51 protein-coding genes and 5 tRNA genes (2 of these 56 only partly in view) are annotated in these 57671 nt (G+C 45.4%); 37 read left to right on the forward strand and 19 right to left on the reverse strand.

Features of this window, described 5'->3' with window-relative positions:
• Positions 1-338 carry the 3' end of a DMT family transporter gene (locus NP165_RS19150; RefSeq protein WP_257086064.1) on the forward strand. It extends 598 nt beyond the left edge of the window, so the window shows 338 of its 936 coding nt (coding positions 599-936); its start codon lies off the left edge, out of view; its stop codon occupies positions 336-338.
• Here the strand turns inward: NP165_RS19150 and NP165_RS19155 are convergent.
• The 5 genes from NP165_RS19155 to NP165_RS19175 form a co-directional block, all read right to left on the reverse strand.
• Complete coding sequence (locus NP165_RS19155) at positions 315-1265, reverse strand: hydroxymethylglutaryl-CoA lyase (RefSeq protein WP_371133744.1); 951 nt, start codon at positions 1263-1265, stop codon at positions 315-317. The genes NP165_RS19150 and NP165_RS19155 overlap by 24 nt on opposite strands.
• Positions 1258-2073 carry an enoyl-CoA hydratase-related protein gene (locus tag NP165_RS19160; protein WP_257086065.1) on the reverse strand — a complete coding sequence of 272 codons (816 nt, stop codon included), beginning with the start codon at positions 2071-2073 and terminating at the stop codon, positions 1258-1260. The genes NP165_RS19155 and NP165_RS19160 overlap by 8 nt, the downstream gene beginning before the upstream one ends.
• A gap of 40 nt (positions 2074-2113) precedes the next feature.
• Positions 2114-3718 carry a carboxyl transferase domain-containing protein gene (locus NP165_RS19165; protein ID WP_257086067.1) on the reverse strand — a complete coding sequence of 535 codons (1605 nt, stop codon included), beginning with the start codon at positions 3716-3718 and terminating at the stop codon, positions 2114-2116.
• Positions 3719-3727: 9 nt separating this feature from the next.
• A complete protein-coding gene (locus NP165_RS19170; RefSeq protein ID WP_257086068.1) occupies positions 3728-4897 on the reverse strand; it encodes an isovaleryl-CoA dehydrogenase in 1170 nt (389 codons plus the stop codon).
• A 76-nt stretch (positions 4898-4973) separates the two neighbouring features.
• On the reverse strand, positions 4974-5357 hold the full coding sequence (locus NP165_RS19175) for a MerR family transcriptional regulator (protein WP_257086069.1): 384 nt from the start codon (positions 5355-5357) through the stop codon (positions 4974-4976).
• A 255-nt stretch (positions 5358-5612) separates the two neighbouring features.
• Here NP165_RS19175 and NP165_RS19180 point away from each other — a divergent pair, with 255 nt between their 5' ends.
• The 14 genes from NP165_RS19180 (at position 5613) to NP165_RS19245 (ending at position 16957) form a co-directional block, all read left to right on the forward strand.
• A complete protein-coding gene (locus NP165_RS19180) occupies positions 5613-6824 on the forward strand; it encodes an acetyl-CoA C-acyltransferase (RefSeq protein WP_257086070.1) in 1212 nt (403 codons plus the stop codon).
• A gap of 36 nt (positions 6825-6860) precedes the next feature.
• A complete protein-coding gene (locus NP165_RS19185) occupies positions 6861-8354 on the forward strand; it encodes a CoA-acylating methylmalonate-semialdehyde dehydrogenase (protein ID WP_257086071.1) in 1494 nt (497 codons plus the stop codon).
• 22 nt (positions 8355-8376) lie between these two features.
• Positions 8377-9531 carry an acyl-CoA dehydrogenase family protein gene (locus NP165_RS19190; protein WP_257086072.1) on the forward strand — a complete coding sequence of 385 codons (1155 nt, stop codon included), beginning with the start codon at positions 8377-8379 and terminating at the stop codon, positions 9529-9531.
• Positions 9532-9542: 11 nt separating this feature from the next.
• Positions 9543-10337: an enoyl-CoA hydratase gene (locus tag NP165_RS19195; RefSeq protein ID WP_257086073.1), complete on the forward strand. Its 795-nt coding sequence runs from the start codon at positions 9543-9545 to the stop codon at positions 10335-10337.
• A 17-nt stretch (positions 10338-10354) separates the two neighbouring features.
• Positions 10355-11485 (forward strand): enoyl-CoA hydratase/isomerase family protein, encoded by a 1131-nt coding sequence (locus NP165_RS19200; RefSeq protein WP_257086865.1) that lies wholly within the window; start codon positions 10355-10357, stop codon positions 11483-11485.
• 91 nt (positions 11486-11576) lie between these two features.
• Positions 11577-12479, forward strand: coding sequence for a 3-hydroxyisobutyrate dehydrogenase (gene mmsB, locus NP165_RS19205; protein ID WP_257086074.1), 903 nt, complete (start codon positions 11577-11579; stop codon positions 12477-12479).
• 27 nt (positions 12480-12506) lie between these two features.
• A complete protein-coding gene (locus NP165_RS19210) occupies positions 12507-13265 on the forward strand; it encodes an SDR family oxidoreductase (protein ID WP_257086075.1) in 759 nt (252 codons plus the stop codon).
• A gap of 141 nt (positions 13266-13406) precedes the next feature.
• Positions 13407-13751 (forward strand): HopJ type III effector protein, encoded by a 345-nt coding sequence (locus tag NP165_RS19215; protein ID WP_257086076.1) that lies wholly within the window; start codon positions 13407-13409, stop codon positions 13749-13751.
• A 31-nt stretch (positions 13752-13782) separates the two neighbouring features.
• Positions 13783-14139, forward strand: coding sequence for an MmcQ/YjbR family DNA-binding protein (locus tag NP165_RS19220; protein ID WP_257086077.1), 357 nt, complete (start codon positions 13783-13785; stop codon positions 14137-14139).
• A gap of 162 nt (positions 14140-14301) precedes the next feature.
• Positions 14302-14375, forward strand: a tRNA-Cys gene (locus NP165_RS19225).
• A 63-nt stretch (positions 14376-14438) separates the two neighbouring features.
• A tRNA-Leu gene (locus NP165_RS19230) sits at positions 14439-14525 on the forward strand.
• A gap of 28 nt (positions 14526-14553) precedes the next feature.
• A tRNA-Cys gene (locus NP165_RS19235) sits at positions 14554-14627 on the forward strand.
• Positions 14628-14808: 181 nt separating this feature from the next.
• On the forward strand, positions 14809-16170 hold the full coding sequence (locus tag NP165_RS19240; RefSeq protein WP_257086078.1) for an NfeD family protein: 1362 nt from the start codon (positions 14809-14811) through the stop codon (positions 16168-16170).
• Complete coding sequence (locus NP165_RS19245) at positions 16163-16957, forward strand: slipin family protein (protein WP_257086079.1); 795 nt, start codon at positions 16163-16165, stop codon at positions 16955-16957. Before NP165_RS19240 ends, NP165_RS19245 begins: the two co-directional genes overlap by 8 nt.
• A gap of 38 nt (positions 16958-16995) precedes the next feature.
• Here the strand turns inward: NP165_RS19245 and NP165_RS19250 are convergent, their stop codons facing one another.
• The 3 genes from NP165_RS19250 to asnA form a co-directional block, all read right to left on the reverse strand.
• Complete coding sequence (locus tag NP165_RS19250; protein WP_257086080.1) at positions 16996-17865, reverse strand: mechanosensitive ion channel family protein; 870 nt, start codon at positions 17863-17865, stop codon at positions 16996-16998.
• A 241-nt stretch (positions 17866-18106) separates the two neighbouring features.
• Positions 18107-19336 (reverse strand): alanine racemase, encoded by a 1230-nt coding sequence (gene alr / locus NP165_RS19255; protein ID WP_257086081.1) that lies wholly within the window; start codon positions 19334-19336, stop codon positions 18107-18109.
• Between the two features lie 382 nt (positions 19337-19718).
• On the reverse strand, positions 19719-20726 hold the full coding sequence (gene asnA / locus NP165_RS19260) for an aspartate--ammonia ligase (RefSeq protein ID WP_257086082.1): 1008 nt from the start codon (positions 20724-20726) through the stop codon (positions 19719-19721).
• A 345-nt stretch (positions 20727-21071) separates the two neighbouring features.
• Between asnA and NP165_RS19265 the strand changes: the two genes are divergently transcribed.
• Together NP165_RS19265 and NP165_RS19270 are read left to right on the forward strand one after the other, a co-directional pair.
• Positions 21072-21158, forward strand: a tRNA-Leu gene (locus NP165_RS19265).
• Between the two features lie 16 nt (positions 21159-21174).
• A tRNA-Cys gene (locus NP165_RS19270) sits at positions 21175-21248 on the forward strand.
• Positions 21249-21329: 81 nt separating this feature from the next.
• Here the strand turns inward: NP165_RS19270 and NP165_RS19275 are convergent.
• Positions 21330-22271, reverse strand: coding sequence for a CHAD domain-containing protein (locus NP165_RS19275; protein ID WP_257086083.1), 942 nt, complete (start codon positions 22269-22271; stop codon positions 21330-21332).
• 34 nt (positions 22272-22305) lie between these two features.
• Positions 22306-22743, reverse strand: a complete 438-nt coding sequence (locus NP165_RS19280) for a DUF4174 domain-containing protein (RefSeq protein ID WP_257086084.1) — start codon at positions 22741-22743, stop codon at positions 22306-22308.
• 153 nt (positions 22744-22896) lie between these two features.
• On the opposite strand from NP165_RS19280, the gene NP165_RS19285 reads away from it, so the two are divergent.
• Positions 22897-23295: a nitrous oxide-stimulated promoter family protein gene (locus NP165_RS19285; RefSeq protein WP_257086866.1), complete on the forward strand. Its 399-nt coding sequence runs from the start codon at positions 22897-22899 to the stop codon at positions 23293-23295.
• Between the two features lie 47 nt (positions 23296-23342).
• On the opposite strand, the gene NP165_RS19290 is transcribed toward NP165_RS19285, so the two are convergent.
• A complete protein-coding gene (locus tag NP165_RS19290) occupies positions 23343-24497 on the reverse strand; it encodes an MFS transporter (RefSeq protein ID WP_257086867.1) in 1155 nt (384 codons plus the stop codon).
• A gap of 369 nt (positions 24498-24866) precedes the next feature.
• Complete coding sequence (gene trxC / locus NP165_RS19295) at positions 24867-25301, reverse strand: thioredoxin TrxC (RefSeq protein WP_257086085.1); 435 nt, start codon at positions 25299-25301, stop codon at positions 24867-24869.
• A 126-nt stretch (positions 25302-25427) separates the two neighbouring features.
• Between trxC and NP165_RS19300 the strand changes: the two genes are divergently transcribed.
• The 4 genes from NP165_RS19300 to NP165_RS19315 all read left to right on the forward strand — a co-directional run bounded on the left by NP165_RS19300 (position 25428) and on the right by NP165_RS19315 (position 33161).
• Complete coding sequence (locus NP165_RS19300) at positions 25428-26513, forward strand: ketoacyl-ACP synthase III (RefSeq protein WP_257086086.1); 1086 nt, start codon at positions 25428-25430, stop codon at positions 26511-26513.
• 221 nt (positions 26514-26734) lie between these two features.
• Positions 26735-27865, forward strand: a complete 1131-nt coding sequence (locus NP165_RS19305; RefSeq protein ID WP_257086087.1) for an exonuclease SbcCD subunit D — start codon at positions 26735-26737, stop codon at positions 27863-27865.
• Positions 27866-27874: 9 nt separating this feature from the next.
• Positions 27875-30916, forward strand: coding sequence for an SbcC/MukB-like Walker B domain-containing protein (locus NP165_RS19310; protein WP_257086088.1), 3042 nt, complete (start codon positions 27875-27877; stop codon positions 30914-30916).
• 136 nt (positions 30917-31052) lie between these two features.
• The gene (locus NP165_RS19315; protein ID WP_257086089.1) at positions 31053-33161 is read left to right on the forward strand and encodes a hybrid sensor histidine kinase/response regulator; all 2109 of its coding nucleotides are present in this window, start codon (positions 31053-31055) and stop codon (positions 33159-33161) included.
• Between the two features lie 14 nt (positions 33162-33175).
• On the opposite strand, the gene NP165_RS19320 is transcribed toward NP165_RS19315, so the two are convergent.
• The 6 genes from NP165_RS19320 to NP165_RS19345 form a co-directional block, all read right to left on the reverse strand.
• Complete coding sequence (locus tag NP165_RS19320) at positions 33176-34141, reverse strand: TDT family transporter (protein ID WP_257086090.1); 966 nt, start codon at positions 34139-34141, stop codon at positions 33176-33178.
• 601 nt (positions 34142-34742) lie between these two features.
• Entirely contained in the window at positions 34743-35720 is a 978-nt protein-coding gene (locus tag NP165_RS19325) for a CobW family GTP-binding protein (protein WP_257086091.1), read from the reverse strand.
• A gap of 109 nt (positions 35721-35829) precedes the next feature.
• Positions 35830-36774, reverse strand: coding sequence for a ribosome biogenesis GTPase YlqF (ylqF, locus tag NP165_RS19330; RefSeq protein WP_257086092.1), 945 nt, complete (start codon positions 36772-36774; stop codon positions 35830-35832).
• Positions 36775-37148: 374 nt separating this feature from the next.
• Entirely contained in the window at positions 37149-38444 is a 1296-nt protein-coding gene (locus NP165_RS19335) for a TRAP transporter large permease (protein WP_257086093.1), read from the reverse strand.
• Between the two features lies 1 nt (position 38445).
• A complete protein-coding gene (locus NP165_RS19340) occupies positions 38446-38973 on the reverse strand; it encodes a TRAP transporter small permease (RefSeq protein ID WP_257086094.1) in 528 nt (175 codons plus the stop codon).
• Between the two features lie 6 nt (positions 38974-38979).
• On the reverse strand, positions 38980-40014 hold the full coding sequence (locus NP165_RS19345; RefSeq protein WP_257086095.1) for a TRAP transporter substrate-binding protein: 1035 nt from the start codon (positions 40012-40014) through the stop codon (positions 38980-38982).
• A gap of 273 nt (positions 40015-40287) precedes the next feature.
• On the opposite strand from NP165_RS19345, the gene paaZ reads away from it, so the two are divergent.
• The 14 genes from paaZ to NP165_RS19415 all read left to right on the forward strand — a co-directional run bounded on the left by paaZ (position 40288) and on the right by NP165_RS19415 (position 53986).
• Entirely contained in the window at positions 40288-42339 is a 2052-nt protein-coding gene (paaZ, locus tag NP165_RS19350; RefSeq protein WP_257086096.1) for a phenylacetic acid degradation bifunctional protein PaaZ, read from the forward strand.
• Positions 42340-42531: 192 nt separating this feature from the next.
• A complete protein-coding gene (gene paaA / locus NP165_RS19355) occupies positions 42532-43461 on the forward strand; it encodes a 1,2-phenylacetyl-CoA epoxidase subunit PaaA (RefSeq protein WP_257086097.1) in 930 nt (309 codons plus the stop codon).
• Positions 43462-43501: 40 nt separating this feature from the next.
• Positions 43502-43789, forward strand: coding sequence for a 1,2-phenylacetyl-CoA epoxidase subunit PaaB (gene paaB, locus NP165_RS19360; RefSeq protein ID WP_257086099.1), 288 nt, complete (start codon positions 43502-43504; stop codon positions 43787-43789).
• 10 nt (positions 43790-43799) lie between these two features.
• The gene (gene paaC / locus NP165_RS19365; RefSeq protein ID WP_257086100.1) at positions 43800-44558 is read left to right on the forward strand and encodes a 1,2-phenylacetyl-CoA epoxidase subunit PaaC; all 759 of its coding nucleotides are present in this window, start codon (positions 43800-43802) and stop codon (positions 44556-44558) included.
• A 9-nt stretch (positions 44559-44567) separates the two neighbouring features.
• Positions 44568-45074, forward strand: a complete 507-nt coding sequence (paaD, locus tag NP165_RS19370; protein WP_257086101.1) for a 1,2-phenylacetyl-CoA epoxidase subunit PaaD — start codon at positions 44568-44570, stop codon at positions 45072-45074.
• A 14-nt stretch (positions 45075-45088) separates the two neighbouring features.
• The gene (gene paaE / locus NP165_RS19375) at positions 45089-46144 is read left to right on the forward strand and encodes a 1,2-phenylacetyl-CoA epoxidase subunit PaaE (RefSeq protein ID WP_257086102.1); all 1056 of its coding nucleotides are present in this window, start codon (positions 45089-45091) and stop codon (positions 46142-46144) included.
• Positions 46145-46152: 8 nt separating this feature from the next.
• Entirely contained in the window at positions 46153-46941 is a 789-nt protein-coding gene (locus tag NP165_RS19380) for an enoyl-CoA hydratase-related protein (protein ID WP_257086103.1), read from the forward strand.
• Between the two features lie 3 nt (positions 46942-46944).
• Complete coding sequence (gene paaG, locus NP165_RS19385; RefSeq protein ID WP_257086104.1) at positions 46945-47733, forward strand: 2-(1,2-epoxy-1,2-dihydrophenyl)acetyl-CoA isomerase PaaG; 789 nt, start codon at positions 46945-46947, stop codon at positions 47731-47733.
• 2 nt (positions 47734-47735) lie between these two features.
• Complete coding sequence (locus NP165_RS19390; RefSeq protein ID WP_257086105.1) at positions 47736-49244, forward strand: 3-hydroxyacyl-CoA dehydrogenase; 1509 nt, start codon at positions 47736-47738, stop codon at positions 49242-49244.
• Positions 49241-49720, forward strand: coding sequence for a hydroxyphenylacetyl-CoA thioesterase PaaI (paaI, locus tag NP165_RS19395; protein WP_257086106.1), 480 nt, complete (start codon positions 49241-49243; stop codon positions 49718-49720). Before NP165_RS19390 ends, paaI begins: the two co-directional genes overlap by 4 nt.
• Positions 49721-50926 carry a 3-oxoadipyl-CoA thiolase gene (gene pcaF, locus NP165_RS19400; RefSeq protein ID WP_257086107.1) on the forward strand — a complete coding sequence of 402 codons (1206 nt, stop codon included), beginning with the start codon at positions 49721-49723 and terminating at the stop codon, positions 50924-50926.
• Positions 50927-50998: 72 nt separating this feature from the next.
• The gene (gene paaK / locus NP165_RS19405) at positions 50999-52300 is read left to right on the forward strand and encodes a phenylacetate--CoA ligase PaaK (RefSeq protein ID WP_257086108.1); all 1302 of its coding nucleotides are present in this window, start codon (positions 50999-51001) and stop codon (positions 52298-52300) included.
• A gap of 142 nt (positions 52301-52442) precedes the next feature.
• Positions 52443-53366 carry a PaaX family transcriptional regulator gene (locus tag NP165_RS19410; protein WP_257086109.1) on the forward strand — a complete coding sequence of 308 codons (924 nt, stop codon included), beginning with the start codon at positions 52443-52445 and terminating at the stop codon, positions 53364-53366.
• Between the two features lie 26 nt (positions 53367-53392).
• On the forward strand, positions 53393-53986 hold the full coding sequence (locus NP165_RS19415) for a DapH/DapD/GlmU-related protein (RefSeq protein ID WP_257086110.1): 594 nt from the start codon (positions 53393-53395) through the stop codon (positions 53984-53986).
• A 104-nt stretch (positions 53987-54090) separates the two neighbouring features.
• On the opposite strand, the gene NP165_RS19420 is transcribed toward NP165_RS19415, so the two are convergent.
• Positions 54091-55056 (reverse strand): M23 family metallopeptidase, encoded by a 966-nt coding sequence (locus NP165_RS19420; RefSeq protein WP_257086111.1) that lies wholly within the window; start codon positions 55054-55056, stop codon positions 54091-54093.
• 1090 nt (positions 55057-56146) lie between these two features.
• Here NP165_RS19420 and NP165_RS19425 point away from each other — a divergent pair.
• Positions 56147-57671, forward strand: partial view of a hypothetical protein gene (locus tag NP165_RS19425; protein WP_257086112.1) — the 5' portion only. 194 nt of this gene lie beyond the right edge of the window; only the first 1525 of its 1719 coding nucleotides appear in the window; it begins with the start codon at positions 56147-56149; its stop codon lies beyond the right edge, outside the window.

Here is a 57671-nt window from a genome sequence, read left to right on the forward strand (position 1 = left end):
TTTTCGGCACGGGTGCACTTATATTGCTGCCTTCGCTTGTCTTCACTGGCGGTAATTTGTTCGAAACATCAATCAACACTTATGTTGTGCTGTATATGGCATTCATCCCCATGTTTGTTGGCTACGCTTGTTTTGGTTTTGGCCTGAAAGTGGTTGCTGCTAGTAAAGCCAGTTTGCTGACCTTATTTGAACCAGCGGTTGCCGCGGTATTTGCGGTCGTGGTGGTTGGGGAGAAAATTTCGATGCTCGGCTGGTTGGGTGTTGCGCTTATTATGGCTTGCTTGGTTATCCAATCTTATAAACCCGTACCGCGATCACTCTCGGTCTCGTGCCCTTAGAGCCAATGACACTTTAGACGTCGGCTGGCGATGTAACTCGTGACTAATTTGCCAGCCAGCCCTTGCGACTTTTTTGATATCTACGCCCGTTTTAATATTGAGTCCGTTGCAAAGGTATAGGACGTCTTCGGTTGCGACATTGCCAGCGGCTCCGGGAGCGTATGGGCATCCCCCTAAGCCTGCAACACTGCTATCAATCACGTTCACACCCATTATCAGTGCTTGGTATATGTTCGCTAATGCTTGGCCCCATGTATCGTGAAAGTGTACCGCCAGATTTTTCACTGGCAACTCTGCCATTACGGCTTCCAGCATTTTGGCGACTTTTGTTGGCGTTCCTGTGCCTATTGTGTCACCCAAAGAAATTTCATAGCAGCCTAAATCAAACAGTCTTTTCGCCACCTGTACCACTTTGGAGGGGGAAGTGGCGCCTTCATACGGACAATCAATCACGCACGAGAGATAGCCTCTGACTGCGATTCCATTTTGTGACGCTAACTCAATGACGGGTTTAAATCTTTCTATGCTCTCGTCGATTGAGCAATTGATATTATGCTGACAAAACCCTTCCGACGCAGAGGTAAAAATCGCGACTTGATCGGCGTTAGCTTTGATTGCGTTCTCTAGCCCTTGCCGATTAGGCGTTAATGCAGAATAGATAACGTCTTCGGCTCGTTGGATCTGAGTCAGGACGTCTGGTGAATCCGCCATTTGGGGAATCCATTTAGGTGAGACAAACGCGCCAGCTTCGATATGTCTCAGGCCAGATTCTGACAGTGCATCGATGAGCTCGACTTTGGCTTGGGTGCTCACTTGCCTTTCATTTTGCAGTCCGTCTCGTGGACCGACTTCGACAATGTGGACGAACTCCGGCAACACTTGCTTATTCATCGTTACGTGCTTTTTCATCCTTACCTGATCAATCATCCTTCGTTCCAATTTTCCAAACTGGCGTGCGTTTTTCTAGAAATGCACGCAATCCTTCTTGCCCTTGTTCGGAAACACGAACCTGCGCAATTAACTCACTGGTAAAATGGATCAGGTCGTCGTCTAGTGGGTGTTCCGTACATTGGTGGATTAACGCCTTTGCCTTCGTCATCGCCGCCGGGCTATTTGCCAGAATTTGACCAATAAACTGCGACAGTACCTCATCAACCGTGTTTGGTGAGGTGATGTGGTGAATTAAGCCCATTTTTAGCGCATCTTCAGCGCCAATCCTTTCCGCAGTGAGCATGTATCGGCGTGCATTACGAGCCCCGATAGCTCGGCATACATACGGGCTAATGGTCGCAGGAACCAATCCTAGTTTGACTTCGCTTAAACTAAATAGGGATTCAATATCTGCAACGGCGATATCACAACAGCAAATAAGCCCCAGAGCACCCCCAAACGCGCAGCCGTGTGTATACACTATGGTTGGGTGGGGAAAGGAATCTAACAGGTGCATTAATTCGGCAAGTTGGGAGGCATCCTCTAGATTCTCGGCTTGATTCTTGGTCGCCATTGATTGCATCCAGTTGATGTCGGCACCCGCAGAGAAATGATTTCCGTTACCACGTAACACTAGGCATCGGACGTTGGCCGCAACCGATAAGCGGTGTAGTTCCGTTATTAACAACTGAATCAGATGGTCGTCGAAGGCGTTCAGTTGATCGCCCCTATTCAGCGTTAATGTTGCGACACCGTTTTTATCTATAGAGCAGAGGAGGTCGCCGTTGTGAATGTCTCCTTCCATCGTAGGCTCCTTTTACAAATGGGAAATTACATATGGGAAATCACATACGGAAAATGCCGAATTGGCTATCTTTTATCGGTGCGTTAAGTGCCGCGCGCAATGCTTGGGAGAGCACGTGACGTGTATTCGCAGGATCAATAATTCCGTCATCCCAAAGTCTAGCACTCGCGTACAGTGGATGCCCTTGAGCGTTGTACAAATCGACAATGGATTTATGAAACCGGTGTTCCTCATTTTCATCCCAATCTGCACCTTGCCGCTTTATAACCTCACATTTAACTTGTGTCATTACTCCGGCGGCTTGCTCTCCGCCCATCACGGAAATCCGCGCATTTGGCCACATCCAGATCATCGTAGGGTCGTAGGCTCGGCCGCACATTCCATAGTTTCCAGCACCGTAAGAGCCGCCAATAATGATGGTAAATTTAGGCACGTTGGCACACGCGACAGCCATGACTAACTTTGCACCGTGTTTAGCAATACCGCCTTCTTCGTACTTCTTACCCACCATGAAGCCAGTAATGTTCTGTAAGAAAAGCAGTGGGATTTTTCTGGTGGTACATAGCTCAATAAAGTGCGCGCCTTTTTGTGCCGACTCCGAGAATAATATGCCGTTGTTGGCGACAATTCCGATCAAGTTGCTCTCTATTCTCGCGAATCCGCATACCAGAGTAGAGCCGAAAAGTGCTTTAAATTCGTCAAAGTCTGAGCCATCCACAATACGAGCAATGACCTCTCTTACGTCAAATGAAAGCCTGAGATCGGCATTAACGACACCGTAAAGTTCTTCTGCACCATATCTGGGCGGTGAGGATATCTCATCAGGTTGCAGGGCGGCACCAATGTTTGTATTGCTCATTGCTTTGCGTGCCAGTTCTAACGCGTGGGCTTCATCTTCGGCATAATAGTCAGCCACACCGGATTTTCGGCAGTGGACGTCCGCTCCGCCGAGCTCTTCTTCTGTGACTACTTCACCCGTAGCAGCCTTAACCAATGGTGGCCCCGCAAGAAAAATGGTGCCTTGTTGTTTGACGATGATAGAGACGTCAGCCATGGCAGGAATGTAAGCACCACCAGCGGTACACAAACCTAAAACAACGGCGATTTGAGGTATGCCTTTGGCGGACATCTGAGCTTGATTGAAAAAAATGCGACCAAAGTGCTCTTTGTCGGGGAAGACTTCGGCTTGATGAGGTAGGTTTGCACCGCCAGAATCGACCAGATAAATGCAAGGTAGATGGCATCGTTCGGCAATCTCCTGTGCACGCAAATGTTTCTTCACGGTTAGTGGATAGTAGGTGCCCCCTTTTACGGACGGATCATTGGCGATCACCATACACATAATGCCGTTGACTTGCCCAATTCCGGCCACTACACCAGCACACGGAATGGGTTCGTCGTAGACTTGCCAAGCCGCAAATTGGCCGATCTCCAAAAAGTCAGAACCTTTATCCAGTAAGGTTGTAATGCGCTCTCTAACCGGAAGTTTACCTTTCAGTTTTTGTCGTTCGATCGCTTTGATGCCACCACCCAGCTTTATCGACTCAATATTAGAACGCAGGTTTTTGACCAGTTCACTCATAGTCTGATGATTTTTGAGATAGAGTGGGGCATCCGTTTTGATTTTAGATTTAATGATCGCCATAACCGTCCTCTACCTAGATTCATCGAACAGTTCACGCCCGATGAGCATTCGTCGTATTTCAGATGTGCCAGCGCCGATTTCATAAAGTTTGGCATCTCTGAGTAGCCGCCCAGCCGGGTATTCGTTGGTATAGCCGTTGCCACCCAACAATTGGATCGCGTCTAAGGCTATTTGGGTTGCGAGCTCCGCTGCGTAAAGAATGGCGCCCGCAGCATCTTTTCGGTTTGCCTCTCCTCGATCGCAGGCAGAGGCAACGGTGTATACATAAGAACGAGCAGCATTGGTTCTTGTGTACATATCAGCGACTTTGGCTTGAACAAGTTGAAATTCTCCGATAGAGCGACCAAATTGTTTGCGGCTATGAACATAAGGAATCACGAGATCCAGGCACGCTTGCATAATGCCAAGAGGCCCACCAGCCAGAACCACACGTTCATAATCTAAGCCACTCATCAATACCTGAACGCCTTTATCAACGGTGCCTAGTACGTTTTCTATCGGTACAGGGCAATCATTGAAAACCAACTCACAGGTGTTTGAACCTCGCATGCCCAATTTGTCCAGCTTTTGGGCGGTTCGAAAACCCGTAAAGGACTTCTCAACAATAAAAGCGGTGATACCGTGCGCGCCTTCTGACGGTGAGGTTTTGGCATACACAATCACCACGTCTGCATCGGGCCCGTTGGTAATCCACATTTTTGAACCGTTAAGCAGGTAATGGTTATCTTTTAACGTGGCTTTAAGCTGCATGCTAATCACATCCGATCCTGCATTGGCTTCACTCATTGCGAGTGCGCCTATGTATGATCCATCCACCAATTTAGGCAAGTATTTGGCTTTTTGTTCATCCGAACCGTTTCGATAAATTTGATTAGTACACAGATTGGAGTGAGCGCCATAGCTTAGACCTACGGAGGCAGACGCACGGCTGATCTCTTCCATTGCGACGACGTGCGCCAAATAGCCCATTTCAGCGCCTCCGTACTGCTCTCCAATCGTGACCCCCAGTAAACCCATCTCACCAAGAAGTGGCCACAGTGGGTTGGGGAACTGATTGTCGAGATCAATTTGGTCAGCAATAGGGGCAATGTTGTCACGAGCGAACGCGTTGACGTGATCTCGCAGCATATCAATGGACTCACCGAGCCCGAAGTTGAGCGGAATATATTGAGCTAACATAGCGCCTCCCAAGAAGCGGTTAGTCTGAATGGTAATGAATTGGTCACCGAGGCAGACTTAATATATGTGCGCAAGTTTATGTGTGTTTGGATTGACTCAGCCTAAGCGCTTCTTTACAACGCTCACGAGCCGTTGATAACTCGCCTAAAACAATGCTGATGTCTTCTAATTGACGTTTGAGCACCGCTTCTTTTTCATCAATGATGTTCAACATTTTGAACAGTTGGTTGTCACTTTGATCCATGTCGTACAGGGCGAACAACTCTTTAATCTCTGCCAGTGAAAAGCCCAGTCGTTTACCACGTAATATCAATTTGAGTCGGGTCTTGTCTCTGCGCGCATAGATACGCATGTTTCCCTTACGTTGCGGCTCAATAAGCCCCATGTCTTCATAGAAGCGAATACTCCGAGTTGTAATATCAAACTCTTTTGCTAATTCACTGATTTTGAACGTTTCCACTTGATCATTCCCTCCATAGACAGGCCCCTAACAAGAGGACTACAACTTAAGGCAAGGGCTGAATTAGAAATAAACCATGTAATAAATGTGTTTATTTCTAATTAAATTAAGGTTAGTGCTATGCTTACGTAAACGTCAAGAAAACAGCTATGGAAAAGCACAGCAGCTTCTAAAACAGAGTGGTCGATGTCACTGCAAGGCATCCGTGGGAGAAACAGAACTCATGCTGCTGTAATTTCTTATGAGGGTCACGTTATGCAAGCCAAAGATATCTGGATTGTAGCCGCCAAAAGAACGCCTATTGGGCGCTTTCAAGGGCAATTGTCAGAGTTTTCTGCACCTCAACTTGGAGCTGCTGCGATCAAGGCCACCATTGAAGCGTCAGGGTTATCCGCCAAGCACATTGATGAAGTTTACATGGGCTGCGTATTACCTGCGGGTTGTGGTCAAGCGCCCGCTCGTCAAGCCTCCCTCGGAGCGGGTATACATAGTTTTGCTGGCTGTACGACAATCAATAAAGTGTGCGGCTCGGGCATGAAGTCGGTCATGTTAGCCGCGGATCTCATCAATGCAGGGACGTTTAAATGCGCCATTGCGGGTGGCATGGAAAGCATGACAAACGCCCCTTACTTATTGAAAGAGGCTCGTTCAGGCATGCGTATGGGTCATAAGAAAACATACGATCACATGTTTATCGACGGTTTAGAAGACGCCTACGAAGGCAAGTTGATGGGTGTCTATGCTCAACAAATTGCTGACAAACTCGATTTTTCTCGGGAGCAAATGGATGAATGGGCAACCTTGTCTGTGCAGAGAGTGCGAGAAGCGCAAAGCCGAGATTTGTTTAAGGAAGAGATCGAACCACTCACGCTTAAGTCGGGCGAATTACTGGACTACGATGAACACCCCAAAACGATTGTTCTGGATAAGATTCCCAACCTCAAACCTGCCTTTTCTCACGACGGTACTGTGACGGCGGCGAACTCTAGCGCCATTTCTGATGGTGCGGCTGCCCTGTTGCTGGTCGAGCCAGAATATGGACACCACCTAGGATTAAGTCCTATTGCTGTGATCAAAGGCCACACTACTCATGCGAGAGCACCCGATGAATACACATTAGCGCCAGTTTATGCCGTCGAGCAGCTTCTTTCAGATCTGGATTGGATGCTTGATGACATCGATCTTTGGGAGATCAACGAGGCATTCGCTGTGGTGACTCAAATAGCGATTAAGCACCTTGGTTTAGACAGTGAGAAAGTGAACATTAAAGGCGGCGCGTGTGCATTAGGCCATCCCATTGGTGCCAGTGGCGCGAGGATATTGGTGACGCTCATTCACAGTTTGCGGCAGTTACAGGCTTTAGATGTTGAGGACGATTCAAACCGCAAGCGTGTGGTACGTGGTATCGCGTCGCTATGTATCGGTGGTGGTGAAGCAACCGCAATTGGCATTGAGATCCCAGTATAAAAAGAGATCCCATTGTAAATTGAAAAGGAAATCATTATGACTCAGTCAGTCCCTCTTTTCATTGATGGTGAGTTTTGTCAGTCGGAATCAAACGATTGGATTGACGTCACCAATCCTGCAACAAATCAGACAATTGCCCGTTTACCGTGTGCGACTGATGCGGAAATGCAACGCGCAATCACAAGCGCAGAAAAAGCCTTCGCGAGTTGGAAGCAAGTCGCGGTGTCTGACCGTGCCAGAGTGATGCTTAACTACCAACAGTTACTTAAAGAACACCATGACGAGCTGGCAGAATTGCTGTCTCAAGAAACCGGTAAAATCACTTTAGACGCAAAAGGGGATGTGTGGCGAGGCATTGAGGTCGTAGAACAGGCCGCAAATATTGCCAGCAACATGATGGGAGAGACCGTTGAAAATGTGGCAACGGACATCGACACCTATTCTCTCATTCAGCCACTCGGCGTGTGCTGCGGTATTACGCCATTTAACTTTCCAGCGATGATCCCACTTTGGATGTTCCCACTCGCCATTGCTGCGGGGAATACCTTCGTTTTAAAACCCTCGGAGCAAGTTCCTCTCACCTCTGTTCGTTTAGCGGAGCTATTTGAGCAAGCAGGCGCGCCTAAAGGTGTATTGCAAATCGTCCATGGCGGTAAAAAACAGGTGGATTTTTTATTGGCACATCCTTCCATAAAAACCGTTTCCTTTGTGGGTTCAGTGCCAGTCGCTCAGTACATCTATCACACGGGAAGCAGCCATAATAAACGTGTTCAAGCATTCGCTGGCGCAAAAAACCACATGGTCGTGATGCCGGACGCGAACAAAAATCAGGTGATCAGCAACCTTGTTGGGTCGTCGGTCGGTGCAGCAGGGCAGCGTTGTATGGCGATCTCTGTGGCGGTATTTGTTGGCAGTTCCAAAGAGTGGATCGCCGACTTGAAATTAGAGATGGCGAAAATGAAACCGGGCGCGTGGAACGATCAGAATGCCGCTTTCGGCCCATTAATTAGTCAGCAAGCGAAAGCGCGGGTATTGAGTTTAATCGCGGAAGGAAAAGCGCAAGGTGCGGTGTGCGAATTGGACGGGAGCCACTGTGAGGTTGAGGGCTTTCCCGACGGCAACTGGGTCGGGCCAACCTTGTTTAGTGGTGTAACGCCGGAAATGTCCATTTATGAGAAAGAAATCTTTGGCCCGGTACTGGTCTGCGTGGAAGTTGACACGCTCGATGAAGCGATCGTGTTCATCAATAACAATCCCTATGGAAACGGAACGTCCATTTTTACAGCAAGTGGTGCTGTGGCACGCAAATATCAGCACGAAATACTCGTTGGGCAGGTGGGGATCAATGTACCGATTCCCGTGCCCTTGCCATTCTTCTCCTTCACGGGATGGCGAGCCAGTTTTTATGGCGATCTCCACGCTTACGGTAAACAGGCCGTTCGCTTTTACACTGAAACCAAAACCGTGACGGCAAGGTGGTTTGATGACGATATTCCCACCAGTCCGAATCTCACTATTCACTTGAGATAAGGAATGGAGATAAGGAGGAGGTATGGACTTTGAATTAAACGAAGATCAACGAGCCTTTGCTGAAGCGGCTTACCAGTTTGCTAAAGAGAAACTGGAGCCAATGGCTGCTGAGTGGGATGAAAAACACGTCTTCCCTAAAGAGGTGCTAAAGCAGGCGGGAGAGATGGGCTTTTTGAGCTTATACACGCCCGAAGCGCAAGGAGGGCTCGGTCTCTCACGTTTAGATTCGTCCATTGTCTTCGAACAACTCGCGATGGGGTGCACATCAACCACCGCATTTATGACGATTCACAACATGGTGACTTGGATGATTGCCAGTTATGCGAACGAAGAAGTGAAACAGGCGTATTGTCCGAAACTTGTTTGTGGGGAGTGGTTGGGATCATACTGTTTAACGGAGCCTAATGCTGGCTCTGATGCGGCATCGCTAGCGACCACAGCAAATAAGCAGGGTGATCAGTACATCCTCAATGGGTCTAAGACTTTTATCTCAGGTGCGGGTGATACTGATGTGCTGGTGGTCATGGCGCGAACCCAAGACTCAGGCGCAAAAGGGATTTCTGCTTTTGTCGTTCCGGCTGATACAAAAGGCATCACGTACGGCAGAAAAGAACCAAAACTCGGCTGGAACAACCAACCGACCAGAGCAGTGACGTTTGAGAATGTGTCCATTCCTACGACTCATCTACTCGGCGAAGAAGGCCAAGGGTTTATCTTTGCTATGAAGGGATTGGATGGCGGACGAATCAATATTGCGACCTGTTCAATTGGTACCGCGCAACAGGCATTAAACCAAGCCACACAGTACGTACAGGAACGTCGACAATTTGGTAAGCCCTTGTCTCAGTTTCAAGCACTACAATTTAAGCTGGCCGATATGACGACTGAACTGGTCGCGGCTCGGCAACTGGTGCGACTGGCAGCAAGCAAACTCGATAAGCACTCACCGGATGCGACAGCCTATTGCGCAATGGCAAAAAGGTTTGCAACGGATGTAGGTTTTAAGGTCTGTGATCAAGCACTTCAGCTCTACGGAGGCTATGGTTATATCAAGGAATACCCAATGGAGCGCTATTTTAGAGACGTCCGCGTTCATCAGATTTTGGAAGGGACGAACGAGATCATGCGCTTGATTATTGCTAGGCGACTACTTACCGAAGGGGCTGAACTGATTTAAGGGATAAGGCTATGTCTGCGAGTGAAACACAAAACAATGGCATTGATTATTACATCAGTAATCACGTCGCCGTGCTAACGATGAACAATCCGCCAGCGAATACATGGACGGCAGAAAGTTTACGCTACTTGAAACAACTTGTAGAACAGTTGAATGACAACGACGATATTTACGCTTTGGTCATTACAGGTGACGGAGAGAAGTTTTTTTCGGCGGGCGCAGAGCTGAAACTGTTCGCTTCTGGTGACAAACAAGTGGCCGTGGATATGTCACGCGTGTTTGGTGAAGCCTTTGAAGCATTGTCTGGATTCCGAGGCGTTTCGATCGCTGCGATAAACGGCTATGCGATGGGCGGCGGATTAGAAGTCGCGTTAGCGTGTGACATCAGAATTGCAGAACAGCAAGCGATACTCGCACTGCCAGAAGCGAAAGTCGGCTTGTTGCCATGTGCAGGTGGTACGCAAAACCTTACCGCATTGGTTGGAGAAGGGTGGGCAAAACGCGTCATATTGTGCGGCGAGCAGCTATCAGCAGACAAAGCGTACGAAATTCGCCTAGTCGAAGAAGTTGTCCCAAAAGGAGAAGCACTTGAACGTGCTATTACTTTGGCTGAATCGGTCGCCAATCAGTCACCTCAGTCGGTGAGCGCATGCAAATTGTTGATTCAAAATACCAGAACTCATCCCATTGCGTTTGGCCTTGTACAAGAGCGTGAACGGTTTATTCGGTTGTTTGATACCGAAGATCAAAAAGAAGGCGTCAATGCATTTCTCGAAAAACGGAAACCTCAATGGAAGAACAAATAAGTTCAATAGGAGGCAGTATGACCGGCACTGTTCATTTTTCAGAGCTGCCCTGTAGCGACAGCGAACATAAAATTGGCGTAGCCACACTGGACAACGCTGCGGCACTCAACGCACTCACTCTCGATATGATCCAGCTACTTAAGGACAAATTTGAACAGTGGCAGGATGACGAGAACATCGTATGTATTTTATTGGAAGGTCAAGGCGAGAAAGCATTTTGTGCAGGTGGTGACGTGCGAACAATGCATGACGTAATGCGAGACCGAACACCTGATGAAACGAAGGAATACTGTACGCGTTTCTTTAGCGTTGAATACGAATGTGATTACCTTCTTCATACCTATTACAAACCCATTATTGCTTGGGGTGAAGGTATCGTCATGGGTGGCGGTATGGGGATTTATATGGGTTCTAGCCATAAAGTGGTGACACCGTCATCTAAAATCGCCATGCCAGAAATCAGTATTGGCCTTTACCCTGACGTGGGCGGTACTTGGTTTTTGAATCGACTGGATGAAGGCGTCGGACTCTTTCTTGGCCTAACGGGTGCTGTCGTTAATGCAACGGATGCGATTGGGACGCACCTTGCCGACCATTTAGTGCTTGCCGAGCACAAGTCTACCTTAATTGAACAGCTTCAGGTTGCTGAATGGGAAAGTGTAGAAGACGCTTATGAAGTCGTAACAGAGATTTTGGAAAGCCTGTCAGAAGAGGTGATTGACGGGATCCCTGAACCGCAAATGCTGCCCTATATGACTCCAATTCAAGAGGCGAGTAAAGGAGACAGCTTGCTCCAAATCGTTGATAGCATTTTCGCTATCGAAGGTGGGAGCCAATGGATTGAAACAGCGAAAACGAATCTACGTACGGGTAGCCCAATTTCAGCCTACATATGCTATCGACAAGTGACTGACTATCACCATATCTCATTAGCGGATTGCTTCAGACTTGAGCTCTCTCTTTCTGTTCGATGCGCCTTGCTTGGTGAGTTTCAGGAAGGGGTACGAGCGCGATTGGTTGACAAAGATGGTAGCCCAAAATGGAAGTTTGCCAATATTGCACAAGTTGACATCGCGGTGATCGATAACCTTTTCGAATCACTTTGGAGTGAAGATGAGCACCCATTATCGCAATTGGGCCATTATTAGTAGCTGCTATTAGTATCTGCGAGTAAGTAGTAATAGTTACGAGTTATGAGCGACTAATCACGGGGAAAATCAGAACAAGGAAGGCATCACTATGAGCACCATCGCATTTATTGGTTTGGGCAATATGGGCGCACCAATGGCTGAAAACTTGCTGAGTGCAGGTTTTAAGGTACAAGTGTTTGATTTAGTGAAAGAGGCGGTTTCAAAGTTAGCTGAGAAGGGAGCGAAACCCGCCGAATCCATTGAACAGGTTGTGAAAGGCGCGCAAACTGTCATCACCATGTTGCCTGCGGGAGAGCATGTGAGAGCCGTCTATTTAGGTGATCATAGCGGTGGCGTCGGGCTACTTAATTTAATTGAAGACAATACCTTCCTGATTGATTCCTCCACGATAGACCCTGAATCAGCCCGAATCGTGGCCTCTTATGCAGAAACGAAAGGATATGAGTTTGTTGATGCGCCTGTTTCTGGCGGCGTGGCAGGGGCGAAAGCCGGTACGCTGACGTTCATTGTCGGTGGGACCGACAGCGCATTTACCAAAGCCGAGCAAGTTCTTAAACATATGGGGAAAAATATTTTTCACGCAGGGAAAGCGGGGGATGGTCAGATGGGGAAAATCTGTAACAACCTCATGCTGGGCATATTGATGTCAGGCACCTGTGAAGCGTTAAATTTGGGTATCGACAATGGGCTAGATCCGAATGTGCTTTCTAACATCATGCTGCAAAGTTCTGGCCGAAATTGGGCACTAGAGCTCTATAACCCGTGTCCGGGTGCCATGGAAAATTCACCTGCGAGCCATCAATATACACCGGGTTTTATGAGTAAATTGATGCTGAAAGATTTAGGGCTTGGATTGGATGCGGCGGCTAAAAGTCAGTCTTCCGTTCCTATGGGATCATTAGCGCGAAACCTTTATGCGTTTCACAATGCAAATGGAAATGAAGAACGAGACTTTTCCAGCCTATTTGAGTTTTATCAGTCCAAAAAATAGTGAGTTTTTAGACAAAGGCGAACGTAAATGGATTTGAAACAGAGTGTGATTGCAATTACTGGCGCAGGACAAGGGCTAGGGCAAATGATGGCGGTAACATTAGCGCATGAAGGAGCGGAACTTGCCTTACTTGACGTTAATGAACAGGCATTAGAGTCTACGCAAAAGCAGTGTCATATGATGGGTGTTAAAGCGCTTTGCTATCCTGTGGATGTGACGAACGAAGCGCAGGTCGAACAGGTGTTTTCTGACATTGCGAATGATTTTGGTCAACTTGACGGCCTAATCAATAACGCCGGAATTTTACGAGACGGGTTGTTGGTGAAAGTCAAAGACGGTGAAATGACAAAAATGTCGTTAGAGCAATTTAATGCGGTGATCAACGTTAACCTGATAGGGACATTTCTGTGTGGTAGAGAAGCGGCCGTGCAGATGATCAACACCCAACGTAAAGGGCTCATTGTGAATATCTCCAGTGTCTCAAGAGCAGGGAATATCGGCCAAAGTAACTATTCTGCATCGAAAGCGGCGGTAGCGACTTTGGCGGCGACTTGGGGAAAAGAACTGGCGAGATTTGGCATTCGCGCAGTGGCCATTGCACCGGGCGTAATAAAAACCGCTATGACTGAACAAATGAAGCCAGAAGCGAGAGAACGCCTAGAAAAAATGGTCCCTGTAGGCAGATTAGGAACACCAGAAGAGATAGCGAATACCGTGAAATTTCTTTTTGAGAATGAATACGTGAACGCACGTGTTTTCGAAATTGATGGTGGCATCCATATGTAGTGCCGCCTTTATAGCGGTGAAAGCAATTTAACATCCCTTAGGCATCAGACAAATCGATGTTTGGCTCTTTTTATCTGTGGTTCAATATCATAGACTAGCTCACTCTTTTCAAATCATTATTTTTATATGGGACTACAGTAAATGGAATTGAGCACGTTTATATCGCAACTTAAAACTCACCCACAAGATATTGAGTTCAGCCAAACAATCGCAACGATCGATGCGAATTATGATTTCACGCCGACCGCTTTCACCAACGGCAATACATCAAATGAAGCGAACCAAAACAATGGATCTTGTAAGATTTTTGCCTTTGCAAAACTTAATGATCTTTCCGCTGAAGAAACATTGGCTTGTTTTGGTGCGTTTTACCGTGAAGATGTACTGAATAACCCGCAAGGTGATGATCACGCCAACATTCGCAACTTTATTCAATTTGGTTGGGATGGCGTTCAGTTCGAAAGCGAGGCACTGAAAGCCAAATAGGTTTTAGGCTTCGAAAAGCTAGGAGCAAATAATGACAAATAAAGAGCTAGAAGAATATCTGGATACTTATATAGGTGCAGAGTCTGGTTTTCCTTTTGGGCCTGAAGCCCTAGTGTTTAAGGTTAAAGGCAAGATGTTCGCCATTCTGGCTGAAAGAGAAGGGCGTGAATATGTCACGTTAAAAGTGCAGCCGGAAGATGGCGAAGTCCTGACCTCTCAATTTGTCGATATTACTCCTGGCTATCATACAAACAAGCGACACTGGATTACAGTTTACTACCCGGGCGATGTGGATGATGGTCTGATTCGCGATCTTTCAGAGCAGTCGTACAAGTTGGTCGTCAGTAAATTACCTAAGTACGAACGTGTGTCGTTGGGATTAGCGTAACAGCCGCGTACAAAATTTAGCACATTAGATCAAACATGCGGCTATTTGATGTAATTCTCAGCAAACGAATAAATATTTTGGATTTTTGTTTGACTCTCAACGCTCAATCCGTAAAGTATGCAGCGAGCGCAACGGTGGGTAACCTAAAGCGTTGAAAGAAAAGGCGCGTTGGCAGAGTGGCTATGCAGCGGATTGCAAATCCGTGGACCTCGGTTCGACTCCGGGACGCGCCTCCATTCTTTCGTTAAAATTTTAGATGGTGTTTATCGTACTAAACGGCATCACAAAGAAATTTGTGTGCCCTGGTGGTGGAATTGGTAGACACAAGGGATTTAAAATCCCTCGGCGTTCGCGCTGTGCCGGTTCAAGTCCGGCCCGGGGCACCATCTCAATTTCTAAAGATTAAATCAGTATGGCGCGTTGGCAGAGTGGCTATGCAGCGGATTGCAAATCCGTGGACCTCGGTTCGACTCCGGGACGCGCCTCCATGATTTACACAGAACCAGCTTTTATGCTGGTTTTTTTGTATCTGAGCTTTACCATTCACGCTTACGCCTTTCTCTAAGTTATCTGTATTTCCCTTTTGTTTAGCCAAGTTAAACCGCATTTCAAATCGTCGGCGATTTATTTCAACTACACTTATTAGTAGATCCTAAACCGGAACTAAGTATGTATCGTCGGGTGATAGTAGGGCTCACTTTCGCGCTACTAAGTTTATTCGCACTGGCGACGGCTGAGCCGACAGAAGTAAACAAGGCGTCTTCTCCAACCGTTCCAGTCATCTTCATCAGTGGTGCTATTGGCCCTGCTGTAGGGGATTATGTGATTAAAGAAATCCAACGTGTCAATGTCATCGGCCACTCTCCTGCAATCATTATTACCATTGATACCCCCGGTGGATTAAGTTCTAGCCTAAGAGACATCAACCAACATATCTTAGCCTCAAAAGTTCCGGTGTTATGTTTGGTCCATCCGCCTGGTGCGCGTGCTGCCAGTGCTGGGACGTATATTCTCTATGCTTGCCATATCGCAGCCATGTCAACGGCAACGACACTAGGGGCTGCGACTCCGGTACAAATTGGTGGTGTTACCCCGGGAGGGGACCAGCAAAAAGAGAAGCCTAGTGAACCCACCGCGATGGAAAAGAAAATCCTGAACGACTCGATCGCTTATATTCGCTCTTTGGCTCAGTTACGTGGGCGCAATGTCGAGTGGGCAGAGAAAGCGGTGCGTGACGCTGAAACGCTTTCAGCCAATGAAGCATTAGAACTCAACGTGATTAATCTGATGGCGGAGTCACCACAAGAATTGCTCACCAAGTTGGACGGCACCGTTACGAAAATTGATAACCAAGATGTGGTATTGGAGCTTGCCAGTGCGACATTAGAACCGCGCGAGCCAGATTTACGCAATAAATTTATCGCTACCATTACCGATCCCAACGTGGCCTATATCCTGATGATGATCGGCGTGTATGGTTTGCTTCTCGAATTCTATAGCCCAAGCTTTGGTGTTGCAGGTGTTACAGGTGCAATCTGTCTGTTAATCGCCCTGTATGCCTTCCAGTTATTGCCTGTGAATTACGTCGGTTTAGGGCTGATACTGCTCGGGATCGCGCTATTTATTGCTGAGTCTCTGATCCCTAGTTTCGGCATTCTCGGTGCTGGGGGAATTGTCGCGTTTGTGCTTGGCTCTGTATTCTTAATTGACAGTGATTTGCCAGAGTTAAGAGTGTCGATGTCCCTGATTTATTCCATTGCCTTTGCTTCAGCAGCACTGATTGTATTCATACTTAAAATGCTAATGAAACTGCGCCATAAACAGGTTGTTAGTGGTGAAGAAGCGTTAATTGGCCACGAAGCTATCGTTTTGAACGATTTTAATCGCCATGGATTTGTTCACGTAGAGGGTGAACGCTGGGAGGCGAGATGTGATCATCCAGTTAACAAAGGTGAAAAAGTCAGTATTGAATCGGTCGATGGGCTGACATTAAAGGTAAAAAAAGTGCCAAGGAGTGAAGACAATGCCTGAAATTCCAGTAAATACGGAGCTGCTTACACCGTTGCTAATCGCGGTGTTAGTGGTTGTCATAGCCATGCGCTTATTCCGCATTTTGCGTGAGTATGAGCGAGGCGTCATTTTCTTTCTTGGCCGATTCCAAAAGGTTAAAGGCCCGGGTTTGATCATCGTTATCCCGGTTATTCAACAGATGGTTCGTGTGGATTTGCGGACTGTCGTTATGGATGTACCGAGCCAAGATGTCATCAGCCGAGATAATGTGTCTGTACGCGTTAACGCTGTGATTTATTTTCGAGTCATCGACTCACAAAAAGCCATCATTAACGTGGAGAACTATCTCCAAGCGACCTCTCAACTTGCTCAGACCACACTACGTTCGGTATTGGGTCAACATGAGCTCGATGAGATGCTAGCGAACCGAGAAATGCTCAATGCCGATATTCAAGAGATCTTAGATTCCCGGACTGATGGGTGGGGGATCAAAGTCTCCAATGTTGAGATTAAACATGTGGACTTAAACGAATCTATGATACGTGCTATTGCTCGCCAAGCGGAAGCAGAGAGGGCGCGTCGGGCGAAGGTTATCCATGCATCCGGTGAGATGGAAGCGTCACAAAAGCTCGTAGAAGCCGCCAGTCGATTAGCGGAAGAGCCCAACGCTATCTTGCTACGTTACTTGCAAACACTGACAGAAATTGCCGCAGAAAAAAGCTCTACCATTCTATTCCCGATGCCGACTTCCATGATGGAAGGTTTGTTTAAATCGATGGAAAAAAATAGTGAAGAGAAAGAAAAGTAACAGGATGAACGGATGATGCTTTTTTGGTCTTGATCCGGTCATTTGGTGTTTTTTCCTCTCATTATCTGAATAGCGCCATCAATATGGACATCACGCTGAGGAAAGGCGATTTCAATGTTATGCGCTTTAAACGATGCGTCTATTTCAAAACGAATTGCGCTACTAACACGACGTATACCACCATCAGCGGACGAATTAATCCAAAAGAACGATTCAAAAACGAGCGAGTTATCACCAAAGTCTTGAAAGGAGACTTCTGGTGGAGGGTGTTTCAAAACTTGCTCTTGCCCGGCAGTGATGCCTAGCATTAAAGTGCTGACTAACTGTACATCGCTACCGTATGCAACGCCGACCTTGACTGAACCGCGTATGAGTTTATCTCTCAAGGTCCAGTTGATGACGGTATTTTCCAGCAGCTTACTGTTTGGGATTAGCATGTGTACACCGTCGACTCTTCGAATGCGGGTCGAACGGGTATTAATCTGTTCCACCGTCCCTTTGGCATTGTCTACTTCCAGAAAATCTCCGATTCTGATTGGCTTTTCTCCGATGAGAATCCAACCACTAATAAAGTTATTAATTATGTTCTGCGCACCGAAGCCAAAGCCAATCGCTATGGCACCAGATAAAAAGGCAAACGCGGTAATTGGAATATTGACCATTGATAGGGTGGTAAGAAAGATCACCGTCAACGTAATGACATACAAAATCCGTTCTACAAGCAGGACGATGTTTGGATCTTTACCCGCTTTCACCATTCTAGAAGCGATGGTTTTAATAGTGATCCTCGCTACCCAAAGGCTGATAATTAACCACGTCGGAATCATCAAAATTGCCCAAACAGTAATAGGCCGGTCATTGAATGTGAACAAGGTCAATTCTAAGATGGAAATGATTTGATCTAGCATTTGAGTGACTCCACTGCGCCAAGGGCGACCTTGTACGTTAATGAAAGTGGACGATATTTAGATACTTAAAGTATGGAAAATTAAGTCAAAAACGCAAACAGATGGGTCATTGATGGTGTGGTTAGTTAGGCGGGTTTCTGCTATCTCAAAAGAGGCTTCAGTGTTCAGAACACGAAAAAGCGAGCAAATCGCCCGCTTTGTGGGTGTTATTCAGTTTGGCGCATTACCAAACGGGGACGCGTTATTTAACGTATACACGCGGGTTAGAATTTCCCCAAATCGTATAAAGCTCTGGGAAAATGACATCTGAATTTTGTTCAATTTCTGCGGTAGAAATGGTGTTGTCTTTTTGTGAACCAAACAAAATGACTTCAGAACCCGGCGTCACGCCTTCAATGTTTGACACGTCAACCATGGTGGTATTCATTGATGTCACGCCGACAACTTTAGCGCGTTGGCCATTAATGATAACCTCTGCTTTGTTACCCATTTTTCTTGGGTAGCCATCTGAGTAACCCACAGGAAGGTTAGCCATAAGGCTGTCTTTGGTGGTTGTGTAGGTGCTGTCGTAACCAACCGTGCTGTTCTTTGGTAAATCGTGCAGCGAAGCGACACGAGTTTTGAACGAAACGATTGAAGGGTATTCAGGGTTGGTTGGCAGATCACCATATAAAACCCCACCTGGACGCACCATATCTAACTGCGCTTCAGGCACGTTTAAAGCAGTGTAAGAGTTAGCAACGTGAAGTAGGATATCTTCACGCTTAAGCTCAGCATTATCGATAAGCCATGCAGAGTTAGTGTTAAATGATCCTAACTTTTTACGCACATCATCCGCATTATAGTTAGGGAAGTGAGTCATGATACCGACAATGTTTACACCTGCCTGCTTAGCAATTTCAACCGCCTCCTGTTTGCCTTCGTCAGTCGTCATATCGACGCCGTTGCGTCCCATACCACCGTCATTTAGCGCGATATGAACCTTGATCTCTTTTTGCGATTTTTTCGCAAGCTCAGACAGTGCTTTAGCTTGTTCAGCACTGCCGATCAGTTCTTCCATATCTAGGTCAAGAGCACTTTCAATTTCTGAAATCTCAGCAGAGCGAACACGCATTAGTTGCCCTTTGAAGCCGCTCTCACGTACAGCGCGCGCTTCTGCGTTACTCGCAACCGCCACACATGGGATCTGCTGCGCCAGAATGGTTGGCATTAAACCTTGGATACCATTACCGTACGCATCGGCTTTCATCACAGCACAGATTTTGGTTTTGCTATCCATGTGGGTTTTGAATTGCTCAATGTTTTGACGGAATTGGCTTAAGTCGACTTCTAGCCACGCATTGGTCGCTGGAACATGGTTTTGCGATGCCACGTAGTCATTCAGTTGAAGTGGGGCACTGACGACTTGCATGCTAGGAGCAAGCATAGCGGCAGCAATGGTCATTGAAAGTAGAGTTTTCTTTAAGAGCATAACGTCTCCATATGCATTTATATTTTTATTAATAGGGCAAGCTGAGTGTACTTGGTTGTAATAATGTGTAACAAGGTTCATTTGTGGTTTTCTGGCAGTTGATCATCAAATGCGTTTTAAAATGATCGACTGCACTTTTAGTGGCCTTAATGTTGCTTAAATCGATGGAACTGAATCAAGAAGCCAACAAGAGAAGGGGGAATCTTCTGGGAAAGTAAGCCTTAGAAATGACAATGCTCAGGTTGGTGAGACTTACGCTATGTTTGTTGTGCTAAGTGGCGGACTTTTCAACCCAGTAGGGCACGTTCCGTATCGCTTAAAACGCAAAGCCCCAGCAGAAATGCCGGGGCTTTTGTATACTGTCTAAATTTTTAGGCAGAGATTATAACAGGATGATTTTGTTGGCTTCACACTCGGCAATCATCTCATCTGGCCAGATAGAAGACTGCACTTCGCCGACGTGTGCTTTTTGCAGGAAGAACATACAAATGCGCGACTGACCGATCCCCCCGCCGATGGTATAAGGCAGTGACTTATCCAGAACCATGCGGTGGAATGGTAGTGAGGCGCGATCTTCACAGCTGGCAATGGCCAACTGCTCTGCTAGGCTTTCTTCACAGACTCGAATACCCATAGAAGAAAGCTCCAGCGAGCTGTTCAGGACCGGGTTCCAAAACAACAGATCGCCGTTCAGGTTCCAGTCATCGTAATCCGGTGCGCGCCCGTCATGTTTTTCACCATTTGACAGGGTATGGCCGATATTGCGGATAAATACCGCGCCATGCTCTTTACAGATAGCATCTTCCCGATCTTTGGGTGTCAGGTCCGGATATTTTTCCAGTAACTCTTGTGAGGTGATAATGGTTACCTTCGGTGGAAGGCGTTTTTGCAATACCGGATATTCCTGATAGATGTGGTTTTCTGTCTTAAGAAATGCGTTGTAGATTTTTTCTACGGTTGTATTCAGATAGTCTTCATGACGCATTGACTTATCGAGAACTTTCTCCCAATCCCACTGATCGACGTAGATGGAGTGGGTGTTGTCCAGCTCTTCGTCCCGGCGGATGGCATTCATGTCAGTGTACAGGCCTTCGTCTTTTTGGAAACCATAGCGTCCCAGCGCCATCCGTTTCCATTTTGCCAGTGAGTGTACAACTTCTACATTGGCGCCATTGTCGTCAAGCAAATCGAAATTCACCGGACGCTCGGTACCGCTCAGGTTATCGTTCAAGCCAGTTTCCGGTTTGACGAACAGCGGAGCTGAAACCCGGGTCAGATAGAGTTCGTAAGCTAAAGCATTTTCGAAATAGTCTTTAAGCTTTTTAATTGCGACTTCCGTATCGCGCAGGCCCAGTAGTGGCTGGTAATTTTCTGGTACACTCAGTTTCATAAGTACTCTTTGATTCTTTATCCATTGAAGCTTTCAGGAGATACCTTACGATAGCGAGGCAGCAGCGTCCAACATTTTGCAATATTCATTTGGGCCGTATGTCCACCCATGAACCCAACTTGTATTTTTTGTCGCTGATAAGTCAGTGTACAACCCTTGCCCGAATTGCCTGCTGGATGTACGGTGTGGCGTAATTTTTAACCAATCAAATCAAAAAGATAAGTTTTTAGTTGACGGTTAATATGAATAGGTTAAAGTGCGCCTCGTTCTCACGGCGAAAGTCGTAAGAGCTCGATACTCCCCCTATAAGGTATCGAGGTGGTGTTACCATCGCATGATTGCGTTGCCCTGGTGGTGGAATTGGTAGACACAAGGGATTTAAAATCCCTCGGCGTTCGCGCTGTGCCGGTTCAAGTCCGGCCCGGGGCACCATCAAACAATTTGGTAAGGCGCGTTGGCAGAGTGGCTATGCAGCGGATTGCAAATCCGTGGACCTCGGTTCGACTCCGGGACGCGCCTCCATTCTTTGTTTACCAGCCTAGTGCTGGTTTTTTTGTTTTCATTCCACCTAAATTTCTTCACTACACTATCTTCTCGATCATATTAAGAATAGGGAAGGTAAGCTTTGCCGTCAGTAGCAAAACGTCTGAACAATTTGATTTGTTTCAAGGCAGATTTTCGCGTTGCTGAGTGGCACTCTTGAGTCGAATTAACTAGGTATTTGAGCGCTTTTTTACGCTGTTTATTTTTGATCTGTTTACTGTCTGTTTCGTATTGGAGCAGCTGCGTAAAGTGTTCGAGTTGAGTAGAGGCATCATTGAAATCGCCTAACTTATCTTGCAGTGACTTAAGCATGGTAACGTTTTCTTGATGATTCGGGTCGCTGTAAAGAGGGGCAAAATATTCCATCAAATAGCGTAATTTCTTACATTGGATTCGTACTTTGTGAACGGAAGAGTCTGGGGAGTGTTTGTTTAACGGTTTGCTTTGTTTCATCACTTTTTGTAAGTGAGTGAGAATTTGATTGTCGGCAAAAGGTTTTGTTTCGACAGGCTCGGCATTGAAATCTGACGATACCGATCGTTTCAGGCTGTTATGTAATATGATGCAAATGGCCAGATAGTTCTTACTCGCTAACCAATCTTGTACGTGTTTATGCTCTTCCGATCTTTGCTTTTTGATGTCTTGAAACAAATCTTCTATCGCTTGCTGATGCTGTGATGCTTCAGACATGTAGTTCTGTTGAGTCAGCAAAAACACATCTAGATCTCGGAGCAGGTTAGTTGGCTTCATGAGAGTGACAAGATGTTTTGACATCAAAGAAAACTCGAAAGGTGAAAGTAACATTTTGAGTAATTTTGTCAGTGAGCGGCAACGACGTAGAGATACGCGGTATTGGTGGAGGTATTCTGGTTCGACTCCTGCAATGACGCCTTCTTCTAATCTTCTTGAATACTCGAATTGCTCTAATAGGTACTGACAAAACAAATAAGGTAAGTCTGATTCCGGAGTGATTATTTGCTTCGATTGGAATTTGAGTGTCATGGGCTTTTCTTTGATTTTGTCTGAATGTATGTCTCTAGATTGAACATGGACTGGTATTACTTGATTTCTCTTGCTGACGAGCAGGTGATAAATCGACTGTTTTCAAAACGTATCGCCAGTCCGTTTTTTTGCCCCAACGAAGCTTTTCTATACCATCTTTGCCAATCAGTACGGCTGTATGTTCACTGGGTGCAATACGATATATCTTGAACATTCTTCGCAAGTTAAACTCTTCTTTAACCCAACTGGGAGCGGTAAAACCATCCGCTGTAATGACCAGTGTGACAATGTCACGTTCAGAGAGCTCGCAGTCATTAATCAGAGCTTCAAGTAAGAACTGCTTTACGTGTTCGTCGTTGCTAGGTGCAAAATAGATAACACTTCTATGCGCCCAGTGGCTTGAGTACGAAGGGTAGGCGTAACAGGCGATCGGATTCATCAACATGAGTATTAGGAACAACAGAGAACGCATTCTTAGCCTCCTAATGTCAGTATCCGATGTCCGTAATAAAGTAAGTGTAGGTGATAAGCAGAGTCGAGGCGCAAAAGATATTAAGGCTTAACTTGGCGGTGGGGTTAGGGATACAATTCGAAAACGGTTGTTTCAGTAGAGGTTCATCCAATGATGCATCATATCCATAGCAATATACTCACTGGTAAGTTGTTGACGGAGCACAAGACGGTTTGCGCGATGATGTACATCTATTGCCGTGACCATCATGGTTCTAGAGAGGAGTTGTGTGAAGAGTGTAAAGAACTGCTCGCTTATGCAGAAGTTAGATTAGATCGATGCCCTTATGGTCAGATTAAGCCTACGTGTAATAAATGCCCAATCCACTGCTATAAACCAGAGCCTAAAGCTGCGATGAAAGCGGTCATGCGATATGCAGGCCCGAGAATGTTGTTGCCTCACCCGATCTTGTCTATAAGGCATTTAATTCTTGAACGTAAAGCGGTGCCGGATAAGCCACCAAGAAATGAATCTAACCGTTCAAAAAGGCAAAACAGTCGCCCAAAACAATAGCGCTGTTTAAGGTGAAAAGGGAGAACTCAATGTTCTCCCTTTTGTTGTTATTCACCAGCAACGGCTTGACGTTTGGTTTTGATACTTGCAAGCAACATATAGACACATGTCGCGAGCAGCGTTGCAAATAAATACCCCATAAACCCTTGTTGGCTGTCCATAAACAAATCAGCAATAACAGGGCCTGCCACAGAGCCAATACTGTAACTAAACAGCATCACCTGTGTCGCTGAGACAATATAGTTAGCTTCGAGTTTATCGCATGCAAGGTTTATTGCTATCGGGTAGAGAGCAAACACGGCCATGCCCAGTAAAAACAGCCCAGCAGCTAAAAAGTTGATGCTATTCTCTTCTGCAATAACGGCGATAGCCGCAACGCCAAGCAAGCAGAAAATGGCCATTAAGAAGATACGTCCAAAGTACTTAGACATCCACGGCACAATAGGTTGTACTGCCATTCCACCAAGAATGATCAGTGCCATTAGGCTTCCTAGGTTATCGTGCGAAACACCACGCTGGGTAAGTTCTAAAGGCATCAAACCGTAAATAGCCCCTAAAGTTAAGCCAGACACCACACAACCGATGATTGCGGCATGATTGAGCTTGCTCATTTGTTTAAATGATAGAGGGGTGCTTTCTTCACTCTCAGGTTGATCACTATTGCCAAACATTAATACAACGATGGCAATGAGGAGCACAGTCAGAATGGAAATAAAAGGCACGCCACCAGTGACGCCTAGTACACCTATCCCAAGTTGCCCAATGGATGTGCCGCCGTACAGTGCACCCATATACAGCCCTAAACGCTTTGCCCTAGCAGATTTATCACCATGTAATAGCCAAGATTCAACAATCACAAACACGCCTGCAACGGCAACGCCCGCAATAAAGCGAGAGACCAACCATACCGGTGCAATGCTAAAAGCGGGCAGCGCCATAATCGTAAAAATGAAAGCAGTAAGGCAAAGCACAAAAGCATTTTTGTGCCCAACTTTTTTTACTAAGGGTTCTACGCCGATCGCGCCAATGAGCAGTCCTGCATAAAATGCACTGGCGAGCCAACTTGCAAGTGATGATTCCAGCCCATAATGTGGAAGCATTAGCGGTATTAGACTCATTAAATAGCCAGATGCCACCGCATACAAAGCGAGCGCAATAACAGGTACCGAAATGCGTGGTGCAGGATCAAGCGTGTTTTCCAACGTCGTAGCCTCAAGATGTTGAATGTAAATAACACCAATCAAAGTCAGGCTGCGTTAAATCAGTCGGAAAAAATCACCGCAAACACAACAACGTTGACGAAATGTATCAACGTGAATGAGAACTGCGAGTCGGCTTTACTCCATGCCTAGTTTTTAGCGATTTATCCTGCTTATCCGACAAACGAATAACGAACCTAGATTGGTATAAAAATGAACGGGTTTTGGATGGAATATGGCTTCAAATTAGGAGAAGGTAAAATGAAAACTTTTGTTCTTATCGATAAAAACTATTTATCGTCATGGATTGCTTGAAAACGAAGGAAAAAGCCCTAAAAAAATAGTGGTTAGGGCTTATATAAATTTAGGTTTCTATTTTGTTAAAGCTTGATTTAACCATTGATCAAACTGGCTTTTTGGCAAAGCACCGTTAATCATGTCCACTCTTTTTCCATGTTTAAATACCATAATGGTTGGAATGCTTCTAATCTGATATTTAGCGGCTAAATTTTGTTGAGACTCTGTATCAACTTTTACAAATCGTACGTTTTGTGAACGCTCGCTTGCAACGTCAGAAAATACAGGAGCAAAACCCACACATGGATTACACCAAGAAGCCCAAAAATCGATCACAACAGGTTGATCACTTTGTAAGATAGCGTCAAGGTTAAGCTCGGTACCTTCGACTGGCGCACCGTCTAAAAGCGGGGACTGACACTTTCCACACTTAGGGCTTTCTGTCACACGTTCTGTCGGAACACGGTTAACACCGGAGCAAGATGGGCAACGAGTATTGAATGTAGACATGATTTTTCTCTGCGTTTTTGTACTTAAATGGATTCTTTTTATTTTCGATTAGATGACACCATAGGTAAAGGGTAGTTATACTTTGTTGCATAAACTGATTGAAAAACTAGAAGTAATAGGTTTGTAATGACCACTTTTTATGCAGAAATTACAGGCTGGGGTAAGTGTCTACCACCAGCTATTTTGTCTAATGATGACTTAAGCACATTTATTGAGACATCCGACGAATGGATTCGAACTCGTACCGGTATTGAAAATCGTCGTATCAGCCATGTGGAAACTTCAGACATGGCAACGGTCGCCGCGCAGCATGCGCTCGCTTGTGCAGGAATTAGCGCAGAAGAGGTCGATGTTTTAATTGTAGCGACTTGTTCTCCAGATTCACTCATCCCAAATATTGCCTCTAAAGTGTCTCAAAACCTTGGTATCAAAGCAGCGGCAGCGTTTGATCTTAATGCAGCGTGTACAGGGTTTGTGTATGGATTGGAAACCGCAACGCGTTTGATTCAGTCCGGGAACTATCGAAATGCGATTGTTATTGGTGCGGAACGTTTGTCGTTCTATATTGACTGGACAGCGCGTGATACCGCCGTTTTGTTTGGAGACGGAGCTGGTGCAGCAGTACTAAGCAGAACTGAGCAACAAGTTGGCTTACAACACGCTCAACTTGGCTGTGATGCAGCAGGCCGCGACATTCTGGCTGTACCAAAGTTTGGTACATCAATGGATCGTTTCGCAGCAGACAATGGTCACTGGGATTTCGACTTTGTGGGTAAGGAAATCTTCAAACGTGCGGTAAGAGGTATGGGTGCGGCTGCGAAAAATGTCCTGACACGCAGTGAATTAACAACAGATAACGTGGATGTGGTGATTCCGCACCAAGCGAATATCCGTATCATTCAAACTTTGTGTGAACTTTCGGGTATTGAGCAAGATAAAGCGTTTGTAAACATTCAAAATTACGGCAATACATCCGCAGCGACCGTACCAATCGCACTTTGTGAGGCATTGGAGCAAGGTTTTGTTAAGCCGGGTGATAACTTACTGGTCGCAGCATTTGGCGCAGGTCTGACTTGGGGCGCAGGACACATTAAGTGGGGCGATCGTGTTACTCCAGTTGCGAAAAGTGATGCATCGCTTCCTGAATGTGAGCAAAGCGCGTTGGAACTACTTGAGACAGCGATCGCGTGTTGTAAAAACAAAGCCAAGTAAGTTGTCGAACTTTGTTTGTCGATAGGGCGAAGTTTATCGATAGAGCTAAGCGTTGTCCTCCATATCAGAGAGTCATGTGAGATACATGGCTCTTTTTGTTTCTATCGAAGCTGAGTTATTAGGCGAGCAATTTCCGCCGCCTTTATTGAATTTATCAGTGCGGATATCGTCGGGGACGTTTATCATAGACAGCCTTAAGATAAGAATCACATAGGGCTTGCATGAAGTTTCTTCACACCTCTGATTGGCACCTTGGCCGCCAATTTCACAACGTCTCTCTTCTAGATGATCAAAAAGCGGTACTTGAACAAATTATTTCTTACATTGAAGTCAATCCAATTGACGCACTCGTGATCGCGGGAGATGTGTATGATCGTTCTGTGCCTCCGACTGCGGCTATTGAAGTGATGAATGCGTTCGTCAATCAGGTCTGTGGCGAACTGAAACTTCCTATAATTCTTATCCCTGGCAATCACGATGGAGCGCAAAGATTGGGCTTTGGTTCTGGAAGAATGCGTGAGTCTGGCCTTCACATCTTATCCAGTTTTGAAGACATGATTAACCCGGTGGTGATTGACTCGGACATTGGCCCTGTGGCTTTTTATGGCATGCCTTATAACGATCCAGAAGTGGTACGACACCATTTTAAACAGAGTGTAATTAGCCATGATGAAGCGCACGAGTTCTTAGCTCAGAAAATTGGCGAACATTTTGTCGATGGGCAGAAGAATGTGTTGGTGAGCCACTGCTTTGTAGATGGTGCGATTGAATCCGATTCTGAACGCCCGCTGTCGATAGGTGGCTCAGACAGAGTGAGCCATGAACATTTTACTGAGTTTGATTATGTGGCATTAGGGCACTTGCATCAGCCACAAAAGAAAGGCGAGGAGTATATTCGCTATTCAGGCTCGCTGATGAAATATAGCTTTTCTGAGCAGCATCAACGAAAAGGTATGACATTAGTCGAGCTAGACGAAAGTGGATTTAAATCAGCCACGCATATCGACTTAAGTGCGCCCCACGAAATGCGCATCATAGAAGGCGAAATGCAAAGTATCATTGAAAACGCACAACGCGATCCAAAGCCCGATGATTATTTGTTGGTTCGATTGCAAGATAAACATGCGATTTTGAACCCAATGGAGAAGCTCAGAACAGTGTATCCAAATGTATTGCATCTGGAAAAGCCGGGCATGTTGGTTGGTGTAGAGCAAGAAATGGCTCAGGCAAAATTGGCGCGCAGTGAGATGGATATGTTTAAGGACTTTTTCGCTGAAGCACAAAATGACGAAATTAGCAGCGAACAAGAACAAGCGCTCAGTCAAATCATTAAACAGCTTAGCCAGCAATAAGGATCGAACATGAAGCCAATAAAACTCACCATGCAGGCGTTTGGTCCGTTTGCCAATAGAGAAGTGATTGATTTTACTCAGCTGGGAATTCATCCACTATTTCTGATTAACGGTCCGACCGGTTCGGGAAAAACCTCAATTCTGGATGCAATTTGCTTTGCCCTTTATGGCGAAACAACCAGTAACGAGCGACAGGGAATGCAAATGCGTTGTGACCTTGCCGCAATCGACAGGCCAACTGAAGTCGAGTTTGAGTTCGCGCTACAAGACAAAATATACCGAGTTGTGCGAGCACCAGAGCAACAAGCACCAAAAGCACGTGGTGAAGGGACGACAACGCGTAAACATACCGCAGCGCTCTATCAACTAGGCGATGAAGACGCACTGATTACCAATAAGACGGCACAGGTAAAAACCGAAGTCACTGAACTTATCGGCTTAAATGAAACGCAGTTTAGGCAGGTGATGGTATTACCCCAAGGCAAGTTCAGAGAGTTGCTTCTCGCGAGTTCTAAAGACCGTGAAGAGATTTTTGGGCAATTGTTCCAAACCGACATCTATAAAAAAATTGAGTACGCTCTAAAAGACAAAGCCAGCGCAATCAGTAAAGCGAAAGGTGAGTTTGATAACCAAATTCGTGGTGCGTTGCAGGTCGCGGAAGTGACAACAGAGCAGGAACTGAGCGAGCAGAAAGCGATCTATAAACAATCACTTGAGCAAGCGATTGAAGCAGAGAAGAAAGCGCAAAATGATCTTGCCTCAACGAAGGAGGAACACCAAAAGGCACTCCTCATTACGCAGCAATTCAGTAAGCTGGAAGCGGCAGAACACGCACTCAAAGTGCACTTAGATCAACAAGAACAACATCAGTGTAATGTTAATCGATTAGAAGTGGCGAACAGTGCCGCTAAGTTAAACTTGCCATATGCCAACTGGCAAAGTGCGCGAAAGCAGGTTGATACGTTAAACAACCAAATCCTGGGACTAAATCGAGAGTGCTCTCAAGCAGAATCAGAGCTCACGCAGCATAACCAGCTACTTAGTAAAATTGAGGCGGACGCAAAGCAGATCCCTCAACTTACCGATAAGCAGTATCAACTCGAAACCGTTAAAGCGAAATTAATTGAAAAGGGCGAGCTTGAAACTGGCCTCAGCGGACTTCAACAACAAAACACACAGCAACAAGATACGCTTGCCAAATACATCGCGTATAAAGAAAAGCTGGTGGCAGAAGCACAAGCTGGGCAACAAGAACTTGAACGCTTAAAGATAGCCGTTAATGAAAAGCCTGTACTGGAGGCAGAGCTGGCACGTCTGCAGCGCTTAAATGTCGACGTCACTAAGTTGGATCGTTTACGCCGAGACAACACTCAACTCGTTAAACACATGGATGTTAAGCAGAAGGAAGTCGACGTAGCGAAACTGAAACTAGACGAAAAGCAAAAATACGCCGATACACTGGCGTTACGCTGGCACAATGCTCAAGCCGCTATTTTGGCTGCCAAATTAGAAGAAGGCGAGCCATGTCCGGTTTGTGGTAGCTGCGAGCATCCAACACCAGCGACTTTTGAAGCAGACGTCATTACTAAAGAAGAAGTCGATCAAGCAAGAGAGCAAGAAAGACTAGCGCTTCATCATGTTAATCAGCGCGAGTCTGAATTAAATCAGCTTAAGACTCAGCTAAGCCAGTCGCAATTGCAGATCGATGAGATCGTCTTAGAGTTAGGTAAAAACGCAACGGTAGAAATTGCCGAGATTAATCAACAGCTCTCTGTTGTTGAGAGCAAACTTCGTGAATTGTCAGCGATTGATATAGCCAAGTCGGAACAAGCGGTTGTCGAACTCAATCAACGAAGTGAAAATGGCGAAGCAAAAATTGCAGAAGTGCGTCAACATATCGCTGCGACACAAGCCCAATTAACCGACACAAGTGCAAGAGTTGAAAAGCTCGCGCAGTCCATCGACGCGAAGTATCACAATGTCGAGGAGGCACAATTAGCCCTGCTCCAAATCAAGCAGAACATTGAAACGCTGAATACGCAGCTAGAAAATGCGAAGCAGAAACAGCAAACACTGAGCCTTAAATATTCGGCACTGCAAAGTAAGCTTAAAACGCTTCAGGAAACCTGTGTTGAAGCGGAGAAGGCGCGAATTGAAGCTGAGAATGCATGGGTGCTTGCGCTTGCGCAGGCTGACTTTAACGACGAACAGCAGTATCTAAGTAGCTGCGCTAGTGACGAGCAAGTTTTTGCTTGGCAACAGCAGATAAACGAATACAACCAAATTCGCATCAAACAAGAGCAGACAATATCAGACCTTAAAGAGGCGTTAAATAATGTAGAACGCCCAAATATAGAAACATTCGAGCTGTCTGTTCAGGAATCGCAAGCTGCTTACGATAACGTCAGAAACGAACTTGATACGATACGTTCTGCCTACGAGCGATTGGCGAAAGTGGCGCAGGACATTGCTAAGTTGCATCAGGGAAATATCAAGCTGGAAGACGAATACAAAGTGTTTGGGACGCTTTATGACGTTGCGAGTGGCAAGACGGGAAGCCGTGTCAGTTTGCATCGCTTCGTGTTGGGTGTATTGCTTGATGATGTGCTTATTCAAGCGTCACAACGTCTGAGTATTATGAGCAAGGGGCGTTATATCTTGATGCGTAAAACAGAAGGTTTCAAAGGTGCAGCGGGACGAGGATTGGATCTTATCGTCGAAGATAGCTATACCGGTAAAACACGTGATGTTGCAACGCTTTCTGGCGGTGAATCTTTTATGGCTGCGTTGTCTTTAGCGCTGGGACTATCGGACGTCGTTCAGTCATACAGTGGCGGTGTACGATTGGAAACGTTGTTCATTGATGAAGGGTTCGGGAGTTTAGATCCAGAGTCGCTTGATTTGGCGATTCAGACTCTTATAGATTTGCAGCAGATGGGACGCACGATTGGCTTAATTTCTCACGTATCTGAACTGAAAGAACAAATGTCGTTGCGTATCGACGTTGAGCCGACCAAGTCTGGAAGTTCAGTTAATGTCATAGCGGCATAGCTGAGTGTTAGAAATCACAGAAATGACGCTTTTGTAGATTTGGGCAATACCTTTCGTTAAATAAATGAACTCGAATAATAACGACCTCGTATCTATTCGTCTAAAATAGTACGACTGTAACAATGATAATAATAAAATGAGTAAGTTGGCAGCGGGTACAAAAATGCAAACAATGAGTGGTGCGACAAAAAGTGCGATTCGAAAAGTGTATGAATATGCAGAGCCAAACCTAACCATCGTTGGATGGTTTGGCTTGCTTGGCTTTCCAATTTATTATTACGTTTGGTCGTATTTATTCCCGCAACCCTACGAAAGCGCCTTGCTAAGAGGCACTTGCTCAGTCTTGTTTGCTGTGTTGGTTTTCCGCAATGACCTTCCTTCGTATATCCATCGGTATATGCCGGTGTTGTACTTATTTATACTGAGCCTCTGCTTGCCGTTCTTCTTCAGCTATATGATGTTTAAAAATAGCTGGAGTGATATTTGGGCAATGTCGTTTCTGGTTTCGATATTTCTGCATATATTGCTTGTTCATCAAACGCGAGTGGTCCTTTTACAGGCGGCGGTGTCGATTGCGGTTGCTTTTTCGCTCGCTTATGGTACGGACTGGAATAAGGCTACGGACGAAATTGTTTGGGAGTATGTCCCCGTATTTATGTTTACGTATGTCTTTGGCAATTTGTTTTATTTTCGCAATCAGATTGAGCACGAGAGTAGGGTCTCTATCGCGAAGTCTTTTGGGGCCAGTATTGCTCATGAAATGCGCAACCCTTTGGCCGCACTTAAAGTATCAGTGGAAGTATTGAGCTCTATTCTAAATAAGCATCAGGCTCAGCGAAGCGAGGGTATCAGCTTGTCTCAGAAAGAACTGATCATGGCGCGTGAAATTCTGGATGATGCGAATGGCGTTATAGAAAGTGGCAATGAAGCGATTGATCTTTTACTAACATCCATTGATCAAAATCGAGTCTCTACATCTACTTTCAAAAAGCACTCAATGAAATCTATTGTAGAAAGCGCATTGGTCAGCTTTGCATATAAGAGCCCTCAAGATAAGCAATCCATTGAGTTTAAGAGCGAATGCGACTTCGATGCTTTCGGTAGTGATACCTTGATCAAATACGCTCTGTACAATTTACTAAAAAATTCATTTTGTTCTAAGCATGGTGATGGTTTTAAGATAGACATTTGTCTTAAAAAGGATGGGCATTACAATCACCTAATTTTCAGGGACAATGGTGTCGGTATCCCAGCAGATGTAATTCAAGATATTTTCGGTGACTTTTATACCTATGGGAGAAAGAGAAGTTCGGGACTCGGCCTTCCGTTTTGTAAGAAAGTGATGAAGTCTCTAGGTGGGAAAATTGCGTGCCGCTCTGAATTGGGGTTGTGGACAGAGTTTACATTGAGCTTTCCTACCTACGAATCTGATGTGGTTGATCGTATAAAAATGGATTTAATGAAGTCGAAGTCGGTACTTTTTATTGGCAGCAATGGAACGGTATCACGCGCATTGAACGAGCATGCATTTTATAAAGGTTTTCGTTTGATCAATGTTTCTGTAGATACTGCAGCAACTAAAGAAGCGTACGAGTTTGAGTTCGATCTTATTTTTGTAGATCTAGATGATTCGATGAACGCTACGGATAAGTTTGCTGATTTAGAAAACAAGCTGCACTTTACAGAAGCGCATTTAGTCTACCTTTATGATCAGAACCGTAGCTACCCGTTGCCCGTTAATAATGAGCTTCGAATTTGTCCAATCGAGATAAATAAACTGTCAAGAGAGTGCGGTTCTGCTCTCGATGCGTTGTTTTTTGAGTCTCCAAACACACACATGAACATACTGCCACACCAGTTACAGCAGCCGAAAGATTATCAAGGCAAAACGATTGTTATCGCTGACGACAACCATTCAGTACGCGCCTATACCTCGCTTTTGCTAGAGCAGCAAGGGTTTGTCGTGGTTCAGGCGAAGAATGGACAGGATGTTTTAGACACATTAAACAATCAATATGTCGATCTTATTTTGATGGATATTGAAATGCCAAGTTTGAATGGATTAGAAGCGGCAGAGCGAATACGCCAATCTAAAACGGAATATGCCAACGTGCCGATTGTCGCACATACCGGAGACAACTCTGTGACATTCCAAGATAAGCTTCAAGAGTTTGGAATTAACGATTACATTGCGAAACCCTCTAGCGCAGACGCGTTGATTAATAAGATCACTAGCTGGGTATAACCCGGAACGATAGATCACTGCTGCTGGTATTGCGTATGAAACAACTCTGGCCAATACATTCTTAAGTACTTCGTTGATACCCAAATCACTAGCACGGTTGCAACACTTAGTTCAAACATGCCAAATGTATGCAGCCAGTACCAATGCGGGTGATTTTCATCGAAATAATCGGTTAGTCGAAACATGGCGATTGCACTGATCACCGATGGAAAGGTCACTGCAGCAATGGATGGTTGAAATTTGAGGCGTAACAGACGAATGTAGCAGAGGTAGATGAGTAGCGTCATTGTCACGGCAATACCAGCTAATGCACCAGTCAGTATCGGGTCGGGTTCATCGATATTCACCAAATAGGCCGCTAATGTAAGGTTAATTGGTGCAGCCATAATAGAAATCGTAGGCCTTGCTCTTTTTGGTAGCATTCCCTCGAACACGAGACGATAAAGCACTAAAGGTAGCATAAAGAAGTAAATCGTTATGCACGTGTTAACCACTGTTTGGGCCCATATTGCATGTCCCAGTTGGCTTCCTGCCAGCGAGCTACTGATTAATCCTACCGGATATAAAAACCAACTTGGAACCATATTGGTTATTTTAAAATTCCTTAGCTGATAGCTGAAAAAAAGTACCATCATCGTAAGATGTAATAACAATGCAGCAAACCAAAGTGGGTAGGCAATGACAGGGGCAATCACCGCTAAATAATCGCATAGAATTAATAGCGCCATACTCATTGGGGCCATTAAACTGCCACTCAGAGGGTGGCGAATATCGGTCATGAATGTGCTGAAGCTCGTCAGGTATTTTACGAGAACAGGAAAGAGAAGAATCGCACCAAGCCCTGCTATGTAAGGTCTTAGTGTGGCACCAATGTCAGGTACATACAGAGCCCAAGCCTGCGCCAAGCCAATAACACCCAACGCAAGTGCTGCCTGAGAAGGTGGCACACTTTGAAAATGTATTAAACGTCTCCAGTTCAACGATCTGTCCCTGTAATAGGCTAAATGCCCTAATGATGATTTAAACGATTGTTTCAGCCAGTAATAAACTGGCGAAGATGATAACAACTTGAACGAGTGCGATGCAATTAGCATTTGGTTTCTTCGGGTAGGTCTTGCTGTCTTAACTTCTCATTTTTTCCTATTGAGTATAAACACGCTCACCTTAACGGCTCAGTTGGATTTGTACTGAAAATTATACGCTTGGGCGTAAAGAACTGTAGAAACAAGAATGGAATATTGAGTTTCAGATTTGATGCGATGGCAACATGCATCAGCGTATTAGAAATACAGGTTAGAAATACAAATGATAAGAAGGGTGATCGAAATCCCAAATAGTTCTGAGGCCAATACTTGCATAATTAAGAATTTGAACCATAGTTAAAGGGTAAGGCGATCTGAACCAACCCGCATGGAGGAATTGCTGCCTTACCTACAATTTGGATGGATTCAAGAATAAAAAAATATTTTCAAATCCTCGTTGGTTGTCAGGGAGTATGTACAGATTCCCGATTCGCAAACTCACGATTGAGTAACGAGGGATAGGGCGCACTTCAGTGGTGCGCCTTTTGTCGTTTGGGGCTTAGTCTAAGTTGGAAATCTTCCTTAATACCGATTCCAGTTCATCCCAAGGCAGTAACTGACTGTCGATTACTTCTAGGCGACTTTCAAATCCTTCCAAAGACATTTCATTAACAGATGTAACACCATGACTGACGTTAAATGAGTAACAACCTGTCGTTGTGTTCATGACGCCTTTCACACGTTCCGCGGTAATATCAGAAAGCACTGAAAATAAGTCATCAAAGTCGAATACCACTTCTGCACCAAATATCCACCCGCAGCTAAAGTAGCCCTGACCCTTGTTTTCTTTTCGAATGAAAGGCTGATTGGGTGGCAACTGAAATTGTGGCTCCATTTCAGCGTGCTCGTGGTGATGTGTGCTGACCGCCGAAGAGGGGGATTCATCTCTACGGTGCGTATCCAACAACTCGATTGGGAAACGACCTTGCTTAACAAGTTGGCTGAAAATCTTTGGCGGTGTTTGATCGGTCACCCAGTCACTAAACGCATCGATGTCACTCACATGACACTGATCGACTTTGTTGCCGATAACGATGTCGGAGATAGAGAGCTGATCATTGAAGTTCTGATTCTCAATGTATTTTGGATTAGATAGATTACGCGGGTCGACTAAGCCAATGGTTGCTCTCAGATCGATATAGTCTCTAAATTGCTCAGAGTTTAGGGTCGCAAGTACTTTGTGAGCATGGCCAAGCCCTGTTGGTTCAACGATGAGCCTGTCAGGTTTGGTACGTAAAAGCGCTGTCACAGCAACAGACATAGGCACACCCGCCGCGCAGCACATGCATCCACCGGGTACTTCTTTAATTAAAGCACCTTGTTCTGTCATCATTGCCCCATCAATACCAATTTCACCAAACTCGTTCACCAGAACTGCCCAGTTTTCATTGTCTGGTTTTTCTTTCAGAAGATTGAGGATCGCTGTGGTTTTCCCTGTGCCTAAAAAGCCAGTGATGATATTGGTTGGAACTCTCATCGATAAAGTCTCATAGTTTTCCGTAACGTGAATAGAACTAATATACTCTTGAAACGAAGAGAAAGAAAAGGGCGACTTTGCGTCGCCCTTAGTGATAACTGCTTAACAACTAGCGTTTATTCTTTAAGTAACGCTTGCGACGTTCTTCTTTCTTCTTTGCTTTCTCTTCTGCTTTTCGTGCCGTTTCTATTTCAACTTCGATAAGCTCTTGAGTGATCATTTCTGGAAGCTCTAGAGTTAGCTGACCCAGAGTGCCATTTCGAAGTTCATGAAGCAGAATCTCAGAGCATTTGTGTAGGTCTACGCGTCCGCCCGCACGAAGCGCACCACGACGACGGCCGATCTCTTCCATCAATTCGATGTCGGTTTCCGGCAACTCTTCGATTTGGTAGCGCTCTTTCAAACGTTCTGGATATGCTTTAGCTAGGTATTCCACGGTGTAAAATGCGACTTCATCGTATTCCATCGCCGTATCTTTTACCGCACCAGTCGCAGCAAGGCGGAAACCACTGTGCGGGTTTTCTACTTTTGGCCATAAAATTCCCGGAGTGTCCGATAGTACGATGCCGTTTTGCAGGTTAATACGCTGTTGGCGGCGGGTAACGGCTGGTTGGTTACCTGTTTGAGCGATGACTCGGCCTGCTAGCGTATTGATAATGGTAGACTTACCCACGTTTGGAATGCCCATAATCATAGTGCGAATATTCTTGCCAATTTCTTCGCGATGAGGGGCAAGCTTACGACACAAATCCAGGATTTTATGGACTTCCTGCGGATTAGATGTGGTGATCGCCATGGCTTTGACGTTTTTCTCTTGCTCGAAATGATCGATCCAAAGTTGGGTTAGCTCGGGATCCGCAAGATCGCGCTTGTTCAGAACCTTAACAACGGGCTTTTCACCACGTAGTTGAGAAATCATTGGGTTTTCACTACTGAACGGAATGCGAGCATCCAGCACTTCAATAATGACATCAACTTGTGGGATCGCCTCTTCAATTTCTTTTCGGGCTTTATGCATGTGCCCAGGAAACCATTGAATTGTGTTGTTAACCATTTGAAAAATATGCCTTTTGTTTTTATGGTTAAGCTGGTGGGGTATCAGGTGCGGTACCAAAAAGAAAAATCAGATTGTGGATACCAGAGGTATTTCACATGTCACCTGTAGCCACGACAGCATTGATGTGATCATTTTAACACTTTAACAGTTTGGACGAAAACACTGATAGCTTTGCACTTGTCTGCAACTGTGCTCCGCTTAAGTTTACATCGACAAAAGAAAACAACTTTCGGTGTATTGGCCGAAAGCAGTTTTCTGTAGTTAACGTCGTTCAAATAGACAAATTCGTCGTTTTTCAGTACGACAACTTAAAGGTGAAGCATTTGAATTCCGCCTTGGTAAGGGCGGAATTCTTAGTTGTTGAAAGTCTTTTATATGATACTTGGTAACCATAGAGACAGTGGTGGAATGAGAAGTAAAAGCAGTAGTCTTACAATATCTGCGCACCAATATGGGGTAACCCCTTTAAATATCGTGCTGGTTTTTATGTCTTTGACCACGCTGCTGAGGACGAAAATGTTTAATCCTACTGGCGGCGTAATGAGACTAATCTCAGTGACAACCACGACCACAATACCAAACCAGACTAGATCAAACCCTAAGCTTGCCACTAATGGGTAGAAAACAGGGACTGTTAGCAGCAGCATCGACAAACTTTCGAACACCGTGCCAAGTAGAATGTAAATTCCCATGATGGCTAGAATCACATAGATTGGTTCAGCACCGAAAGACTCCATCCAAGTAACTAATTCATGCGGTAAACCCGTGCGATTTACGAAGTTAGAATAAATAAGTGCGCCGATAATGACCCCGAATAGCATGGTAGACGTTCTTGCGGTATCAATAAGGATCTCTCTTAGTACTGAGATGGTGAGAGAGCGGCGATAAAGTGCAATAGCAAACGCACCACCAGCACCAATACCTGCCGCTTCAGTTGGTGTAAATGCGCCAAGGTATATGCCACCCATAACTAGAGCAAATAGTCCAAGAATGCCGGACACAGATTTCAACGCGGCACTTTTGTCTTCCTTCGACATCTTCTCACCTTTTGGCCCCGCATTTGGGTTACGCCATACAACGTATTTTGTGGCTAAAAGATACATGAAGATACCAAGCATACCTGGTATAAAGCCTGCTGCGAAAAGGTCTCGAATGCTCTGTTCGGTGAGTACGCCATAGATGATTAGGATGACACTTGGTGGGATCAAAATCCCTAGCGTGCCACCTGCCGCGATAGAAGCCGCAGCTAAGCCATCCGAATATCCATACTTTCGCATAGAAGGCATAGCAACCTTAGCCATAGTTGCCGATGTGGCCAAGCTCGAACCTGAAATTGCAGAGAAACCACCACATGCGGCTACCGTCGCCATTGCTAACCCGCCACGATAGTGACCCAAAAACGCATAACAAGCTCTATACAGTTCTTGAGACATACCCGCACGTGTGATTAAGTTCCCCATCAGAATGAACATGGGAATGACAGACAAACCGTAATCTTGTGCTGTGTCGATCAATCGCTTAGCACTGACGGTTAACGCACCGTTAAAGTTCCAGTCTCCCAAAGCAGCATAACCTACGAATCCCACCACACCCATTGCAAATGCGATCGGCATTCTTAACAGTATTAATATCATCAGTACTGCGAAACCAATTAAGGCAATAGTCATATCAATCCCTCTGATTCAAATACTCTTTGTTAAAGATTCGCGTAATCACTAAAACAAGCGAAGTGATTGCGGTTAGCCAGCATGAAATGGCCAGAAAATAGACAAAATAATAGGTTGGTATTTCGAGATATTCAGTCATCTCTCCGTACATCAGTGCTCGGTCTCCCAGTTCCCAAACTTTGAATCCCATTACTGAGAGGCAGAGAGAGACCACAGCATCAAACCCCATATCGCGTATGTTCTTTACCTTTCTGGGAATGATGCTGTCGGTCAGGTCAACGCTGATGTGCTCTTTACGCCACGTCACCAAAGGCATTGTAGAGAAAATAAGCGCACCTAAAAGTAACTCCGTGAGTTCTACACTTCCGGTTACTGGCTTTTCAAACAGGTAGCGTCCTATTACATCAATACAGGTAAGCAGCATCATTGAAAGTAATATTAAGCACGCACACAGCTTCAGAAACTTATCCAAAAGTTGGGCAGTAGACTCCCAACTTTTGGTAAACCACATTAGTGAGTTGATCATCATTTATTCCTAAAGCTCGATTGGCTCGTAGTCATTGACGATTTTTCTAAACTCGGTCAAAGCGGCTTGAGCATCAACTTTACGTGACTTAACCGATTTCACCCATTTATCGTCAAGACCTTGAGTAAGCTGTTCATAGTATTGAACATCTTCAGCAGACAAGTTCTCCACTTTGCTGCCTGACGCGATAATGTCAGCCTCACCAATTTCGTCGGCTTTTGTCCAGTAACGCCCCGCAAGAGCAGATAGCTTCTCACCAGAAACGCTTCTGATGGCCTGACGATCTTCTTCAGAGAGTTTTTCCATAAATTGAGGACTGATGAAGATGCCGAACGAACCCAAGTACAAACCCGTTGGGAGTTTGTAGCTGTATGGTGTGACGTCTTTAAAACGAGCGGCTTTCATCATATCCATCTGCATAAACAGACCGTCCGCAACGCCTTGAGAAAGCATCTCATACGCTTTCGTAGCAGGAGCGCTTACGCCCGACACTTCCAAAAGGTTGCCTACTTCAGTAGAAATACCGCCGCCTACACGCATTTTTTTGCCTTTCAGATCTTTCAGAGATTCGATTGGCTCACGCATATGAACTTGTCCTGGCCCATGAACAAATACACCAGCCAGTTCAACGCCGTTGTACTCAAAAGAATTCTTAAAGTACTTCTCGTTGACACGCCAATGCGCGACCGAAGCCGCTTCGCCACCTGCTTTATTCCCTGGCAGTTCAGCAATTTGAGTTAAACGAAAACGTCCAGGGAGGTAACCATGAAATGTCCAAGCCGCGTCAACCGCGCCATCTTCAACTAATTCAACGAGACTTTTTGGGTGAGCCAAGTCGTATTCCAACTTAATTGTGACACGCCCATCAGTGGCTTCTTCGATCCATTTGCCCCAAGTCGGTAATACATCGGCGTTCATTGTCTGCATTGGGCTAAGCCATGTTGCGATTTTTAGTTCATGTGTTTGTGCTTGAGCACTGTGGCTCACCAACATGGTGGAAGCGAGCAATCCTGCCAGGCCTTTAGCTACGGTTGATTTAAACATACTGATTCCTTTGTAAGTCCCATAAAAATGAATTAATTTCATTGCCAAGTGACACATATTTGTGTTGATTGGTAATTTAAACGTATCATTTAAATTGATGGTTGTGTATCATGATTGTTAATGAATTGTGATTTTGTGAATCAGATTTTGTTTTGAAGATGATCAACACAACCATTTCATAGGTGATGTGTTAAAGGCGAATTAAGCGCGTTATCGATGGAAAAACTCTAGTGAGTAGATTGCTACAGCATTAAGGATTAACGAGGTATATAAATGGAACAATTAACCAGTTACGTAGCCGGAGAATGGTATTTTGGTAATGGGAAACCACGCGTGGTTTCAAGTGCAATTTCTGGTGCGGAGTTATATCAGGTCAATGCAGATGGTATGGATGCCTCTAAAGTCTTGGAATACGGAAGAGAGCGAGGAACAAAAGCGCTTTCTCAAATGACGTTCTTAGAGCGCGCCAATATGATCAAAGATTTAGCTAAGTACTTGCTATCTCGTAAGGAAGAGTTCTACTCGCTTTCCCAACATACTGGCGCGACGAGAATGGATTCATGGATCGATATTGAAGGGGGCGTCAGTACCTTGTTCAATTACTCTAGTGTTGCCAACCGCGAGTTACCAAACGATACCATTTGGCCAGAAGATGAATTACTGCCTCTTTCAAAAGAGGGTGGATTTGCTGCACGTCATTTTCTGACCAGTAAAACTGGCGTTGCTCTACACATAAATGCGTATAACTTCCCTTGCTGGGGGATGCTAGAAAAGCTAGCGCCGACTTGGCTTGGAGGGGTGGCAGCTATTGTCAAACCAGCGACTGAAACCGCGTATCTGACCCAAGCAATGGTAAAAGCGATGTTAGAGAGCGGCTTGCTGCCTGATGGTGCAATTCAGGTTATTTGTGGCTCGGTTGGCGACATGTTTGACCATCTCGATTACCAGGATGTGGTGACGTTCACTGGTTCAGCACAAACGGGTCAAATGCTTCGCTCTCACCCTTCAATTACACAGAAATCTATTCCATTCACGATGGAAGCTGACTCGCTTAACTGCGCTATTTTAGGTTCTGATGTCACGCCTGATATGCCGGAGTTCGCACTGTTTGTACGTGAAGTTACTCGCGAGATGACGGTGAAAGCAGGGCAAAAATGTACCGCGATTCGCCGTGCCATCGTACCAGAGCATTTGATTGACCAAGTTGCAGCGGCACTAACGTCAAAACTTGAGAAAGTTGTCGTTGGTGACCCTGCAATAGAAGGCGTCAAGATGGGCGCTCTAGTGAGTAAAAGCCAGCTTAATGACGTCAAAGAAAAAGTCACGACGTTATCAAATTACTGTGACGTACTGACGGGCGGGAATACTTCAGACCTGAATGCTCAGGGGGCAAGTGAGGGTGCATTCTATCCACCAACGCTGCTTCGCTGCAACAACCCTCATGAAGCTGAGGAGGTGCATTCTGTAGAAGCGTTTGGCCCAGTATGTACGCTTATGCCATACAGCGACCTTAGCGATGCTGCAGTGTTAGCTAAAAAAGGCCAAGGCAGTTTAGTAGCCAGTATCGTTACGGCATCGGGAGACTTAGCTGCTCAGCTCGCACTTGAAATCGGTTCATCTCATGGCCGTTTACACATCTTAAATGAAGAGTCATCTAAAGAATCCACCGGTCATGGTTCTCCGCTACCAATGCTTGTTCATGGCGGCCCTGGTCGTGCTGGTGGCGGCGAAGAAATGGGCGGCCTACGTGGTGTGAAACACTACATGCAGCGCACCGCGATACAAGGCTCACCAACTATGCTGGCTAAAATAGGTCGAGAGTGGGTTCGCGGAGCTGAAACGGTCTCTGACCCGATTCATCCATTCAAAAAGTACTTTGAAGATTTGCAAATTGGCGAAACCCTGACAACGGCACGAAGAACGATAACGGAAGCGGATATCGTCAACTTTGGTTGCTTAAGTGGCGATCACTTTTATGCGCATATGGATAAGATCGCGGCCAAAGAGTCGATGTTTGGTGAAAGGGTGGCGCATGGCTACTTTGTCATTTCCGCTGCTGCGGGTCTGTTTGTGGAAGCTGCTCCTGGGCCTGTGCTCGCCAACTATGGTATGGAAGGGCTGAGGTTCATTGAACCGGTTAAAATTGGCGATACCATTCAAGTTCATCTCACTTGTAAGAAGAAAATTAAGAAGCGCCAGCGTTCTGCCGAAGAACAGGCACAAGGCGTCGTGGCCTGGGATGTGGAAGTGTGTAATCAGGATGGAAAACCAGTCGCGCTATATACGATCCTCACGTTAGTTGCGAGACAGCAAGGTGACTTTTAACGAGTCAGACATTCTCTAAAAATTTCATCAAATCTTATTCAACAGGGCCATTCGGCCCTGTTTTTTTATCACAAATTTAACAATTGAATGCGTTATATTTTACTTTTTTGTAATTATTATGTTGCCAATGTAATTTTACATGATACATTAAAAACACAAACAATATTTAATGTGTATCAAATGGAGAAGAGGATGTCTTCGGAGCAAACGTCATTCGAGCGAAAAATCGAACAAGAGATCGCAGTCGAACCTAAAGACTGGATGCCTGATGGATACCGTAAAACACTGGTACGTCAGATAGGTCAGCATGCTCATTCAGAGGTGGTAGGAATGCTGCCAGAAGCTAACTGGTTAACACGTGCGCCATCATTGCGTCGTAAAGCGGTATTGCTTGCAAAAATTCAAGACGAAGCTGGCCACGGTCTGTATCTGTACAGCGCGGCGGAAACCTTAGGTGGTGAACGTCACGACCTGTACGAAAAAATGCTGACTGGTGAGATGAAGTACTCATCCATCTTTAACTACCCAACCCTGAGCTGGGCTGATGTCGGTGTGGTTGGTTGGCTTGTTGATGGTGCAGCGATCGTTAACCAGGTGGCGTTGTGCCGTACTTCTTATGGGCCTTATGCACGCGCTATGGTTCGAATCTGCAAAGAAGAGAGTTTCCACCAGCGCCAGGGTTATGAGGCTTGTCGAGCGCTTGCCGATGGTAGTGAAGATCAGAAAGCCATGCTTCAAGACTCTATCAACCGTTGGTGGTGGCCTGCGTTAATGATGTTTGGTCCGAACGACAGTGAATCTCCAAACTCAGCGAAAAGCATGGCTTGGAAAATAAAGCGCGTCAGCAACGATGATTTACGTCAGAAGTTCGTTGATAACACGGTTCATCAAGTCCTTGCGCTGGGTATGACGATCCCAGACCCAGACCTGAAGTGGAACGAAGAAACCGGTCACTATGAGTTTGGTGAGATCAACTGGGACGAGTTTAACCAAGTGATTCATGGACACGGCATTTGCAACCATGAGCGTTTGAAAGACAAACGTGATGCCTGGGAAGCGGGTGCATGGGTTCGTGAAGCCGCTGTTGCTTACTCAAAAAAACAGATGGAATGCGCAGCCTAGTCGCGCCAACAAGAATTGAAACAGATTAAGGAGAATCAATATGAGTTCATTTAACTGGCCGCTGTACGAGGTATTCGTTCGAAGCAAACAAGGTTTGGATCACAAGCACGTAGGCAGTGTCCGCGCAGCTGATGGTCAAATGGCGATTGAAGCCGCTCGCGATCTCTATACACGCCGTAGTGAGGGTTGTTCTATCTGGGTTGTTGAATCTAACCAAATCACAGCATCTCAATCGAGCGAGCAAGGCCCGTTTTTTGACCCGGCTGAAGATAAAGTTTATCGCCACGCCAGTCATTACACCATTCCTGCTGACATCAAGCATATGTAGGGGATGAGTCATGAGTGAGCAACAAACAAAAGTAAACTACTTACTTCAACTGGCAGACACCAACCTTATTCTCAGCCATCGTTTATCTGAGTGGTGTGGTATCGCCCCGGAACTAGAGATTGACATCGCACTGGCAAATATTGGTTTAGATCTGCTTGGTGAGGCTCGTAACCTTTACCAATATGCCGCTGAGCTTGAAGGCAACCAGAAAACTGAAGATGACTACGCTTATCTACGCGAAGAGCGCGAATATAAAAACCTACTGTTGGCAGAACGTCCAAATGAAGGGTTCGATATCTCGATTGTGCGTCAGTTCCTTTTTGACAGCTACCATGCGCTGCTTCTTCAAGAACTAGCAAACAGTGCTGATGAACAGCTGGCGGCTATTGCTAAGAAATCCCTGAAAGAGGTGGCTTACCACCTGAGATACAGCTCAGGTTGGATTGAACGTTTAGGTGGTGGTACCGAGTTGAGCCATAAAAAAGTTCAAACTGCACTGAACGAGTTATGGCGTTACACCGACGAGATGTTTGAGCCAAGTGAAGAAGAGATCGTGCTTGCAAAGCAGAACGTTATTGTTGATGTCTCTGAACTAAAAGCGCAGTGGCAACGCAATGTCAATGCAACGCTAGAGAAAGCAACGCTATCGATGCCTGAATCTAAGTATTTTCTGCAAGGCGGTAAATCCGGTAAACACAGTGAACATCTAGGTTTCATTTTGGCGGAACTTCAGTACATGCAACGGACTTATCCAAACCAACAATGGTAGGGCGTGCTGATGATTAATCAAACACTCGATTCGCTTTCTGATCCAGAAACGCACCGCATTTGGCAGTTGGTCAGCTCGATTCCAGACCCTGAAATTCCGGTTATTTCGATTGGTGAGTTGGGCATGGTTCGCCATATTGCCAAAATTGGGGGGGCATGGGTGGTGAAGTTCACCCCGACATACTCCGGTTGCCCGGCGACAGAAATGTTGATGAACGATATCCGAGAAGCCATGAATACGGAAGGGTACGAGGATGTCAAAGTTGAAGTACAACTTGATCCAGCATGGACAACAGACTGGATTCAAGAGTCGAGCAAACAAAAGTTACGTGAATACGGAATCGCGCCACCAGACAGAAAAGCGTGTATGCACACCGCCATCAACGCACAGCCTGAATGCCCTCATTGTGGCAGTGTTGATACAAAAATGGTAAGTGAATTTGGTTCTACAGCTTGTAAAGCACACTTTCGATGTAATACGTGTTTGGAACCATTTGATTACTTCAAGTGCATATAAAGTAAGGGATTATTATGACAGATTTTTACCCATTGAAAGTCGCTCGTGCAGACAAGGAAACACCAGATTCTGTGGTACTGCATTTTGACGTACCGCAAAACCTTGCCGATCAGTTTCATTTTCACCCTGGTCAGCACCTCACTATCAAATCGAACATTAACGGTGAAGAGTTGAGACGTTGTTACTCAATATCCTCTGCACCGAGCGAAAACAGCCTTCAAGTTGGTATCAAGGCCATTTCAGAAGGTCGTTTTTCAAACTTTGCCGTCAACGAAATTAAGGTAGGCGATGAACTTGAGGTAATGACTCCACAAGGTCACTTTGGTTTTACATCAAGCCCAGAGCGTAAAGTTAACTACTTAGGTATCGCAGTCGGATCGGGTATTACTCCAATTCTCTCCATGCTTAAAACGGCACTAGAGCAGGAAGATAACAGCACATTCACCTTGTTGTACGGCAATCGTAATGTAAATAGCATGATGTTTCGCAATCAGTTACTGAGCTTGAAAAACCGCTATCCACATCGTTTACACGTTAGTTACTTCTTCTCGCGTGAAACCAACGAAGTCGAGTTATGGAATGGTCGCTTGGACGGCGACAAATTACGCGAACTCGGTAGCAACTTGTTTAACTGGAGTGACTTTGACGCGTGTTATGTCTGTGGCCCGGAAGAAATTTTGGAATCTTGCTACACCGCGTTGGTGGAAGGCGGATTGAGCGAAGAAAACTACCATGTAGAGCGATTTAACACCGCAACAAAGTCTAAAGCAAAACCAGCTAACCAGTCAGAAAATACTCAAGTGACGCTTAAGCGTGATGGTCGCATCATGAAGATTGATATGACCTCACAAGATGACAGCTTGCTGGATGCGGCACTTCGTCAGGGTGTAGACCTTCCTTATGCATGTAAAGGTGGTGTGTGTGCGACGTGTATCTGTAAAGTCAAATCTGGTCAGGTAGAAATGGGCACCAACTACAGCCTAGAAGCCGATCAAGTTGAAGATGGTTACGTTCTGAGTTGCCAAGCCGTTCCGACAACCAGCGAAATTGAAATCGACTTTGATGTGTAGAGGGTAGCATGGCATTAGAAACCGATTATCAGGATCTGATGTACGACATCTCTCATCAGGGAGTGTTAACCATCACGTTGAATCGTCCACAGAAGCGCAATGCGTTAAGCAATGACGTACTGAAGCACTTAGCGGAGTTACTGGAAGAGGCGTCAGAGGACACTTCCATTAAGTCGGTGGTGCTTTACGGCGGCGAAACGATGTTTGCGGCAGGGGCAGATTTAAACGAGATGTCGAGTCAGCATTCAATAGAGACTTGGCTAAATCCGAGACCGAAACTTTGGCAACGTATTGACCTGTTTGAAAAGCCTCTGATTGCGGCGGTAAATGGTTACGCGTTGGGGGCGGGGTTAGAAATGGTCTTGCTTTGCGATGTCGTCGTCGCGGGAGAAGGTACGCTGTTTGGTCTGCCAGAAATCACCTTGGGCTTAATGCCAGGTGCTGGTGGCACACAACGACTGGCTCGTACTATCGGAAAATCTCTTGCGAACCAAATGGTGCTGACCGGAAAGCCAATCTCAGCAGAAAGAGCGCTTAACGCTGGTTTAATCAGTGAAATCACGATGTCACAAAACACGCTCAATAAAGCACAAGAGATAGCAACAAGTATTGCCCAGCATGCTCCTTTAGCCGTTCGTGCCGCTAAAACGTCATTAAAATCAGTATCAAATGGCACATTGAGTCAAGGACTGATGATGGAAAGACAGCTATTCAGTCTGCTTGCGGAAACTCAAGACCGAGCGGAAGGAATCCAAGCTTTTCTGGATAAAAGAAAAGCGACATTTAAAGGGAAGTAATCAATGGAAGAGTCAATTTTATTTCAGGTTGAAGCCGGTGTAGCAGTCATTACGCTTAACCGTCCTAAGCAACTGAATAGCTTCAACCCAGATATGCACAAAGCGCTTAAGCAAGCGTTAAAGCTAGCGGAAACTGATGATTCAGTGCGCGCAGTACTGCTAACCGGCACTGGGCGAGGGTTTTGTGCAGGGCAAGACCTTAACGATCGCAACGTAAATAGCGGCGCAGAAATGCCGGATCTTGGCGAGAGTATCGAGAAATACTACAACCCTTTGATCAAACAAATTTCATCAATGCCAAAACCAGTCATTGCTGCAGTCAATGGTGTGGCTGCGGGCGCAGGTGCCAATATCGCATTCGCGTGTGACATCGTATTTGCTGCGAAATCAGCAAGTTTTATTCAGGCATTTTGCAAGATCGGTCTAGTGCCAGATTCGGGAGGCACCTGGACACTGCCACGCTTAGTGGGTTCTGCGCGAGCGAAAGCCCTAATGTTGCTAGGCGACAAAGTAAGCGCAAGTCAGGCGCAAGAGTGGGGCATGATCTGGCAATGCGTTGAAGACGAAGAACTCATCGAAACAGCGATGTCAGTGGCTAACCATCTCGCAACGCAGCCAACGAAAGGATTAGGTTTTATCAAACACGCGCTGAATCATTCTAGTGAAAACAGCTTAGAAGTTCAGCTGGACTTAGAAAAAGACCTTCAGCGACTTGCTGGTAGAACAGACGATTACCGTGAAGGCATCGCTGCATTTTTCGATAAGCGTGCACCTGAGTTTAAAGGGAAGTAATCATGGAGTTTGTGATTAAAACCGTAGCGGTTATCGGTGCAGGCACTATGGGAGCCGGTATTGCTCAGGTTGCCGCTCAATCTGGATACCAAGTGGTTCTGTTCGATTTGGAACAGGGTAAAGCAGAGCAAGCCAAGTCGGTTATCGCGGCGCGTTTAGAAAAGCGTGTTGTGAACGGAAAAATGTCACTAAGTGCTAAAGAGACGTTGTTAGATGCAATGCACTGCTCGGACGCTTTGCAAGATGTCGCGACCGCAGATCTGGTTATTGAAGCGATTGTTGAAGATCTTGCAATCAAACAAAGCTTATTCAGAGATCTCGAATCAATTTGTCGAGAAGATTGTCTGCTTTCTACGAACACGTCGTCGATTTCGGTGACATCGATTGCCAGTACGCTGGCGAAACCGGAACGCTTCGTTGGGTTGCACTTCTTTAATCCAGCACCGTTGATGAAGTTAGTTGAAGTGGTACGCGGAATCGCGACGTCTCCCGCTGTTACTGAGGCAGCGAAAGCTTGGGCAGAATCATGTGGTAAACACGCGGTGATCACTCGCTCGCTTCCGGGCTTTATTGTAAACCGAGTAGCAAGACCGTTTTATGCAGAAGGTCTGCGTGCTTTGGAGTGCGGTGTGGCCGAGGTCCAGGATATTGACCATATCATCACTCAAGCAGGTCAGTTCAATATGGGGCCTTTCGAGCTTATGGATCTGATTGGTCACGATGTTAATTATGCGGTGACTAAAAGTGTTTATGATGCGTATTACCAAGACAAACGCTTTACTCCATCCTTGACGCAGAAAGAGCTTGTCGAGGCAGGTTTCTTAGGGCGTAAATCGGGTCGCGGCTTCTATTGTTATGACGCTTCGGCAGAGAAGCCAAGTGTTAACTTCGCCCAGAAATGTGTTCTGTCAGACCACTTGTCGGTATCCCTCCAAGGCGATTGGAGTGCAGCCCCAAGCTTTGTTGAACTGACTCAATTGCCCAACACAAACAGCCAGGAAGGTGCGCCACAGCTGTGTGTAAACGACATCATCGTTACACCAACTCAAGGCGTAACAGCGTCAGAGTTATCTGAACAGCTACAGCGCCCTGTAGTGGTCTTTGATTACTGCCAAGATTACGGAGTGAGCGATATTATCGCGATTGCCCCTGCATTGCAGAATTCAGCACAACAAACTGCAGCTGTGATTGCTTACTTTCAATCAAAAGGCAAACAGGTATTAGTGCTGGATGATTACCCTGGTCTGATTCTTTGGCGCACTTGGGTAATGCTGATCAATGAAGCACTGGATTTGGTCAATCAGCAAGGTGCGTCTCTAGCTGACGTCGATGTTGCAATGAAGAGTGGCGTTAACTATCCACTTGGCCCAATCGAGCAAGGTGAACACCTTGGCTGGCAACGCGTACTAGACACACTTACTCATTTACAAGCCTTCTACTGTGAAGAAAGGTATCGCCCATCGCCATTGCTTCGCAAATTCGCAATTAAAGCTAAAGGAGTTAAAGCATGATAGTCGCCAATACAACGCAACTTTCAGAACACTTGAATGAAGCAGCCCACGAAAAAGTGGTGGCAGAGAAGGCTGTTGCAGCGATGTTAGAAAATGACACCTGCACTAAATCAATGGGAATGGAGGTTGTAGACGTTGCCAAAGGAATGGCAAAAATCACGATGCGAGTGACTCAATCCATGCTCAATGGTCACAGCACTTGTCATGGAGGTATGTTATTCACTCTGGCTGATACCGCATTTGCTTGTGCTTGTAACAGTGAAAACTTAGCGGCTGTGGCATCTGGATGCAGCATTGAATACATTCGCCCGGCTTTTGAAAATGACCTGTTAACGGCGGTTGCGAATGTGAAATCTCAAGGAAAAGTAACCGGTACTTACGACATCGAAATCGTCAATCAGGACCAAAAGTTGATAGCGCTGTTTCGTGGGAAATCTCACCGAATTGGCACAAAGCTAGTAAAGGAGGACAGTTAAGTGACTAATGCATATATTTGTGATGGCGTCAGAACCCCAATCGGTCGATTCGGTGGCGCACTTTCAAGCGTTCGAGCGGATGATCTGGGCGCTATCCCTCTCAAAGCATTAATGGAACGCCATCCAGATTTAGACTGGTCGGCGATTGATGATGTGATTTTAGGCTGTGCTAACCAAGCGGGTGAAGATAACCGCGACGTGGCTCGGATGTCACTATTGCTGGCAGGGATGCCGATCGAAGTCTCTGGCACAACAATCAACCGCCTGTGTGGTTCCGGCATGGACGCAATCAGTCATGCAGCACGTACTATCAAAGCTGGCGAAGCGAAGTTGATGGTCGCTGGTGGCGTCGAATCTATGTCTCGCGCTCCATATGTGGTGAGCAAGCCAACTTCTGCATTTGATAGAAACGGTCAGATGTTTGATACCACCATCGGTTGGCGTTTCATTAACCCGGCACTGCAAAATCAGTATGGTACAGATTCAATGCCAGAGACCGCAGAAAACGTTGCGGAGCGCTTCCAGATCAGCCGCGAAGATCAAGATACGTTTGCATTGCGTAGCCAACAGAGAACGCAGCAAGCAAAAGAGAAAGGGGTGCTTGCACAAGAGATTGTTCCGGTATCTATTCCTCAGCGTAAAGGTGAACCTGTTGTTATTGCTGAAGATGAGCACCCTCGTCCGCAAACAACTCTGGAGCAGCTCGCTGCACTCAAAACACCATTCGCGCAAGACGGTTCGGTAACGGCAGGAAACTCTTCTGGCGTGAATGATGGCGCTGCTGCTGTACTGATCGCTAGTGACGATGCCGTTAAGCAGTATGGGCTAACGCCTAAAGCGAAAATACTGGCAACAGCAACAGTTGGCGTAGAGCCTGCTATTATGGGTGTCGGACCAGCGCCAGCAGCGAAAAAAGTACTAGAAATGACAGGGCTATCAATTAATGATATGGATGTTATCGAACTTAACGAAGCATTCGCATCACAAGCGCTAGCCGTGTTACGTGAGCTAGGTGTCGCAGATGATGCCGAGCACGTAAACCCGAATGGCGGTGCTATTGCGTTGGGTCATCCGTTAGGCATGAGCGGAGCTCGAATCGTAATGGCCGCGACTAATGAGCTAAAACGTAGAAATGGAAAATATGCTTTGTGCTGTATGTGTGTCGGCGTAGGGCAAGGGATCGCGATGATCATCGAAAACGTCTGAAATTAAAACAAATACAACAGACGGGATTAACAGCCGAATAAGAAACAAAAGGATTTACTAGGAGAAGGACACATGAATAAGTATTCAAATACGCTGGACGCGATTGAGACCGCTTCTGTAGAGGAGTTAAGAGAACTCCAATTCAGACGTATGAAGTGGACGCTTGAACATGCTTATAAGAACTCACCAATGTACACTAAGAAGTTTGATGAAGCGGGGGTGCATCCATCAGACTTCAAATGTCTAGAAGACATCAATAAATTTCCATACACCACCAAACAAGATCTACGAGATAATTATCCATTTAACTCTTTTGCGGTACCGATGGAAGATGTGGCTCGTATCCATGCCTCATCCGGTACAACAGGGCAACCAACAGTTGTCGGTTATACGCAAAATGACATCGATACATGGGCCAACATTGTTGCTCGTTCGATTCGTGCTGCGGGTGGTAGTGCGAAAGATCTTATCCACATATCTTACGGCTACGGATTGTTTACTGGTGGCTTAGGTGCGCACTATGGTGCAGAGCGCCTCGGTGCTGCGGTTATTCCGATGTCTGGCGGACAAACAGAGAAACAAGTTCAACTGATTGAAGACTTTAAACCAACCATTATCATGGTGACACCATCTTACTGCCTTAACTTGCTGGATAAGTTAGAAGAGCACTATGGTGGTGATGCATCGGGTTGTTCCCTTAAAGTGGGCATTTTCGGTGCTGAGCCTTGGTCAAACGAGATGCGCAAAGAGATAGAAAGACGCTTAGGCATTGTTGCTCTCGACATCTATGGACTGTCTGAAGTCATGGGGCCGGGTGTTGCTATGGAGTGTGCGGAAACCAAAGATGGTCCAACTATCTGGGAAGATCACTTCTATCCTGAAATCATTGACCCTGTTACAGGTAACGTGATGCCTGACGGAGAGCATGGAGAACTTGTCTTCACATCGTTGACGAAAGAAGCGTTACCGATCATTCGATACCGAACTCGTGACCTGACTCGTTTGTTGCCGGGTACCGCACGTACGATGCGCCGTATGGACAAAATTACCGGCCGAAGTGATGACATGTTGATCATCCGTGGAGTCAACGTATTCCCATCGCAAATTGAAGAGCAGATTCTGCAAATTGAAGAGCTGAGCCCACATTACCAACTCGAAGTGATTCGTAAAGGTAACCTCGATCATTTGGTTGTATTGCTCGAAGCAAAAGACAACGTTTATCTGGACCAAAGTGAGATGATTACCAAACGTCTGCAACATCAAATCAAGTCGATGATTGGGATCTCTACCACAATTGATTTGCTCCCAGTAAATGGCATCCCTCGATCTGATGGGAAAGCGGTGCGTGTGAGAGATTTACGTCCTAAAGAATAACTGTTCGGTATGCCACTCTCGGTAAAGGTTGTATTCGAGAGTGGCATAACTGCCCTAATTATGAATAATACAAAGACTATTTAGGGTAACGGATTGGCTTTTAATGATTAGACATAAGTTAGAAGCCAGACATGGAGCTATTTTGAACCAAGATTTACATTCATTTTTTGAAAAAATTTCCGGTCATCAGTCAATCAGTGGTACCTCGTTGATTGTGTCCTATTTTGGTGACTATTTGTGGACGTGTGGTGGTGGAATTTGGTTGGGCAACCTGATTCAAGCGATGGAAACACTGGGCTTGAATCAACGCGTTGTTCGTTCGTCTGTATTTCGTCTGCACAAAGATGAGTGGTTGACGGTCAATAAAGTGGGCCGTAAGAGTTACTATTATCTGGATCCTGCCAGATACAATGACATGCTCAACGCCAACAAGAAAATTTACCATTCAGAGAAAGTGGCGTGGAGCAAACGTTGGAACATTATTCATACGTCACTTGGTCCGACAAATAGCAGTAAAAACAAGGTCAGATACCTGCAACATAAAGGGTTTGGTTTGTTCGACAAGGACTTTTTCGTTCAACCCGATCTCCAGCAATTGACGCCAGAAATTAAGCAAGAGATTACGAGAACCATCTCTAGCGCCAAGATATTTCAACAGGCCGAGTTGTATTCTGAAAGCGAAGACGCATTAAGAAATATGGTTCGACAATCTTGGGATATTGAGCGTATAGCAGACGATTATCAGCTGTTTATCGACTTATTCCATCCTGCTTGGAAAATATTAGAAGGCATGGAAGATGACGCGATTACTGAGGAAGATGCGTTTAAGATGAGACTGCTGGTTATTCACTTTTATCGCCGAATCATTGTTAAAGACCCTGACTTACCAGTAGAGCTTCTACCAGAAGACTGGCCACGAAAAGACGCTGAGCAATTAACCATTAATATCTATCGAAAAGTTCACGCTAAGGCATTGAAATATGTAATGGATAGCAGCGAAACACCAAATGGAAAGCTGTCTGTACCGTCACCCAACTATTACATTCGTTTTGGTGGCCTAAGCTAGAGTGAGCTTTGTGACAAGGAAGTACAATGCCCATCTATCAATTTGCTGATGTTATTCCCGTTATTCACCCTTCGGCGTTCGTTCATCCGAGCGCTGAAATCATAGGTGATGTCATCATCGAGGAAAATGTTTATATAGGACCTCTTGCGGTATTGCGTGGGGATTTTGGTCGCCTAATCGTGAAAAAAGGCGCTAACGTTCAAGACAACTGCGTAATGCATGGCTTTCCCGGCAAAGAAACCATTCTCGAACAAAATGTTCATGTCGGGCACGGAGCGATCATCCACGGTTGCTGTATTGGTGAAAATACCTTAGTAGGGATGAATGCTGTTGTTATGGATCTTACTCGAATAGGAAAGGAATCCATTATTGGCGCGAATAGCTTTGTAAAAGCCAGGAGTGACTACCCTCCAAGAAGTATGATTTTAGGTAGTCCGGCAGAACGAAAAAGAGAGGTATCGGATGATGAACTTAAATGGAAAGAGCGTGGTACGCAGATGTATCATCGCTTAGCAGAACGCTGTATTAAAGAACTCAAACTTGTCGAGCCTCTAAGCGAAGTGGAAGCCAATAGACCTAAACTATCTTGGGAGTTGACGCACGTTCCTAAAGCTACCTAGCGGTAGGAATGCGAACCGGGTATGTTATTGATAAGTTCGATCTAGCGGCGGCCAGATTACAACAGCACCAAATTCTTATCTACTTATATTGAACCGTGACGAATTTAAAGAGACGCTGGCGCATCAAGAGCTTTCACAAGTGCGGTGTGTTCTAAGTGTGCCGCGACTAACATCCTCGGGTTTACAATAGGTGAAGCGTCTTCTTGCACATATTGTTCATAATCGACCGGAGTTCCGTCGACCAGGAGCTCAATATGAAGATGCGGCCCTGTTGTTCTTCCGCTATTTCCGGATTTACCTATGATTTGTCCTTTGGTTACTCGTTCTCCCACGCGAACATGACGTTTTGAAAGGTGCAGGTATCTGGACAGTGTCCCGTTGCTGTGACGAATGTTTATATAGTGGCCAGCAAAACGGTTGTAGCGAGACTTCTCAACCACGCCATCAGCAATACTACGAATATCGGTCCCTACCGGTATTGCAAAGTCTGTCCCAAAGTGCGGGACGACAAGGTGTGTTACAGGGTGCTTTCGTTTTAGATCAAAAGACGAACTTACAACGGCTTCTACATCCAATGGCGAGTCAAAATATGGCTTTCGGGTTAACTTGACGCCGTATTGGTCATAGGCGTGACGATTACCATCATTCATTACAAAAAAGTCTTTATTCTTGCCTGAATAGTAAAAAGCACTGATGTATCTTTCATTATTCTTGTTGAACTGAGTTTTTGCAGAGAATTTGTCGCCGTTGCTGACATCACCAATAATATCGAAGCGACTTTCGATAAGGCTTAATAAAGGTTTAATCTCCCTTTGAGACAGGCCAGAGTTCATCAGGGACGCAACAAACGAATAATCTATGTTGCCCGTCGTTATTGCATTTCTTCTAAAATGACTTTGGTAGATTTGTTCGATATCACTATACGCCACTGAGGGGGCTTCAACGGATGGGGGGCTCTCGTCTACTGTTAGAAGGTGAGGTATTGAGTTTATAGCGATGATCACAAGCAAAATGATAGCAAGGGGGATGGCTACGATCGGAGTATGCTGTTTTAACGCTATGCTTGTCATTAAATCAGAATGGTATGTATAAGATAAAAATTGTTCGTAAGTATAATATTTAAAAGAAAGTTCTACACGCCATTAAATGTAAAACCTTTCAATTTACTAGGAAAATAATTAATAACCTTAATGTAAGGTATGCATGTGTCTGGAATTAGAACGGAAAATTAGTTCTAACAACCATTTTAGTGGTTATTTTGTCGGGTTGGAAGAACCTTTCTACAGTAATGATGTAAACGAATTGATAGTATTCAATGTGTTCAGTTCTTATCCAGGTTAATCGCTCATAGCTGTTATAGCTGCCTTAAAAAAGTTATCTAACAATAAATTCAATTTATTTTGCGATGCTGTTGTGACTTGTGCCAAACGAATTGACTTTTTTAAAAAATTTAGAGGTAGCTCTATCTTCATTATGGAAGGTGAAATAACTAGAATACCTAGCTCTAATTTTGTTTTAGGTGCGGGATGGGTGAATGTGCGCGCAATATTTACTTTGTCGTGGTGAATGTGTCACGTTGTGAATATGGACTGATATTATATACTTGCCCCGTCGCTATACAGTAAGTATAGAGTTCTGCATTAGGTAGTGTGTTCTGCCTAACGTTTTGTAGCTAGTGACGGAGCGAAATTTAGCCTAGCATCGCTTGCGAGCAGTTACTTTTTTGTGGGTGTAATACACACTCACCTTTTTATTCGCACTTCTTCAGCAGTGAACCCTTAAACAAAGTAGAGTTTGCTGCTGGGGAGGTTATCTAGTTCATAACACTACATATCGTTAATTATATATAAGCTAGGTTGCAAGCGCTCTAACGGTCAATATTGTTAACTTCTACCCAAATTTATCATTTTTTACATAGATAATTTGAACGGTTATCGGATTGCATGAGTATAAATAACAACATTTTGGTGAATATAACGACTATTCTTGTGGTTAAATAGACTAAATGATTAGTAATTATGTCGGCTTAGATGGAATGTAACTTTCATTGAAAAAAATGCATTAACTGAGTAGCATGCGACCACCAAATCGTACTTGTAAGCCTTATCAGCTTAATTGTCACCGCAACTATATTAACGATGTTGGTTGTGGAGAAATCAAATGCACGTAGTTTGCAAATTTATAATTAGCTCGAAGCTAACCTCCAACGAGCTACCTTATGTTCTTACGCCTGATGAGTGTATAGGGCAGTTTTCGCGTTTTCGAAATTCAGAAGATATCATACGAAACCTTCCTAAAGAGTTAGCCCAGCAGATATCGATTTCGGCCAAGAAATCAACCAGCAGCTTGCTTATGGCCGTGAAATCAGAATTGGCAAAAGCGAATTGGGTTGGAGTTTCTTCGTTCTCGCGCAAAACGCCTTTAAGTGACGCGCAACTTAAGGCATTTCCTCGATTAAAAGCGCGCATCGATATTTTGTCTACATCCAAAGAAACTAAGGTCCATAAAGCGGGTTATCAGCAAGTCACCGATGATGTTCCTTTAGTGCGCAGCTATAATCACGTGCATTATGAGCCAACCCCGGAAAATAAAATTGTTGTGGAATTCGCAGGGCAGTGGTCAAGCAATGCCGCATGCTTGATGCTGGGTAAAACCGAGGCGCAGAAAGAGAAGATCACCGTAGGAAAAGCGGATGCCGAGAACAAACACCGCAGCCTCGCCACGTTCAAAGATCTCGAAGCTGAAGGCAAAACGCTCTACATCAAAATCCCTTGCACTGACCAGCCTCAGCCAATCCTGCTTAAACTCGCAGAAGACATGCAGCCCGTTGATAAAGAAACTCAGATGGATGAGTGGGATAATGTGTTGGTGCCGGTGGTTCCGGTTCATAAAGGTGATTCAGGGTATGTATCTATTGATCGCGGTTACGTTTATGTCGTTTGGCAATCAGAAGTTTGGCGAGAAATTCAAATTCAGAACGACGGACGCTTTTCTGATGTCGATCTATCTCTCTATCAAAGCACTAAATCCTTGCCTCAAAGATCGGTCGATATCAGCTTATATGATGAAGATTCAGAAGCGTTTCTTTCAGGGGAGGCGTTTCAGTTGTACCAAGACGGTAAAAAGGTCTACGAGGGTGTGTTGGATGAATACGCTTGCGCCCGTGTTTTTGGGCTTACTGCCGAAGAAGTCGAGATAGTGGTCTCAGATTGGCCTAACGAAGGCGAAACATACACAGAATTACTTCAAACCGAATTGAGTCCATTTAAGGCTGGAAGTAAAACAAACAGAGAGCCACTTGGTGTTCCTTTGCCTCATATTTGGCTTCCATACAAAATAAACGGTAGCGTACAAAGTGATGTTGCCCTTTATTATTCTCGGGTTCAGCTCAATTCTCAGCAACTCAATGAGTTAAAGAGCGGGAATAACGAAAAAGCGGTTAAAGTTAACCTCAGTAATTATTCTTCGGCTCACAACTTTGATGCGAGCTCCGAACCTGTGATTTCGGTGCCGAATCTTGATACTCAAGCGCCAATCAAATCAGATTACAATGTCGTCAGCCAAAAAGAGCAAGGCGTTGCTGCCGCTGTTGTTAACTCACCAAGTGAAGGCATCGTAATTACCTATAAAAGCAACCCTCAGTGCGATCAACCTGATGATTTTTTTCAACTGACGTGTGTTGATG

The sequence above is a fragment of the Vibrio japonicus genome (assembly GCF_024582835.1).
Lineage (GTDB): Bacteria > Pseudomonadota > Gammaproteobacteria > Enterobacterales > Vibrionaceae > Vibrio > Vibrio japonicus.

Excerpts from the sequence above, each read along its gene's own strand:
- NP165_RS19155 (WP_371133744.1), bottom strand. The coding sequence starts at position 1,265 with ATGATTGATCAGGTAAGGATGAAAAAGCACGTAACGATGAATAAGCAA.
- NP165_RS19160 (WP_257086065.1), bottom strand. The coding sequence starts at position 2,073 with ATGGAAGGAGACATTCACAACGGCGACCTCCTCTGCTCTATAGATAAA.
- NP165_RS19165 (WP_257086067.1), bottom strand. The coding sequence starts at position 3,718 with ATGGCGATCATTAAATCTAAAATCAAAACGGATGCCCCACTCTATCTC.
- NP165_RS19170 (WP_257086068.1), bottom strand. The coding sequence starts at position 4,897 with ATGTTAGCTCAATATATTCCGCTCAACTTCGGGCTCGGTGAGTCCATT.
- NP165_RS19180 (WP_257086070.1), top strand. The coding sequence starts at position 5,613 with ATGCAAGCCAAAGATATCTGGATTGTAGCCGCCAAAAGAACGCCTATT.
- NP165_RS19185 (WP_257086071.1), top strand. The coding sequence starts at position 6,861 with ATGACTCAGTCAGTCCCTCTTTTCATTGATGGTGAGTTTTGTCAGTCG.
- NP165_RS19190 (WP_257086072.1), top strand. The coding sequence starts at position 8,377 with ATGGACTTTGAATTAAACGAAGATCAACGAGCCTTTGCTGAAGCGGCT.
- NP165_RS19195 (WP_257086073.1), top strand. The coding sequence starts at position 9,543 with ATGTCTGCGAGTGAAACACAAAACAATGGCATTGATTATTACATCAGT.
- NP165_RS19200 (WP_257086865.1), top strand. The coding sequence starts at position 10,355 with ATGACCGGCACTGTTCATTTTTCAGAGCTGCCCTGTAGCGACAGCGAA.
- mmsB (WP_257086074.1), top strand. The coding sequence starts at position 11,577 with ATGAGCACCATCGCATTTATTGGTTTGGGCAATATGGGCGCACCAATG.
- NP165_RS19210 (WP_257086075.1), top strand. The coding sequence starts at position 12,507 with ATGGATTTGAAACAGAGTGTGATTGCAATTACTGGCGCAGGACAAGGG.
- NP165_RS19215 (WP_257086076.1), top strand. The coding sequence starts at position 13,407 with ATGGAATTGAGCACGTTTATATCGCAACTTAAAACTCACCCACAAGAT.
- NP165_RS19220 (WP_257086077.1), top strand. The coding sequence starts at position 13,783 with ATGACAAATAAAGAGCTAGAAGAATATCTGGATACTTATATAGGTGCA.
- NP165_RS19240 (WP_257086078.1), top strand. The coding sequence starts at position 14,809 with ATGTATCGTCGGGTGATAGTAGGGCTCACTTTCGCGCTACTAAGTTTA.
- NP165_RS19245 (WP_257086079.1), top strand. The coding sequence starts at position 16,163 with ATGCCTGAAATTCCAGTAAATACGGAGCTGCTTACACCGTTGCTAATC.
- NP165_RS19250 (WP_257086080.1), bottom strand. The coding sequence starts at position 17,865 with ATGCTAGATCAAATCATTTCCATCTTAGAATTGACCTTGTTCACATTC.
- alr (WP_257086081.1), bottom strand. The coding sequence starts at position 19,336 with ATGCTCTTAAAGAAAACTCTACTTTCAATGACCATTGCTGCCGCTATG.
- asnA (WP_257086082.1), bottom strand. The coding sequence starts at position 20,726 with ATGAAACTGAGTGTACCAGAAAATTACCAGCCACTACTGGGCCTGCGC.
- NP165_RS19275 (WP_257086083.1), bottom strand. The coding sequence starts at position 22,271 with ATGACACTCAAATTCCAATCGAAGCAAATAATCACTCCGGAATCAGAC.
- NP165_RS19280 (WP_257086084.1), bottom strand. The coding sequence starts at position 22,743 with ATGCGTTCTCTGTTGTTCCTAATACTCATGTTGATGAATCCGATCGCC.
- NP165_RS19285 (WP_257086866.1), top strand. The coding sequence starts at position 22,897 with ATGCATCATATCCATAGCAATATACTCACTGGTAAGTTGTTGACGGAG.
- trxC (WP_257086085.1), bottom strand. The coding sequence starts at position 25,301 with ATGTCTACATTCAATACTCGTTGCCCATCTTGCTCCGGTGTTAACCGT.
- NP165_RS19300 (WP_257086086.1), top strand. The coding sequence starts at position 25,428 with ATGACCACTTTTTATGCAGAAATTACAGGCTGGGGTAAGTGTCTACCA.
- NP165_RS19305 (WP_257086087.1), top strand. The coding sequence starts at position 26,735 with ATGAAGTTTCTTCACACCTCTGATTGGCACCTTGGCCGCCAATTTCAC.
- NP165_RS19310 (WP_257086088.1), top strand. The coding sequence starts at position 27,875 with ATGAAGCCAATAAAACTCACCATGCAGGCGTTTGGTCCGTTTGCCAAT.
- NP165_RS19315 (WP_257086089.1), top strand. The coding sequence starts at position 31,053 with ATGAGTAAGTTGGCAGCGGGTACAAAAATGCAAACAATGAGTGGTGCG.
- NP165_RS19325 (WP_257086091.1), bottom strand. The coding sequence starts at position 35,720 with ATGAGAGTTCCAACCAATATCATCACTGGCTTTTTAGGCACAGGGAAA.
- ylqF (WP_257086092.1), bottom strand. The coding sequence starts at position 36,774 with ATGGTTAACAACACAATTCAATGGTTTCCTGGGCACATGCATAAAGCC.
- NP165_RS19335 (WP_257086093.1), bottom strand. The coding sequence starts at position 38,444 with ATGACTATTGCCTTAATTGGTTTCGCAGTACTGATGATATTAATACTG.
- NP165_RS19340 (WP_257086094.1), bottom strand. The coding sequence starts at position 38,973 with ATGATGATCAACTCACTAATGTGGTTTACCAAAAGTTGGGAGTCTACT.
- NP165_RS19345 (WP_257086095.1), bottom strand. The coding sequence starts at position 40,014 with ATGTTTAAATCAACCGTAGCTAAAGGCCTGGCAGGATTGCTCGCTTCC.
- paaZ (WP_257086096.1), top strand. The coding sequence starts at position 40,288 with ATGGAACAATTAACCAGTTACGTAGCCGGAGAATGGTATTTTGGTAAT.
- paaA (WP_257086097.1), top strand. The coding sequence starts at position 42,532 with ATGTCTTCGGAGCAAACGTCATTCGAGCGAAAAATCGAACAAGAGATC.
- paaB (WP_257086099.1), top strand. The coding sequence starts at position 43,502 with ATGAGTTCATTTAACTGGCCGCTGTACGAGGTATTCGTTCGAAGCAAA.
- paaC (WP_257086100.1), top strand. The coding sequence starts at position 43,800 with ATGAGTGAGCAACAAACAAAAGTAAACTACTTACTTCAACTGGCAGAC.
- paaD (WP_257086101.1), top strand. The coding sequence starts at position 44,568 with ATGATTAATCAAACACTCGATTCGCTTTCTGATCCAGAAACGCACCGC.
- paaE (WP_257086102.1), top strand. The coding sequence starts at position 45,089 with ATGACAGATTTTTACCCATTGAAAGTCGCTCGTGCAGACAAGGAAACA.
- NP165_RS19380 (WP_257086103.1), top strand. The coding sequence starts at position 46,153 with ATGGCATTAGAAACCGATTATCAGGATCTGATGTACGACATCTCTCAT.
- paaG (WP_257086104.1), top strand. The coding sequence starts at position 46,945 with ATGGAAGAGTCAATTTTATTTCAGGTTGAAGCCGGTGTAGCAGTCATT.
- NP165_RS19390 (WP_257086105.1), top strand. The coding sequence starts at position 47,736 with ATGGAGTTTGTGATTAAAACCGTAGCGGTTATCGGTGCAGGCACTATG.
- paaI (WP_257086106.1), top strand. The coding sequence starts at position 49,241 with ATGATAGTCGCCAATACAACGCAACTTTCAGAACACTTGAATGAAGCA.
- paaK (WP_257086108.1), top strand. The coding sequence starts at position 50,999 with ATGAATAAGTATTCAAATACGCTGGACGCGATTGAGACCGCTTCTGTA.
- NP165_RS19415 (WP_257086110.1), top strand. The coding sequence starts at position 53,393 with ATGCCCATCTATCAATTTGCTGATGTTATTCCCGTTATTCACCCTTCG.
- NP165_RS19420 (WP_257086111.1), bottom strand. The coding sequence starts at position 55,056 with ATGACAAGCATAGCGTTAAAACAGCATACTCCGATCGTAGCCATCCCC.